44 protein-coding genes and 1 pseudogene are annotated in these 50,767 nt (G+C 70.9%); 17 read left to right on the forward strand and 28 right to left on the reverse strand.

Going from position 1 to position 50,767, the window contains the following annotated elements; translation table 11 throughout:
• Positions 1–91 precede the first annotated feature (91 nt).
• From AB0A90_RS15055 to AB0A90_RS15065, 3 genes are all read left to right on the forward strand, one after another.
• The gene (locus tag AB0A90_RS15055; protein ID WP_357247018.1) at positions 92–1,048 is read left to right on the forward strand and encodes an ABC transporter permease; all 957 of its coding nucleotides are present in this window, start codon (positions 92–94) and stop codon (positions 1,046–1,048) included.
• A 65-nt stretch (positions 1,049–1,113) separates the two neighbouring features.
• Complete coding sequence (locus tag AB0A90_RS15060) at positions 1,114–2,145, forward strand: ABC transporter ATP-binding protein (protein ID WP_357247021.1); 1,032 nt, start codon at positions 1,114–1,116, stop codon at positions 2,143–2,145.
• Entirely contained in the window at positions 2,126–3,163 is a 1,038-nt protein-coding gene (locus tag AB0A90_RS15065) for a dipeptide ABC transporter ATP-binding protein (protein ID WP_357247024.1), read from the forward strand. The genes AB0A90_RS15060 and AB0A90_RS15065 overlap by 20 nt, the downstream gene beginning before the upstream one ends.
• A gap of 107 nt (positions 3,164–3,270) precedes the next feature.
• On the opposite strand, the gene purH is transcribed toward AB0A90_RS15065, so the two are convergent.
• Together purH and purN are read right to left on the reverse strand one after the other, a co-directional pair.
• A complete protein-coding gene (gene purH / locus AB0A90_RS15070) occupies positions 3,271–4,842 on the reverse strand; it encodes a bifunctional phosphoribosylaminoimidazolecarboxamide formyltransferase/IMP cyclohydrolase (RefSeq protein WP_357247027.1) in 1,572 nt (523 codons plus the stop codon).
• Complete coding sequence (gene purN, locus AB0A90_RS15075; protein ID WP_091406347.1) at positions 4,839–5,459, reverse strand: phosphoribosylglycinamide formyltransferase; 621 nt, start codon at positions 5,457–5,459, stop codon at positions 4,839–4,841. Before purN ends, purH begins: the two co-directional genes overlap by 4 nt.
• Positions 5,460–5,749: 290 nt before the next feature.
• Here purN and AB0A90_RS15080 point away from each other — a divergent pair, with 290 nt between their 5' ends.
• Positions 5,750–6,379 carry a DUF4190 domain-containing protein gene (locus AB0A90_RS15080; RefSeq protein ID WP_357247030.1) on the forward strand — a complete coding sequence of 210 codons (630 nt, stop codon included), beginning with the start codon at positions 5,750–5,752 and terminating at the stop codon, positions 6,377–6,379.
• Between the two features lie 110 nt (positions 6,380–6,489).
• Here AB0A90_RS15080 and AB0A90_RS15085 read toward each other — a convergent pair whose 3' ends face one another.
• Complete coding sequence (locus AB0A90_RS15085) at positions 6,490–7,779, reverse strand: DUF6350 family protein (protein ID WP_357247033.1); 1,290 nt, start codon at positions 7,777–7,779, stop codon at positions 6,490–6,492.
• Between the two features lie 198 nt (positions 7,780–7,977).
• On the opposite strand from AB0A90_RS15085, the gene AB0A90_RS15090 reads away from it, so the two are divergent.
• The gene (locus AB0A90_RS15090; protein ID WP_357247035.1) at positions 7,978–8,244 is read left to right on the forward strand and encodes a DUF4190 domain-containing protein; all 267 of its coding nucleotides are present in this window, start codon (positions 7,978–7,980) and stop codon (positions 8,242–8,244) included.
• Here AB0A90_RS15090 and AB0A90_RS15095 read toward each other — a convergent pair.
• From AB0A90_RS15095 to AB0A90_RS15110, 4 genes are all read right to left on the reverse strand, one after another.
• Positions 8,140–8,739, reverse strand: coding sequence for a GNAT family N-acetyltransferase (locus tag AB0A90_RS15095; protein ID WP_357247038.1), 600 nt, complete (start codon positions 8,737–8,739; stop codon positions 8,140–8,142). The genes AB0A90_RS15090 and AB0A90_RS15095 overlap by 105 nt on opposite strands.
• A gap of 93 nt (positions 8,740–8,832) precedes the next feature.
• A complete protein-coding gene (gene sucD, locus AB0A90_RS15100; protein ID WP_357247041.1) occupies positions 8,833–9,720 on the reverse strand; it encodes a succinate--CoA ligase subunit alpha in 888 nt (295 codons plus the stop codon).
• A gap of 2 nt (positions 9,721–9,722) precedes the next feature.
• Entirely contained in the window at positions 9,723–10,901 is a 1,179-nt protein-coding gene (sucC, locus tag AB0A90_RS15105; protein WP_357247044.1) for an ADP-forming succinate--CoA ligase subunit beta, read from the reverse strand.
• A 437-nt stretch (positions 10,902–11,338) separates the two neighbouring features.
• Positions 11,339–11,743 (reverse strand): cobalamin B12-binding domain-containing protein, encoded by a 405-nt coding sequence (locus AB0A90_RS15110; protein ID WP_088987674.1) that lies wholly within the window; start codon positions 11,741–11,743, stop codon positions 11,339–11,341.
• Positions 11,744–12,198: 455 nt separating this feature from the next.
• Between AB0A90_RS15110 and AB0A90_RS15115 the strand changes: the two genes are divergently transcribed.
• Both AB0A90_RS15115 and AB0A90_RS15120 read left to right on the forward strand, forming a co-directional pair.
• On the forward strand, positions 12,199–12,906 hold the full coding sequence (locus tag AB0A90_RS15115; RefSeq protein ID WP_357247047.1) for a M23 family metallopeptidase: 708 nt from the start codon (positions 12,199–12,201) through the stop codon (positions 12,904–12,906).
• Positions 12,907–13,167: 261 nt separating this feature from the next.
• A complete protein-coding gene (locus AB0A90_RS15120; protein ID WP_357247050.1) occupies positions 13,168–13,938 on the forward strand; it encodes a M23 family metallopeptidase in 771 nt (256 codons plus the stop codon).
• 16 nt (positions 13,939–13,954) lie between these two features.
• Here AB0A90_RS15120 and AB0A90_RS15125 read toward each other — a convergent pair whose 3' ends face one another.
• The 3 genes from AB0A90_RS15125 to AB0A90_RS15135 all read right to left on the reverse strand — a co-directional run bounded on the left by AB0A90_RS15125 (position 13,955) and on the right by AB0A90_RS15135 (position 16,271).
• Positions 13,955–14,887 (reverse strand): hypothetical protein, encoded by a 933-nt coding sequence (locus AB0A90_RS15125; RefSeq protein ID WP_357247053.1) that lies wholly within the window; start codon positions 14,885–14,887, stop codon positions 13,955–13,957.
• 278 nt (positions 14,888–15,165) lie between these two features.
• Positions 15,166–15,561, reverse strand: coding sequence for a hypothetical protein (locus AB0A90_RS15130; protein ID WP_357247056.1), 396 nt, complete (start codon positions 15,559–15,561; stop codon positions 15,166–15,168).
• 14 nt (positions 15,562–15,575) lie between these two features.
• Positions 15,576–16,271: a hypothetical protein gene (locus AB0A90_RS15135; RefSeq protein ID WP_357247059.1), complete on the reverse strand. Its 696-nt coding sequence runs from the start codon at positions 16,269–16,271 to the stop codon at positions 15,576–15,578.
• Between the two features lie 132 nt (positions 16,272–16,403).
• Between AB0A90_RS15135 and AB0A90_RS15140 the strand changes: the two genes are divergently transcribed.
• Positions 16,404–16,910, forward strand: a complete 507-nt coding sequence (locus AB0A90_RS15140) for a helix-turn-helix domain-containing protein (protein ID WP_357247190.1) — start codon at positions 16,404–16,406, stop codon at positions 16,908–16,910.
• Positions 16,911–16,928: 18 nt separating this feature from the next.
• Here the strand turns inward: AB0A90_RS15140 and pcrA are convergent, their stop codons facing one another.
• On the reverse strand, positions 16,929–19,334 hold the full coding sequence (pcrA, locus tag AB0A90_RS15145; protein WP_357247062.1) for a DNA helicase PcrA: 2,406 nt from the start codon (positions 19,332–19,334) through the stop codon (positions 16,929–16,931).
• Between the two features lie 277 nt (positions 19,335–19,611).
• Between pcrA and AB0A90_RS15150 the strand changes: the two genes are divergently transcribed.
• On the forward strand, positions 19,612–20,007 hold the full coding sequence (locus AB0A90_RS15150) for a chorismate mutase (RefSeq protein WP_357247065.1): 396 nt from the start codon (positions 19,612–19,614) through the stop codon (positions 20,005–20,007).
• 114 nt (positions 20,008–20,121) lie between these two features.
• On the opposite strand, the gene AB0A90_RS15155 is transcribed toward AB0A90_RS15150, so the two are convergent.
• From AB0A90_RS15155 to AB0A90_RS15185, 7 genes are all read right to left on the reverse strand, one after another.
• Complete coding sequence (locus AB0A90_RS15155) at positions 20,122–21,135, reverse strand: dipeptide ABC transporter ATP-binding protein (RefSeq protein ID WP_357247068.1); 1,014 nt, start codon at positions 21,133–21,135, stop codon at positions 20,122–20,124.
• Positions 21,128–22,156: an ABC transporter ATP-binding protein gene (locus AB0A90_RS15160; RefSeq protein ID WP_357247193.1), complete on the reverse strand. Its 1,029-nt coding sequence runs from the start codon at positions 22,154–22,156 to the stop codon at positions 21,128–21,130. Before AB0A90_RS15160 ends, AB0A90_RS15155 begins: the two co-directional genes overlap by 8 nt.
• 25 nt (positions 22,157–22,181) lie before the next feature.
• A complete protein-coding gene (locus AB0A90_RS15165; RefSeq protein ID WP_357247071.1) occupies positions 22,182–23,150 on the reverse strand; it encodes an ABC transporter permease in 969 nt (322 codons plus the stop codon).
• On the reverse strand, positions 23,143–24,069 hold the full coding sequence (locus AB0A90_RS15170; RefSeq protein ID WP_357247074.1) for an ABC transporter permease: 927 nt from the start codon (positions 24,067–24,069) through the stop codon (positions 23,143–23,145). The genes AB0A90_RS15165 and AB0A90_RS15170 overlap by 8 nt, the downstream gene beginning before the upstream one ends.
• A 148-nt stretch (positions 24,070–24,217) precedes the next feature.
• Positions 24,218–25,855, reverse strand: a complete 1,638-nt coding sequence (locus AB0A90_RS15175) for an ABC transporter substrate-binding protein (RefSeq protein WP_357247077.1) — start codon at positions 25,853–25,855, stop codon at positions 24,218–24,220.
• 580 nt (positions 25,856–26,435) lie between these two features.
• Positions 26,436–27,122, reverse strand: coding sequence for a response regulator transcription factor (locus AB0A90_RS15180; protein WP_357247196.1), 687 nt, complete (start codon positions 27,120–27,122; stop codon positions 26,436–26,438).
• Positions 27,123–27,124: 2 nt separating this feature from the next.
• Positions 27,125–28,363 carry a PspC domain-containing protein gene (locus AB0A90_RS15185; protein ID WP_357247080.1) on the reverse strand — a complete coding sequence of 413 codons (1,239 nt, stop codon included), beginning with the start codon at positions 28,361–28,363 and terminating at the stop codon, positions 27,125–27,127.
• A 182-nt stretch (positions 28,364–28,545) separates the two neighbouring features.
• Between AB0A90_RS15185 and AB0A90_RS15190 the strand changes: the two genes are divergently transcribed.
• From AB0A90_RS15190 to AB0A90_RS15200, 3 genes and pseudogenes are all read left to right on the forward strand, one after another.
• A complete protein-coding gene (locus tag AB0A90_RS15190; protein ID WP_357247082.1) occupies positions 28,546–30,360 on the forward strand; it encodes a PspC domain-containing protein in 1,815 nt (604 codons plus the stop codon).
• Positions 30,357–30,602: pseudogene (locus AB0A90_RS15195) on the forward strand (hypothetical protein); the annotation flags it as partial. The gene AB0A90_RS15190 and the pseudogene AB0A90_RS15195, both read left to right, overlap by 4 nt.
• A 516-nt stretch (positions 30,603–31,118) precedes the next feature.
• Complete coding sequence (locus tag AB0A90_RS15200; protein ID WP_357247085.1) at positions 31,119–32,372, forward strand: phosphatidylserine decarboxylase; 1,254 nt, start codon at positions 31,119–31,121, stop codon at positions 32,370–32,372.
• 60 nt (positions 32,373–32,432) lie between these two features.
• Here the strand turns inward: AB0A90_RS15200 and AB0A90_RS15205 are convergent, their stop codons facing one another.
• The 3 genes from AB0A90_RS15205 to AB0A90_RS15215 form a co-directional block, all read right to left on the reverse strand.
• On the reverse strand, positions 32,433–33,371 hold the full coding sequence (locus AB0A90_RS15205) for a CDP-alcohol phosphatidyltransferase family protein (protein ID WP_357247088.1): 939 nt from the start codon (positions 33,369–33,371) through the stop codon (positions 32,433–32,435).
• A gap of 347 nt (positions 33,372–33,718) precedes the next feature.
• Entirely contained in the window at positions 33,719–34,714 is a 996-nt protein-coding gene (locus tag AB0A90_RS15210) for an NUDIX domain-containing protein (protein ID WP_357247091.1), read from the reverse strand.
• 706 nt (positions 34,715–35,420) lie between these two features.
• Entirely contained in the window at positions 35,421–36,371 is a 951-nt protein-coding gene (locus AB0A90_RS15215; protein ID WP_357247094.1) for an NUDIX domain-containing protein, read from the reverse strand.
• Positions 36,372–36,514: 143 nt separating this feature from the next.
• Here AB0A90_RS15215 and AB0A90_RS15220 point away from each other — a divergent pair, with 143 nt between their 5' ends.
• Complete coding sequence (locus AB0A90_RS15220; RefSeq protein ID WP_357247096.1) at positions 36,515–36,922, forward strand: PspC domain-containing protein; 408 nt, start codon at positions 36,515–36,517, stop codon at positions 36,920–36,922.
• Between the two features lie 7 nt (positions 36,923–36,929).
• On the opposite strand, the gene guaA is transcribed toward AB0A90_RS15220, so the two are convergent.
• Positions 36,930–38,486 (reverse strand): glutamine-hydrolyzing GMP synthase, encoded by a 1,557-nt coding sequence (gene guaA / locus AB0A90_RS15225; protein ID WP_357247098.1) that lies wholly within the window; start codon positions 38,484–38,486, stop codon positions 36,930–36,932.
• A 145-nt stretch (positions 38,487–38,631) separates the two neighbouring features.
• Here guaA and AB0A90_RS15230 point away from each other — a divergent pair, with 145 nt between their 5' ends.
• The gene (locus tag AB0A90_RS15230; RefSeq protein WP_357247101.1) at positions 38,632–39,087 is read left to right on the forward strand and encodes a GNAT family N-acetyltransferase; all 456 of its coding nucleotides are present in this window, start codon (positions 38,632–38,634) and stop codon (positions 39,085–39,087) included.
• On the opposite strand, the gene AB0A90_RS15235 is transcribed toward AB0A90_RS15230, so the two are convergent.
• Complete coding sequence (locus AB0A90_RS15235; RefSeq protein ID WP_357247104.1) at positions 39,084–40,781, reverse strand: GMC family oxidoreductase; 1,698 nt, start codon at positions 40,779–40,781, stop codon at positions 39,084–39,086. The two genes, AB0A90_RS15230 and AB0A90_RS15235, sit on opposite strands and share 4 nt — an antisense overlap.
• A gap of 145 nt (positions 40,782–40,926) precedes the next feature.
• On the opposite strand from AB0A90_RS15235, the gene AB0A90_RS15240 reads away from it, so the two are divergent.
• Positions 40,927–42,045 (forward strand): LCP family protein, encoded by a 1,119-nt coding sequence (locus tag AB0A90_RS15240; protein WP_357247107.1) that lies wholly within the window; start codon positions 40,927–40,929, stop codon positions 42,043–42,045.
• Positions 42,046–42,051: 6 nt separating this feature from the next.
• Here the strand turns inward: AB0A90_RS15240 and AB0A90_RS15245 are convergent, their stop codons facing one another.
• The 4 genes from AB0A90_RS15245 to guaB form a co-directional block, all read right to left on the reverse strand.
• The gene (locus tag AB0A90_RS15245; RefSeq protein ID WP_357247111.1) at positions 42,052–43,506 is read right to left on the reverse strand and encodes a M1 family metallopeptidase; all 1,455 of its coding nucleotides are present in this window, start codon (positions 43,504–43,506) and stop codon (positions 42,052–42,054) included.
• 97 nt (positions 43,507–43,603) lie between these two features.
• Positions 43,604–45,019, reverse strand: a complete 1,416-nt coding sequence (locus AB0A90_RS15250; RefSeq protein ID WP_357247114.1) for a M1 family metallopeptidase — start codon at positions 45,017–45,019, stop codon at positions 43,604–43,606.
• A gap of 156 nt (positions 45,020–45,175) precedes the next feature.
• Positions 45,176–46,294: a GuaB3 family IMP dehydrogenase-related protein gene (locus tag AB0A90_RS15255; RefSeq protein ID WP_357247117.1), complete on the reverse strand. Its 1,119-nt coding sequence runs from the start codon at positions 46,292–46,294 to the stop codon at positions 45,176–45,178.
• A 30-nt stretch (positions 46,295–46,324) separates the two neighbouring features.
• Positions 46,325–47,887, reverse strand: a complete 1,563-nt coding sequence (gene guaB, locus AB0A90_RS15260) for an IMP dehydrogenase (protein WP_357247120.1) — start codon at positions 47,885–47,887, stop codon at positions 46,325–46,327.
• Between the two features lie 185 nt (positions 47,888–48,072).
• Between guaB and AB0A90_RS15265 the strand changes: the two genes are divergently transcribed.
• Positions 48,073–48,492 carry a DUF5319 domain-containing protein gene (locus tag AB0A90_RS15265; protein WP_357247123.1) on the forward strand — a complete coding sequence of 140 codons (420 nt, stop codon included), beginning with the start codon at positions 48,073–48,075 and terminating at the stop codon, positions 48,490–48,492.
• A 12-nt stretch (positions 48,493–48,504) separates the two neighbouring features.
• Here the strand turns inward: AB0A90_RS15265 and AB0A90_RS15270 are convergent, their stop codons facing one another.
• Positions 48,505–49,323, reverse strand: a complete 819-nt coding sequence (locus AB0A90_RS15270) for a response regulator transcription factor (RefSeq protein WP_357247126.1) — start codon at positions 49,321–49,323, stop codon at positions 48,505–48,507.
• A gap of 253 nt (positions 49,324–49,576) precedes the next feature.
• Between AB0A90_RS15270 and AB0A90_RS15275 the strand changes: the two genes are divergently transcribed.
• Positions 49,577–49,960: a WhiB family transcriptional regulator gene (locus AB0A90_RS15275; protein WP_357247129.1), complete on the forward strand. Its 384-nt coding sequence runs from the start codon at positions 49,577–49,579 to the stop codon at positions 49,958–49,960.
• Positions 49,961–50,767 lie beyond the last annotated feature (807 nt).

Here is a 50,767-nt window from a genome sequence, read left to right on the forward strand (position 1 = left end):
GAACGAATCATCAGCGCAGCGTGCCTGGGCACTCATGCCGGCGCCGAGCGCAGCGAGGTGGCGGCATGAGTGAGCGCAGCGAGGTGGCGGCATGAGTGACTTTGAGACTGTGGCGGCCAGCGAGAACCAGGCCGCGCGGCGTGGCCCCTCGGGTGAGCCGGGTACACCCAACCAGGTCGGCGCCGCGAACAAGCCCCGCAGCCTGGCCGGGGACGCCTGGCGCGATCTGCGCCGCAACCCGATCTTCTGGATCTCGCTGGCGCTTGTCGTGATCTTCACCCTGATGGCGCTGCTCCCCGGGGTGTTCACCGCCAACAACCCGAACGACTGCCTGCTCTCCCGGCAGCACGCCGGGCCGTCCGGCGGGGCCATCTTCGGGTACGACTTCCAGGGCTGCGACACGTACTCCCGGGCGGTCTACGGCACCCGCGCCTCGCTGCTGGTCGGCGCGCTCGCGGCGCTCGGCACCGGGATCATCGCGCTGGTGATCGGCATGCTGGCCGGCTACTTCGGCCGCTGGGTCGACGCGGTGCTGTCCCGGGTGATCGACGTGGTGCTCGGCATCCCGCTGCTGCTGGCCGCGATCGTGCTGCTCAAGCGGGTGTCCAGCGACAACCAGTGGGCCCGGATCGGTGCGGTCGTCTTCGTGCTGGCCCTGCTCGGTTGGACCACCGCCGCCCGCGTGGTCCGGTCCTCGGTGATCACCGCCAAGGAGCAGGACTACGTCTCGGCGGCGCGGATGCTCGGCGCCGGCAACAGCCGGATCATGTGGCGGCACATCCTGCCGAACTCGCTGGCCCCGGTCATCGTCGTGCTGACCATCGCGCTCGGCTCGTTCATCGCGGCCGAGGCGACGCTGTCCTTCCTGGGCATCGGCCTGAAGGCGCCGACCATCTCGTGGGGTCAGGACATCGACACCGGCCGCATCCACATGCGGGAGGCGGCCACACCGCTGATCGTCCCGTCGGCATTCCTCGCGTTGACCGTGCTGGCGTTCATCATGCTCGGCGACGCGATCCGTGACGCCTTCGACCCGAAGCTGCGGTGACTCATGCGAGCGCGAGAAGTGAGCGAAGCGAGCCCCGCGGTCGCGAGCGAAAGGCAGGCACAGCCATGACCGTTCAACCGACGCCCGCCTCCGCCACGCCCGAGGGCGGCCACCTGCTGGAGCTGCGGGACCTGCACGTCGAGTTCCGCACCAACGAGGGCGTGGCCCGGGTGATCAACGGCGTGTCCTACCACCTGGACGCCGGCGAGACGCTTGCCGTGCTCGGCGAGTCCGGCTCGGGCAAGTCCGTCACCGCCCAGGCGATCATGGGCATCCTGGACACCCCGCCGGCGTTCGTCCGCTCCGGGCAGATCCTCTACCAGGGTCAGGACCTGCTCACCCGCTCCGAGGAACAGCGCCGGCAGATCCGCGGCCAGGAGATCGCGATGATCTTCCAGGACGCGCTCTCCGCCCTGAACCCGGTGTTCCCGGTCGGCTGGCAGATCGGCGAGACGCTGCGTCAGCGCGCCGGCATGTCCCGGTCCGACGCCCGACGTCGCGCCATCGAGCTGATGGACCTGGTCAAGATCCCGGGGGCCGCCAAGCGGATCGGCGACTACCCGCACCAGTTCTCCGGCGGCATGCGGCAGCGCGTCATGATCGCGATGGCGCTGGCGTTGGACCCGAAGGTGTTGATCGCCGACGAGCCCACCACGGCGCTCGACGTGACCGTCCAGGCCCAGATCATGGACCTGCTGGCCGACCTGCGCCGGGAACGCAACATGGCGATGATCCTGATCACCCACGACCTGGGTGTGGTCGCCGGAGTCGCGGACCGGATCGCGGTCATGTACGCCGGCCGGATCGTCGAACACGCCGACGTCCGCTCGCTCTACAAGGCGCCCGCCCACCCGTACACCAAGGGTTTGTTGGAGTCGATCCCGCGCCTGGACGTCCGCGGCGCGGAACTGTCGACGATCAAGGGGTTGCCGCCGAACCTGATGCGGATCCCGTCCGGCTGCCCGTTCCACCCCCGGTGCCCGTACGTCCAGCAGGTCTGCGTGGACGTCGTACCGCACGACCTGGTCCTCGGCGACGGCCGGACCAGCGCTTGCCACTTCGCGCAGGAGGTCCGTGATGACAGCGTCGCCCGCTAACCCCACGAAGGTCCGCGGCGAGACGATCCTCTCCGTCGACAACCTGGTGAAGCATTTCCCGATCACGCAGGGCGTTCTGTTCCAGCGGCAGATCGGCGCGGTCAAGGCCGTCGACGGGGTGAGCTTCGAGCTGCGTCGGGGCGAGACGCTGGGCGTGGTCGGTGAGTCCGGCTGCGGCAAGTCCACCCTCGCCCGACTGCTGATGCGACTGGAGACGCCCACCTCCGGCCGGGCCACCCTGGAAGGTCGCGACCTGTTCAAGGCCTCCGGGGGCGAGCTGCGTCGGGTACGCCGCAACATGCAGATGGTGATGCAGGACCCGTACACGTCGCTGAACCCGCGGATGACCGTCGGCGACATCATCGGCGAGCCGTTCGAGATCCACACGGATGCCGCGCCGAAGGGCAGCAAGCAGAAGCGGGTCCAGGAGTTGCTCGACCTGGTCGGGCTCAACCCGGAGCACATCAACAGGTACCCGCACCAGTTCTCCGGCGGTCAGCGGCAGCGCATCGGCATCGCCCGCGCGCTCGCCCTGCGGCCCGAGGTGATCGTCTGCGACGAGCCGGTGTCGGCGCTGGACGTCTCCATCCAGGCTCAGGTGATCAACCTGCTGAAGCAGCTCCAGGACGAGTTGGGGCTCTCGTACATCTTCATCGCCCACGACCTGTCCGTGGTGCGGCACATCGCCGACCGGGTGGCGGTGATGTACCTCGGCCGGATCGTGGAGATCGGCACCGAGGACGAGATCTACGAGCGGGCCACCCACCCGTACACCCAGGCTCTGCTCTCCGCGGTGCCGGTGCCGGACCCGGAGGCCCGCGATCAGCGCAACATGATCCGGCTGGTCGGCGACGTGCCCAGCCCGGCCGACCCGCCGAGTGGATGCCACTTCCGGACGCGGTGCTGGAAGGCCCAGGACATCTGCGCCAAGGAAGACCCGCAAACGGTCCCGAGAGCAGCCGACCCGCACCCGTCGGCCTGCCACTTCGCCGAACTCCGCCCACCCCTCCCGGCCTAACCGACCGCCCGACACGTCGATCATGGAGTTGTGGTGGCCGATTTCTTGGCCGGTACCCCTTTTGCGGGGCACCACAACTCCATGATCGACGCGAACAGGGGGTGGGGTTAGTGGAAGAAGTGGCGGGTTCCCGTTAGGTACATCGTCACGTTTGCCTTTTTGGCCGCTTCGATGACCTCTTCGTCGCGGATGGAGCCTCCCGGCTGCACGATGGCGCGGACGCCGGCGTCGAGGAGGATCTGCGGGCCGTCGGCGAACGGGAAGAACGCGTCCGAGGCGGCGACCGAGCCACGGGCCCGGTCGGCGCCGGCGCGGGTGACCGCGAGCTGCGCCGAGTCGACCCGGTTGACCTGACCCATGCCGACGCCGACGGTGGCGCCGTCCTTGGCGAGCAGGATCGCGTTGCTCTTCACCGCGCGGACCGCCCGCCAGGCGAACGCGAGGTCCCGCAACAGCTCCTCGTCGGCGGCCTCTCCGGTCGCCAACTGCCAGTTCGCCGGGTCGTCGCCGGGGGCGTTCACCCGGTCGGCGACCTGGGCCAGTACGCCTCCGGTCACCTGCCGCAGCTCCACCAGCGCCGGGGTCCAGGCCGGCGCCCGCAGCAGCCGGATGTTCTTCTTGCCCTGCAACACCTCGACCGCGCCGTCGTCGAAGCCGGGCGCGACCACGACCTCGGTGAAGATGTCGGCGACCTGCCGGGCCAGCTCGACCGAGACCGGCCGGTTGACCGCGATCACCCCGCCGTACGCCGACACCGGGTCGCAGGCGTGCGCCTTGCGGTGCGCCTCGGCCACGTCCGCACCCACCGCGATGCCGCACGGGTTGGCGTGCTTGATGATCGCCACCGCCGGCTGGTCGGCGAAGTCGTTCGCGGCCCGCCAGGCGGCGTCCGCGTCGACGTAGTTGTTGTACGACATCTCCTTGCCGTGCAGCTGCTCGGCCTGGGCCAGCCCGGCGGGGGCGTCCGGGTCGGTGTAGAGAGCCGCCGGCTGGTGCGGGTTCTCGCCGTACCGCAGCACGGTCGACTTGCGCAGCGCCAGCCCCGCGAACTGCGGCCAGGAGTCGTCGGCCGGCGCCAGCTCCTGGGCACACCACTGGGCCACCGCGACGTCGTACTCGGCGATGTCGGCGAACGCCCGGGCGGCCAGCGCCCGACGCTGGGCCAGGGTGAAGCCACCCTCGCTGAGCGCGCCGAGCAGCGCCGGGTAACCGGCCGGGTCGGTGAGCACGGCGACCGAGGCGTGGTTCTTGGCGGCGGCCCGCACCATGGCCGGGCCACCGATGTCGATCTGCTCCACGCACTCCTCGACGCCGGCGCCGGACGCGACGGTCGCCTGGAACGGGTAGAGGTTGGAGACCAGCAGGTCGAACGCCGCCACCCCCAGCTCGTCGAGCTGCGCCACGTGCGTGTCCTTGCGCAGGTCGGCGAGGAGACCCGCGTGCACCTTGGGGTGCAGGGTCTTCACCCGACCGTCGAGCACCTCGGGGAACCCGGTCACCGTCTCCACCGGCGTCACCGGCACCCCGGCGGCGGCGATGGTGCCCGCCGTGCTGCCGGTGGACACGATCTCCACGCCGGCCGCGTGCAGGGCCTGGGCCAGCTCGACCAGCCCGGTCTTGTCGTAGACGCTGACCAGCGCCCGCCTGATCGGGCGGCGCCCGTCCTGAGTGGGACTCACGGAACCGTGACCTTCCTTCCGGTGATGGTCCAGCCTTCGCGGACCAGGCGACCGACCTGCTCGACGAGCTGGCGCCGCTCGGCTTCCTTGATGCGCTCGGTGAGCGTGTCGACGTCGTCGTCGTCGAGCACCGGCACCGCGACCTGCGCGACGATCGGCCCGGTGTCCATACCGGCGTCGACGAAGAAGAGGGTGGCCCCGGTGAGCTTCACGCCGTAGGCGAGGGCGTCCCGCGGACCGTGGATGCCGGGGAACGCCGGCAGCAGGGTGTTGTGGGTGTTCAGGTAGCGGTCACCGAAGGCGGCGAGGAAGTGCGGGCCGACCAGCTTGAGGAAGCCGGCGGAGATGACCAGGTCGGGTTGGTGCTTCGCGACGTGCGCGGTGAGCGCCCGGTCCCAGTCCTCCCGGGTGTCGTGGTCGCGGACCCGCTCGACGAAGGTCGGCACCCCGGCCGCGTCGGCCCGGTCCAGGCCCGCGATGCCGTCGCGGTCCGCGCCGACCGCGACGACCTGTGCGCCGTACGCGGGGTCGGCGGCGGCATCCAGCAGCGACTGAAGGTTGCTCCCGGAGCCGGAGATGAGGACGACGATGCGGGCGACAGGCGCGGGCTCGGTCACCGGGCCACCCTATCGGGCAGGTCAGGATGCCCCTCCGCTGGGCGGTGCGCCGATCTTCGACAGCGTCGACGTGCATCGACCCGGTACGCTGCCGCTCGCTCGGGCCGAACGTCCCGCCCACCCGCGCTACGGCGCTGGCCCGACCCGCGGAGTTGAGCAAGAACTGCCTTTTCCTGCGCTTCGGGAAGAATGTCTACCGGTTGCCGCACTGGGCATCGGGAGGACTGAACGCGATCATGGATGGAAACACACAGCAGTAACTGACGGAACCAGTCCAAGGAGCTCTTCGAATGCAGCCCGGTAACCCCGGTCAGGACCCGTACGGCCAGCAGCCCAACCAGGACCCGACCGCCCCCCCGCCGCCCGCCGCCCCGTACGGCCAGCAGCCCACCTCCGGCCAGCCCTACGGTCAGCCCTACGGTCAGCAGGACCCGTACGCGGCACCCCAGCCCCCGTACGGCCAGCAGCCCACCTCGGGCCAGCCCTACGGTCAGCAGGACCCGTACGGCGCACCGCAGGCCCCGTACGGCCAGCAGCCCACCTCCGGCCAGCCGTACGGTCAGCCGCCGGCGTACCAGGACCCGTACGGCCAGCAGCAGCCCCAGTACGGCAACGCCCCGGGTTACCCGAACGCCGGGTACCCGCAGGCGCAGGGGCAGAACAACACCCTCGGCCTGGTGTCGATGATCCTCGGTATCGCGGCGATCCCGCTGCTCTGCTGCTTCTCCCTGGGCATCCCGGTCGGCATCGCGGCAGTGGTCACCGGTTACCTCGCCCGGAAGAAGGTCGCCCAGGGCCAGGCCAGCAACGCCGGGCAGGCCAAGGCCGGCCTGATCTGCGGCGCGGTCGCCGTCGGGCTCGGCATCGTGTTGATCATCGTGTCCGTCGTGGCACAGGTGACGTTGCCCGGCCAGCCCTGACCAGGCTCGCTGTCGACGGGGCGCTCCGGATTCGTCCGGGGCGCCCCGCGCTCGTTCACCCGCACGAAGACGCGGCCGGGGCCTGGCCTACCGGGCCGGGCTGAGCGCTCCTACTGGGCCGGGGCGCGGCTGAGCGCTCGGGTGGCCGCGGCGCCGAGGAGTGCGCCGACCGCGATCACACCTGCCGCCACCGCTCCGACCTGCCAGCCCACCGGCCCGACCTGCGCCAGCCGGCCGGCGCCGAGCGACCCGCCGGACAGCGCGGCGGCCACGCCGAGCAGCACTCCGGCCACCGGCCCGGCCAGCGCCGCCGGCACCAGCACCTCGGCCCAGCGCTGCGGGGCCCGCTCCGGACCGGCGAGTCGAGCCACCCGGCGGGCGAGCAACCAGCCGGCGACCATCCCGGCCAGCACGGGCACCGCGAGCAGGAGAGCGCCGAGACCGTCCACCGGACCTCGCGGCAGACCGGCGAGAAGTGGCACGGCCGGCAACGCGCCGACCGACACCTCGCTGGTGCGGACCGCGGTGTCGATGCCGACCGCGAAACCCGGCCCCAGCAGGTAGCTGGCCGACCAGATCGCCGCGTTCGGCGCGTACGCGGCGCTGACCAGGGTGATCCCGGCCTGCCCGGCGACCCCGGTCCGGTACGCGCCGATCATGTCGGCCGCGTCGCCGCCGCCGGTGGCCACCGCCAGGCCGGCCGCCCCGGCACCCGCGCCGAGCAGCAGCAGCCCGGCCACCAGACCGCTGCGCACGCCGTCGCGCACCGGGGCCGGCAGCCGGGTGACGAGCAGCCGGGTCACGGCGGTGACGCGGGTCGCGCCGACCAGCGCGGCGAGGGTGCCGACCGCCGCGAACGTCACTCCGGCCCGGACCACCGACACATCCGGTCCGTTGGCGCCGATCAGCACCGCCGCGAGGGCGCCAAGCAGCGCGTACGCGATGCCGACCGAGCCCGCGGCGAGCAGCGCCCGTCGCGGTGAGCGGGTGTCGCGGGCGCCGATCGCGCGGCTGACGTGCACACCGGCCCGGGTCAGCCGCCACAGCGCCAGCACGGTCAGCGCCAGCGGGGCGAGCCCCAGCGGACCGGACGCGGTGTGCAGCGGCACGCCGTGCCCGAGCAGCCACCCGGCCAGCGCGGTGCGCAGGGTGTTGGTCAGAGTGCTGGAATCCGTGCCGAGTTGAACCAGGCCGAGCACGATGGCGACCGGCAGGTAGGAGGTGAGCGCGGCCCAGCAGGCGGCCACCCCGGCGGCGACGGGCAGCGGCGCACGCCCGCGTGGCGTCCCGCCCGAGCGGGGCGCGGGCACCCGTCGGGCCGGCGCGGCACGGTCGACCGGCCGGTCGTCGGCGCGCACACCGCCGGGACGGCTGGGACGGTCAGGGGTGACGGGGGACATCCGCTCTACTCTGGCACGTCGGGAAGGCGGTGGCAGTCCGTTAACCCGTCCGAAGGGCGACGAGTTGACCGAACCAGGGCCTCGGCGACCCGGTCCGGTCTAGCCTCGGCCAGAGGGGGCGCGAGTCGCCACCGCCCGGGTCGGGTCCGCCGGTCGCGGTCCGGCCGGCTCGCCGTCCACGACCGCCCGGAGGAAGCTGTGACGACGCCATACCCGCCACCCCCGCCCCCACCGGCCCGGGGACGGGACCGGACCACGCTCTGGGGTGTGCTGGGCATCGTGCTGGGGCTGATCTGCTGCGGCATCCTGGGCATCATCTTCGGCTACCTGTCGATCCGGGACGCCCGCCGGTCCGGGCAGTCACCGTTGCTCGGCTACCTCGCCATCGTCTTCGGCGTGATCAACATCATCGGCGGCGCGATCCTGCGGGCGACCGGCAACTACCCGTTCTGGAACAACGACTGAGCGAGCCGGTCGACCAGCGAGCTGACGCTGGTAGCGCAGAGCCGGGCGGCCACCGATGCTGGTTTCACCGGTCACGGTGAAACCGGTGCGTGCCAGCACCGCCTGGGACGCCGGGTTGTCGAGGGTGGCCAGCGCGGTGAGACCGGCGAGCCGGTAGTCGTCGGCGGCCAGGTGGCACACCTGCTCGACAGCCGCGGTGGCGACGCCCTTGCCGGCGGCCCGCTCACCGACCCGGTAGCCGAGTTCGGCGAACCCGGCCGCGACATCCACGAGGTTGACCCGGCCGACCAGGTCACCCTGCTCGGTCAGGACGACGTGGAAGTGACACAGGCCCGCCTCCTGCTCGGCCAACAACGCCCGGTGCCGATCGGCGAACCCGGAAAAATACGCGTCGCCACGATCCGGCACCGAGCGCGCGAAGTACGCCCGGTTCTCCCGTTCGAACGCCAGCAGAGCGTCCGCGTGGTCGGCCCTCAGCCGCTGCACTGTCAGCACGCCGGCAGCCTACGGTCCGTTCGACGCCCCGGTGGTACGCCGGAGGGGGCCGACCAAGCTGCGGTCGACCCCCTCCGGTGTTGCCTGGCCGGCTCAGTTGCCGGACATGATCTCCCGCATCAGCTTGGCGGTCTCGGTCGGCGTCTTGCCGACCTTGACGCCGACCGCCTCCAGCGCCGCCTGCTTCGCCTCGGCGGTGCCGGCCGAGCCGGAGATGATCGCCCCGGCGTGACCCATGGTCTTGCCGGGCGGGGCGGTGAAGCCGGCGATGTAGCCGACCACCGGCTTGGTGACGTTCGCCTTGATGAACTCGGCGGCCCGCTCCTCGGCGTCGCCACCGATCTCACCGATCATCACGATGGCGTCGGTCTCCGGGTCGGCCTCGAACGCCGCCAGGGCGTCGATGTGGGTGGTCCCGATGATCGGGTCACCGCCGATGCCGACGCAGGTGGAGAAGCCGATGTCGCGCAGCTCGTACATCATCTGGTAGGTCAGCGTGCCGCTTTTGCTGACCAGGCCGATCCGGCCGGAGCCGGTGATGTCGGCCGGGATGATGCCGGCGTTGGACGCGCCGGGCGAGGCGATGCCGGGGCAGTTCGGCCCGATGATCCGGGTCTGCTCACCCTTGGACACGTTGTACGCCCAGAACGACGCGGTGTCGTGTACCGGCACGCCCTCGGTGATCACCACGGCCAGGCCGATCGCGGCGTCGATCGCCTCGACCACGGCGGCCTTGGTGAACTGCGGCGGCACGAAGATGACCGTGACGTCGGCCCCGGTCTCGGCCATCGCGTCCGCGACCGACGCGAAGACCGGCAGCTCGGTGCCGTCGAAGTCGACGGTCTGGCCCGCCTTGCGCGGGTTGACGCCGCCCACCACGTTCGTGCCGGCGGCGAGCATCCGCCGGGTGTGCTTGGAACCCTCGGAGCCGGTCATCCCCTGAACGATGACCTTCGAGTCCTTGGTCAGCCAGATAGCCATGATCAGACCCCCGCAGCTGCCAGCTCGGCGGCCCGCTCGGCCGCACCGTCCATGGTGTCCACCCGCTGCACGAGCGGGTTGTTCGCGCTGTCCAGGATCGCCCGGCCAGCCTCGGCGTTGTTGCCGTCGAGACGGACGACGAGCGGCTTGGTGACCTGCTCGCCGCGCTGCTCCAGCAGGGCCAGCGCCTGGATGATGCCGTTGGCGACCTCGTCGCAGGCGGTGATGCCGCCGAAGACGTTGACGAAGACGCTCTTCACGGCCGGGTCGGAGAGCACGATCTCCAGCCCGTTCGCCATCACCGCGGCGCTCGCACCGCCGCCGATGTCGAGGAAGTTGGCCGGCTTGACGTTGCCGTGCCGCTCACCGGCGTACGCGACGACGTCGAGGGTCGACATGACCAGACCCGCGCCGTTGCCGATGATGCCGACTTCGCCGTCGAGCTTGACGTAGTTGAGGTCCTTGGCCTTGGCGGCCTGCTCCAGCGGGTCCACGGCGGCCTGGTCCACGAGCGCCTCGTGGTCCGGGTGCCGGAACGCGGCGTTCTCGTCCAGGCTGATCTTGGCATCGAGCAGCAGCATCCGGCCGTCGCCGTTCTTGGCGAGCGGGTTGACCTCGACCAGGGTGGCGTCCTCGGCGACGAACGCCTGCCACAGGCCGACGGCGATCTCGACCACCTGGTCGGCGACCTCGGCCGGGAAACCGGCGGCGGTCACGATCTCGCGAGCCTTGGCCTCGTCCACGCCCTTGACGGCGTCGATCGGGGCCTTCACCACCTTGTCGGGGGTGTCGGCGGCGACCTGCTCGATGTCCATGCCGCCGGCCACGCTGGCGATGCAGAGGAAGGTGCGGTTCGCCCGGTCGAGCAGGTACGAGAAGTAGTACTCCTCGGCCACGTCCGCGGTCACCGTGATCATGACCTTGTGGACGGTGTGGCCCTTGATGTCCATGCCGAGGATGTCGGTGGCACGGGCCACCGTCTCCTCGGCGCCCTCGGCCAGCTTGACGCCGCCGGCCTTACCGCGGCCGCCGACCTTCACCTGCGCCTTGACGACCACGCGACCGCCGAGGCGGTCGGCGATCGCACGGGCCTCTTCCGGGGTAGTGGCGACGCCGCCGGCCAACACGGGCAAGCCGTGCCGCTCGAACAGGTCCCGCCCCTGGTACTCGTACAGGTCCACGATTGCGCGTCCCGTCCCGTCTCCGCGGCGCGCCGTCGCGCCGCCACCAGCGTTCAAAAACAGTTTGACGCCTGTCATCAGTTGAAACAGGCCATTGGCCGCAGCCTAGCGAGGCCGGCACCGCCGGCAACCGAGCGGGTGCGTGGTGTGCGGTAATGCACAACCGGACATCGGGAGCGGCCGGTTTCCGACCACGACCCGGTCCGCATCCACCGTCCGGGCGATGTTGCCCCGGTGGCGTAACCCGGCCGTGGGGGCGTCGTTGAGTCAGATGTCGGAGCGCTGAGCAGCGCAAAGACGGGATACGGCCGATGCCCTGTCGGTCGAGGGGTGGCGGCGGGGCATCGTGCATAGAGGGGCCGGACGTGTGAGGGGTGCGTCCGGCCCCTCCCCCGTGCCCAAATCCGCCTCGCCAGAGCCGACCGTCGCGGCGAGCCTCAGGAAACCGGCTGCGCGACGTTCTCTCGGACCCACTCGACGATCGCCTGAGTGGTGGCGCCCGGCGTGAAGATCTTCGCGACTCCCAGCTTTTCCAGCTCGGGAATGTCGCCGTTCGGAATGATGCCGCCACCGAACACGACGATGTCGCGGGCGTCCCGCTCACCGAGCAGTTCCAGCACCCGCCGGAACAACGTCATGTGCGCGCCGGAGAGGACGGACAGGCCGACCGCGTCGGCGTCCTCCTGGATGGCGGTCTCCACGATCTGCTCGGGGGTCTGGTGCAGGCCGGTGTAGACGACCTCCATCCCCGCGTCGCGCAGTGCGCGCGCGACGACCTTCGCTCCCCGGTCGTGGCCGTCCAGACCGGGCTTGGCGACGACGACCCGAATTCGAGAGCTCATCAGCGCACACCTTTCACCGGCTTCACGGCCTTCACCTGAACGAACGGTAACCCGGCGGGCCCGGCCCGGGAAATCCGGGTTCCGCGCCCGACAGGTGCCCGCCGCGACCGCTGCCGGCCGGGAGTGGTCGCACCGACGCTATCCGCGCCGCCCCGGCGTGGCCCGGCGCTGCCCGCAGTCAAGCCGGACGAGTCCGCCGGACCGGTCACGCTCGGCGACGAACGGGCAGCATCTGGGGCACCGTTCGGCGTCACGATGCATGACAATCATGGACGCAAACGGACAGATCGACACGCCAATTTCTCGCTCTAGCTTGTGACTCCTCTGGTGGTTGGCTAACGTGTCCACGGTTGTCATCAGGTCCATGGACGGGTGACGACGCGGTCAGCGGACGTTCATCGGAGCTTCACGAACGTCCACCGGCCGCTTCGGAACCCCGACAACGGAGGGTGTGCGTGCGCCAGCGCCTGTCGTCTGAGCCCGATCGATATCGCGGTCGTCGCCGCGTGCCCACCCCACCGCGTAGCCGTTACGCCGCTGTCGTCACCACCGCTTTCGTCGGAGCCGGCATCGTCGCACTCGGCGCCAGCGCCCTGCCGGACGCCAAGGACGTCAGCCCGAAGGTGCTCGACGAGCTCAAGCAGGCGTCGGTCACCAGCCAGGACGTGAAGGCCCGCGCCGACAACGCCGACCGCGCCTCGCGGGACAGCCGCAGCAAGGACAGCGCCGAGCCCGAGGTGTGGCTGCTGCCGCTTCAGGGCTACGACTTCAACTCCCCCTACGGGATGCGCTGGGGCAAGATGCACACCGGCGTCGACCTGGTCGCCGCCGAGGGCACGCCCTTTGTGGCGATCCACGACGGCCTGGTCACCAAGGCCGGCTGGTTCGGCGGGTACGGCAACGCCGTGATCGTTCAGCACGCCGACGGCAGCGAGGCCATCTACGGCCACTCCTCCGCGGTGAGCGTCAAGGAAGGCCAGCAGATCAAGGCGGGCGACCAGCTCGGCCTGGTCGGCCAGACCGGTCACGCCTACGGCACCCACCTGCACCTCGAGATCCATGTCAAGGGCAAGCCGATGGACCCGGTGCCGTTCCTGCAGGACCGCGGAGTGGACATCAAGCTGCAAGTCGAGGCAATTTACAGCGAGGTAGCCGGCTCCTGACGTTGCGTACCGACCGTTGACCGCCCGGATCTGTCGATCCGGGCGGTTTTCGTTGGCCGATGTCTCCCAGGTCACAGTGGAGATTGTGAGCGGCGACACCGCACCGCATGATCACTTTTCCGGTCGTAGCACCGCAGAGCGGGTCATATCCGGGCAGGTGAGCCGCCCTCCATCGCCCGGCCCCCGGTCCCCATCCCGCCTCCAACCCGGCCCGACACCAGTATTTCGAGGTCAAGTGCCCCTCGACTGTGAAGGTCCGCCGTGCAAGAAGACAGCCCCGTCCAGAACGAGAACACCCGCGACACCGCTCCCACCGGGCCGCCGGAACTCCCCCGTCGGCGCAACCGCCTCATCGTGCTCGGCGCCGCCGCTCTGCTCGCCCTCGGCCTCGGTGGCGTCGTCGTCGCCACCACCGGCACCGACCAGCCGGCGCCCGCCGCCGTCTCCCTCGACGCGCAGTCCCGCAACGAGGCCGCCAGCCGGGCCGACCGCTCGACTCGCGAGTCGAGCACCCCGGTCACTCCCTCGGGCAGCCCCACGCCGACCCCGTCGGCGACCAGCGCCAGCCCGGCACCCGCGAAGACGGCCACCGCGAAGGCCAAGCCGAAGCCGAAGAAGACCACCAAGCCCACGCCCGCCTGGGTCAACCCGATGCCGGGAGCCGAGGTCACCTCCTGCTACGGGCAGCGCTGGGGCACCCTGCACGCCGGCATCGACCTGGCACTGCCCTCCGGTACGCCGATTCGCGCCGCGGCCGCCGGCACCGTGACCCAGGCCGGTGACGCGTCCGACGGGTACGGCAACTCCGTCTTCATCGATCACGGCAACGGGTACCTGACCCACTACGCCCACCAGAGCCGCATCGCGGTCACCGTGGGGCAGGCGGTCAAGGCCGGCCAGGTCATCGGCTACGAGGGCGCGACCGGCGACGCCACCGGCCCGCACCTGCACTTCGAGGTGCACCAGGGCATGTGGAACCAGATCGACCCCGCCCCGTTCATGCGCTCGCACGGCGTGGACCTGGGCTGCTGAGGCAGCGAATCGAGGATCACCCAGCCGTGCCGCTGCCAGCGGCGGCACGCTCGGCTGCCTCGTAACGCCGCGCCACCTGGTGGAACGCCTCCTTCGGCTCCCACTGGGACGGGTCCTCGGAGGGCACCCGCACCACGCCGAAGCCGGCCATGTCCAGGTCGCGACGCGGGTCCGCGTGGTGCGGGAAGTCCGGCATGACGAAGGTGAAGACGAAGCAGCCGTGTACGCCGTGTGCGGCGTAGAGGTCGATGAGCTCGGCCAGGTACGCCGACTGGGTGGACTCGTCGCGTACGTGTCCGTCCCTGACTCGGGGCGGTTGGGCGAACCAGTTCACGATCCGGAACGAGCCGGGCCCGCGGCGCTCGGCGCCGAGGTGGGCGCCGCATCCGAACTCGGTGATGACCACCGGTTTGTCCGCCTCGTGCAGCAGGGCGCGCAGCCGTTGCTGGTACGCGGCGGGGTCGGGGCCGAAACGGTAGAGGTTGACGCCGATGAGGTCGAAGCCGGACCAGTCGACCTTCTCCCAGAAGCCCGCGGCGTAGGTGACCGGCCCGTGGAACGCGGCGCGGGCGACGGGCAGGGCGGCGCCGAGCAGGGCGTTGAGCTTGCGGGTGATCCGGCGGTCGAAGAAGCGTCGCCACCGCACCAGCACCTGCAGCCGGATGAAGACACGGGGTCCCGGGACCATCCCCGGGGAGGTGAGGGAGAACTCGCTGCCGACCAGCAGCGTGACTCGACCCGGGTAGTCGACGCGTAGTTCCTCGGCCGCGGTGGCCGTCGCCGTGAGATGGGCCAGGATCTCGCGGCGCGGGCGGTCGGCGACATACGGCCGGATGTAGACATCGAGCCCGACGTCCAGGGCGCTCCGCGCCGCCTCCATCTGCGCGCCGGTATCGGTGCCGATCACCATCACCGTCGTGCAGTGCAGGGTCTCGCGGATGGCACGCATGTCCCGGCGCACCGCCTCGCCGGAGCTATGGCCAGCGATGTATGAGATACCTCTGATCTCCAGGCTCACGCTGTCCACTATCCGGCCCGGATGCGGTGTCGGCCACGTCCGGGGAGCGAAAATAGACCTTGGTTCACGTCCCGATACCTTCGGCGCTGCGGCCCGCCCCACGTGCGCCAACTCCCCGCGCGGTCCTAGCGCAACCTCTAGGAAGGAGTGCCGAAGCACCACCCACCTAGTCTGGCCGGGGGTGCCGCCGCCGGCGGCCGGCGCATCGTTCAGGCGTGGGCCTGGGCGCGTGCCGCGCGTCGTTGCGTCGGTGATGCCAGGCACCAGGTCAGCACCACGACCGGTGCGATGTGCAGACCGGCGCCGAGCCAGTCCGCGGCACCGAAGGCACCGCTGAAAATCAGGGTGACGATGATTGCCGCCGGCACCACGTGCATCACAATGTTCGGCAGCAGGAACGGCCGCATGGCTGCGTCGTCACGGCCACTGATGATCCAGTTCATCACACCGACGACCACCAGATCGGTGCCGAGCGCCCGTGCCACAAGCAGCGAACGGGCATCTGGGTGGTCAGCAAGGCCGATCCCGGGCGCGATGAGCCACACCGCACCCAGAACGACGATGTCGAGCACCGCGACAGCCTTCAGAACGAGCGACGGTTTCACGCGGCTTCCCCTCGTCATTTAAACGGGATGTGCATCCCGTTTAGATGGAAGATACGGGACGCGCATCCCGTTTGTCCAACCACCCCGGACACCACCATCAGCGTGACCCCGAGGGCGGTGCCAAGGATGGCGAGAGTGACAAGGCCTGCGTGGCCGAGCGGCTCGGTGACGTACGCGCCGAGCAGCGCACCCGCCGCGACCAGGACGGCCACACCGGCGCGCCGCACCGACGCGTTGGAGTCCGGCAATCGAGCGGAGCGCAGCAGTTGCGCCAGGTGCCAGGCCACCGCTCCGGCCAGGCCCAGCGTTGCCGTGCCGACCCCCTCGAAGACCACATCGTCGGGCACCACGAAATTCAACCCACCGAACACGTGCCGCAACCTGTCGTCGGGCATACCCACGGCGTGGAACGCGAGCTTGAGGGCGTGGTTGAAACCGCCCTCAACGAGGCCGGCCAAGCCGACGAACGCCACGGCGACCACGATCGCGCCGGCGGAGAGCGCCAGACGGCTGCCGGTGCGGGCATGTCGCGCGAGCAGCGCCAGCGCCAGCACCAGTAGCAACCCCAGCGGCAGGAGGCCGACGAGCCTGATCGGGGTGCCGTACCGGGCCGCCCCGTAGGCGTGCTCGACGACGAACGCCGCATACAGCCCGATCAACCACCGGCCCAGGTCTCGTCGCGCACGCGAAGGTTTGGACAATGCGCCCACCACCTATAATCGGAACCGCCATCCCGCTTGAGCATACGGGATGACCATCCCGTTTAGGAGTCCGAAATCGCCGAGCAACGCAAGCCGCGTGCCGATGGCGTACGCAACCGGGCGAAGGTTCTGCACGCCGCGATCGATGCGTTTGCCACGGATGGGCCGACGGTGCCGATCCACGAGATCGCCCGCCGCGCCGGCGTCGGCACCGGCACCGTCAGTCGACACTTCCCGACCAAGGAATCGCTCTACGAGGCGATCGTGCAGAGCGTGGCCAAACGCCTGGTCACCAGGGCGATCGAGCTGCGTGCCACTCATGAAGCAGGCCCGGCTCTGTTCGAATTTCTCACCAGCATGGCCGCCGAGGGTGCGACAAACCGCGCACTGGCCGACGCGCTCTCCGGCACCGGGTTCGACATCGCCGCCGCGGCTGCAAAGGGCGAACACGACCTCAATCATGTCCTGACCGAACTGCTCAGCGCCGCTCAGCGCGCAGGCGCGGTCCGTCCCGACGTCGACGCCGCCGACCTGAAAGCGTTCCTGGTCGGTTGCGCGGTCCGCGAGCGCGACACCGCCGCCCCGGCGGCCCGAGACCGGATGCTCACGATCGTCCGCGACGGCCTGAGCACCGTGCGGCGACCATAGTCTCCAGGCGTGCCGGGGTCAGAGCTTGTCGACCGGGGCGTGCCGGAGCACCAGCCACATCGTCTGGTCGCCGAAGTCGATCTGCGCGCGGGCACCTGGGCCGTGCCCCTCGACGGCGAGCACCCGCCCCAACCCGTACCGCTGGTGATTGACCCGGTCGCCGGCCGACACCTTCGGCCCCTGCGGCAGCTCACTGGCCGTGGTCAGCCGGCTGGCGTCCACGCCGAGCCGCTGCGCCAACTGGGCCGCCTTCGGCGTACCCCCGGTGAAGTTGCCACGCGCGCCGGGCGCGCGGTCCGCGCGGCCACCGACGCCGCCGCCCCCGCCGGCCCACGAGGTGTACGACCCCTCGGTGCGCTCCCAGTGCACCAGCTCGGTCGGCAACTCCTCCAGGAACCGCGACGGCGGGTTGTAGGACGGCTGCCCCCAGGCCGAGCGGGTCACCGCGCGGGACAGGTAGAGCCGCTGTCGGGCGCGGGTGATGCCGACGTACGCCAGCCGGCGCTCCTCCTCCAACTCGCGGGTGTCGCCCAGCGAGCGCAGGTGCGGGAAGACGCCGTCCTCCAGCCCGGTCAGGAAGACGACCGGGAACTCCAGCCCCTTGGCGGTGTGCAGCGTCATCAGGGTGACCACGCCCTGGTGGTCGGGGTCGTCGGAGGGGATCTGGTCGGCGTCGGCGACCAGAGCCACCTGCTCCAGGAAGCCGGCCAGGGTGGCCCGCTCCCCCTCCTCGCCCTGCGACTCGATCCGCTCGGTGTACTCCCGGGCGACGCTCACCAACTCCTGGAGGTTGTCCACCCGACCGGCGTCCTGCGGATCCAGGCTCTCCTCCAGCTCCGTGAGGTAGCCCGAGCGGGTCAGCAGCGCCTCCAGCACCTCCTCCGGGGTGCCGGTCTCGGACAGCTCGCGGGCGCCGTCGAGCAGCGCCACGAAGTCGGCGATGCCGTTGGCCGCCCGGCTGGAGATGCCCGGCGCCTCCCGGGCCCGGCGCAACGCCGCGCCGAACGAGATCCGGTCCCGGCTGGAGAGCGCCTCGACACACGCCTCGGCGCGGTCGCCGATCCCCCGGCGCGGGGTGTTGAGGACCCGCCGCAGGCTCACCGTGTCGTCGTCGTTGACCACCGAACGCAGGTACGCCAGTGCGTCGCGGACCTCCTTGCGCTCGTAGAAGCGCACCCCGCCGACCACCTTGTAGGGCAGGCCGATGCGGATGAACACCTCTTCGAACACGCGGGACTGGGCGTTGGTGCGGTAGAAGACCGCGACGTCGCCGGGGCGTGTCTCGTCGGCGTCGACCAGTCGGTCGATCTCCCGGGCCACCCAGTCGGCCTCGGCGTGCTCGGTGTCGGCCACGTAGCCGACGATCTGCTCACCGGCGCCGGCCTCGCTCCACAGCCGCTTGGGCTTGCGGGAGGTGTTGCGGTCGATCACCGCGTTGGCCGCGTTGAGGATGGTCTGGGTGGAGCGGTAGTTCTGCTCCAGCAGGATCGTTCGCGCGTCGGTGTAGTCCCGCTCGAACTCCAGGATGTTGCGGATCGTCGCGCCCCGGAACGCGTAGATCGACTGGTCGGCGTCGCCGACCACGCACAGCTCGGCCGGCTCCACCCCCTCGGTGCCGGAGACCAGCTCCTTGATCAGGATGTACTGGGCGTGGTTGGTGTCCTGGTACTCGTCCACCAGCACGTGCCGGAAGCGCCGACGGTAGCTCTCCGCGACGTGCGGGTGGGACTGGAGCAGGTGCACCGTGGTCATGATCAGGTCGTCGAAGTCCAGTGCGTGCGCCTCACGCAGCCGGCGCTGGTAGAGCGTGTACGCCTCGGCGAGCGCCCGCTCATTGGGGCCGGTGGCCCGTGCCGCGAACTGCTCCGGATCGACCAGTTCGTTCTTGAGGTTGGAGACCTGGGCCGCCAGCCCCCGCGCCGGGTAGCGCTTCGGGTCGAGATCCAACTCGCGGGTCACCAACTGCATCAGCCGGCGGGAGTCGTCCGCGTCGTAGATCGAGAACGTCGACTTGAGGCCGGCGTGCTCGTGCTCGGCACGCAGGATCCGCACGCAGGCCGAGTGGAACGTCGACACCCACATCAGGCGCGCCCGCGGACCGACGAGCGCGGCGACGCGCTCCTTCATCTCGCCGGCGGCCTTGTTGGTGAAGGTGATCGCGATGATCTCACCGGGGTGGACGTCCCGTGCGGCGAGCAGGTAGGCGATCCGGTGCGTGAGCACCCGGGTCTTGCCGGATCCGGCGCCGGCCACGATCAGCAGCGGCGAGCCGGCGTGGCTGACGGCGTCGCGCTGAGGCCCGTTGAGCCCGGCGAGCAACTGCTGCGGATCGGGGCGCGCGGGGGCCGGCCCGGGTCGGTGCGGGCGGGCCGGCGCGGACTCCGGCGCAGGCGGGGACGCGGGAATGTCGAAGAGAGGATGCATCGCCCGACAAGTCTATGCCGCCGGTCGGACACTCCCCCGACCGCTGCGCCGCGGCGCGGGCAAGGGCCGCCGGACGCTTGCGCAGCCGCGGCCGGCGCCGGCATACTCGTCAGCGTGATCGCTGCGCGCTACCACTTTTACTATGGCACCGGGAGTCCGGCTGCCGTAGGTCGCGCCTGATCGATTCAGACCTGCAAAAAGCCCCGGGCTCCTGGAGTCCGGGGCTTTTTCCGTCCCGGGTTCCGGGCACCGGGCACCACAGTGCGAGGGGTACCCGATGATGGCAGACGTGATGGAGCAGAGCGGCGGCCCGGCCCGGCCCGAGGCGGAGCAACCCGCGCCGAACGGGACCGAGGCGACAGTGCCCACGTCGGCGGCGGTCGACAACGCCACGCCGGTCGAGGCACGGACCGGCACCGAGGAACCAACCGCCTCGGCGAGGATCGTGCAGATCCGGGAGCGGATCGACGAGATCGACAACGCGATGATCGCGCTCTGGCAGGAGCGGGCCGCCCTGTCCCAGGAGGTCGGTGCGACCCGGATGGCGTCCGGCGGCACGCGCCTGGTGCTCTCCCGGGAGCGGAAGATCCTGGAACGGTTCCGCGTCGCGCTCGGTGCCGACGGCACCCAGTTGGCCCTGCTGCTGCTCCGCGCCGGCCGCGGCCCCCTCTGAGCCCGATGGCGGGCGGTGCGCCCGGGCCGGCCGGGAAGCGGTCTGGCCGGGTCACAGACAGACGAAACCGCCTGCCGTCGTCGTGGGTGACGTCGGCAGGCGGTCTCGGGTGACTCAGGCCTCGTGGGTGGCGACGATCTCGCGCCGCTCCGCGAAGTGGCAGGCGCTCGGGTGGTCCGAGTCCCGCCGAATCTCCAGCAGCGGGACCTGCTCGGCGCAGACTTCCTGCGCCTTCCAGCAGCGGGTCCGGAACCGGCAGCCCGAGGGCGGGCTGATCGGCGACGGCACATCGCCCGTGAGCCGGATGATCGTCTTGTTGTTCCGCTGCGTCGGGTCCGGAACCGGCACCGCCGACAGCAGAGCCTGGGTGTACGGGTGGGTCGGCCGCTCGTAGATCTCGTCCTCGGTGCCGATCTCGACGATCTTGCCGAGATACATCACCGCGACCCGGTCCGACAGGTGGCGGACCACGGACAGGTCGTGGGCGATGAAGATGTACGAGAGCCCAAACTCGCCCTGCAACCGTTCCAGCAGGTTCATCACCTGAGCCTGGATGGAGACGTCCAGCGCCGACACCGGCTCGTCACAGACGATGATCTCGGGCCGCAGGGCGAGCGCGCGGGCGATGCCGATGCGCTGCCGCTGCCCGCCGGAGAACTGGTGCGGGTACCTGTTGATGTGCTCCGGGTTGAGCCCGACCAGGTCGAGCAGTTCGCGGACCTTGGCCCGGCGGCTGCCCTTCGGCGCCACCTCCGGGTGGATCTCGAACGGCTCGCCGAGCAGGTCACCGACGGTCATCCGGGGGTTCAGCGAGGTGTACGGGTCCTGCATCACCAGCTGGATCTGCCGGCGCAGGCGTCGCAGCGCCCCACCGGAGAGCTTGGAGATGTCCTGGCCCTTGTAGACCACGTTGCCGGCGGTCGGCTTCTCCAGGTTCATCAGCACCCGGGCGAGCGTCGACTTGCCGCAACCGGACTCGCCGACCACACCGAGCGTCTCGCCAGCGCGCAGACCGAACGAGACCCCGTCGACCGCCTTGACCTGACCGACGGTCTTCTTGAACACCACACCCTGCGTGACGGGGTAGTGCTTGACCAGGTCATTGACCTCGAGGATGTTCTCAGACACGGTTCACCAGCTCCTCGGCGAAGTGGCAGGCGCTGGCCCGGGCGGGGCCGACCTGCAGCAGCGGCGGGACCTTCTCCCGGCACACCGGCTGAGCCATCGGGCACCGCGGGTTGAACGGGCAGCCCGGCGGGATGTTCATCAGGTTCGGCGGGAGGCCCTTGATCGTCCGGAGCTGCTGCCCCTTCTCGTCGAGGCGCGGGATCGAGTCGATCAGACCCAACGTGTACGGGTGCGCCGGCTTGGCGTACAGCTCGTACACGTCGGCTTCCTCAACGATCCGGCCGGCGTACATGACCGCGATCCGGTCCGCGACGTCGGCGACCACGCCGAGGTCGTGGGTGATCAGGATCATGCCCATCTGCCGCTCACGCTGGAGCTCGGCGAGCAGGTCCATGATCTGGGCCTGCACGGTCACGTCGAGCGCGGTGGTCGGCTCGTCCGCGATCAGCACCTCCGGGTCGAGCGCCAGCGACATCGCGATCATCGCGCGCTGCCGCATACCACCGGAGAACTGGTGTGGGTAGTTGTTGAACCGGCCCTTGGCGTTCGGGATCTTGACCTGGTCGAGCATCTCGATCGCGCGCTTCTTGGCCTCGGCGCGACCCATGCCCCGCCGGACCCGGAACTGCTCGGCGATCTGGAACCCGACGGTGAAGACGGGGTTCAGCGCGGAGAGCGCGTCCTGGAAGATCATCGCGATGCCCTCGCCGCGGATGCGGCGACGCTCCTCGTCGGACATGCGGAGCATGTCCTTGCCGTTGAAGCGAACCTGGCCGCCGGTGACGAAGCCGGGCGGCGTGTCGAGGATGCCCATGATGGTCTGCGCGGTGACGCTCTTGCCGGAGCCGGACTCGCCGAGCACGGCGAGGGTCTCCCCCGCGTCGACGTGGTACGTGACTCCGTTGATGACCTTTGCGACGCCGTCCCGGGTGCGGAACTCCACCCGCAGGTCGTCGACCTCGAGCAGCCGGCCAGAGGGACGTCCGGACCCGCCGGATCCCGGCGCGGACTGCTCGGACACGAGAATGTCGGACACTGGATCTCCCCTAGCGGAGTTTCGGATCGAGGGCCTCGCGGACCGCCTCACCGAGCATCACGAAGCTCAGCACTGCGGCGACGAGGAACGCGGCGGGGAAGAACACCAGCCCCGGCGCGACCCGGATGAAATCCTTGCCCTCGCTGATCATGATGCCCCAGGACACCACCGGCGACTTCAGGCCGACACCCAGGAACGACAGGGTGGCCTCGGCGCCGATGAACGAGCCGACCATGATCGTGCCGTAGACCAGCAGCGGGGCCAGGCAGTTCGGGAGCAGGTGCTTGAGGATGATCCGGCCGCTGCCGGCACCCAGTGCGCGGGCCGCGATGATGTAGTCGGCGTCCCTGGTGGCGAGCACCGAGGAGCGCATCAGCCGCATCACGACCGGCCAGCTCAACACGATCAACGAGATGATCACGAGGGCCATGATCTGGGCCTTGCTGTTGCCGGAACCCGAGCCGTTGAACGTGGTCAGGATGACGATCGCGCCGAGCACGAACGGCACACCGAAGAACACGTCGCCGATCCGGCTCAGCAGCCCGTCCACCCAGCCACCGCGGTAGCCGGCGATGACGCCCATCGCTCCACCGACGAGCAGGGTGCCGATCACCGAGAGCATGGCCACGATGATGGACGCCCGCGCGCCGTAGATGACCCGGGCGTAGACGTCCCGGCCCTGCACGTCGTAGCCGAACCAGCCATTGGCGGACGGCTTGTCGAGGCTGCGGGACAGCGATCCGTTGACCGCGTCACCCGGGGCGAACAGCGCCGGGAAGGCCGCCATCAGCAGGAAGAACACGATCAGCGTGGCCGAGACCCAGAACAGCGGCTTACGCCGGAGGTCGCGCCAGGCGTCACCCAGCAGGCCACGCGGCTTCTCGTTGCTCTGCGGCGCGCCCGCGGTGGCGGAGGCCGGAGAGTCGGTCGGGTGCGCGGCAGGGGTGCTGACGATCGATGCGGTACTCGGGTCACTCATAGCGGATCCTCGGGTCCAGGGCGGCGTAGAGCAGGTCAACCAGCAGGTTCATCACGAGATAGACCAGCACCAGGACGACCACGATCCCTACCACGGTGGCGCTCTCTTTGGTGATGATCGCGCGGTAGACCTCACGGCCGATGCCGTTGATACCGAAGATCCCCTCGGTGATGATCGCGCCGCCCATCAGGGCACCGAGGTCGGTGCCGAGCAGGGTGACCACCGGGATGAGCGAGTTGCGCAGCAGGTGCACCCCGACAACCCGGCGCATCGGCAGACCCTTGGCGATGGCGGTGCGCACGTAGTCGGCACGGCGGTTCTCCGCGATGCTCGTTCGTGCCACCCGCGCGATGTACGCCACCGACGCGCTGCCGAGCACGAAGCCCGGCACGATCAGCTCGGACCACCGCATCTCGGAGGAGACGGTCGGCTTGATGATGCCCCACTGCACGCCCAGCAGCCACTGCAGCACGAAGCCGACCACGAACACCGGCAGCGCGAGCAGGAAGAGCGTGGAGACCAGGACCAGGTTGTCCAGGAAACCGTTGCGGCGCAGACCGGTCAGGACGCCGGCGCCGAGACCGATCACGGCCTCGATGGCGAGCGCGACCAGGGCCAGCTTCAGCGTGTTGGGGTACGCCGTGGCGATGATGCCGCCGATGTCGCGCTGCGAGAAGGTCTGACCGAAGTCACCCTGGAGCAGGTTCTTCATGTAGTTGAAGTACTGCACGAAGACGTTCTGGTCCAGGTGGTACTTCTCGGTCATGAACGCCACGTATTGGTCCGGGCAGCGGCGCTCGCCGCACTTACCGGCGAAGGGGTCGCCCGGTACGGCCCAGACGAGGGCATAGATGAGGAACGTCGAGCCGATGAAGACCGGCACGAGTTGGAGCAGCCGTCTCAACAGATAACGGCCCATGGGGTGGTCCTCCAGACAGGGGGCGCGTCGGACGGCCGACACGGTGGTGACAACGTGCGAATGGAGTGTTGTAACACCCAATCGCGGAACTGCCCCGGGTCGGGCTCACCGGATGTGGCGAGCCCGACCCGGGGTCAGACCGAACGGATCAGAGCTCGACCGAGGTGATGTCGAGTTCGCCGACGTTGTTCAGCTCGAGCTTCTTGATCTTCTCCGAGTGGCCGGACTGCTGGCCGTAGAAGTAGATCGGGATGCTCGGGACGTCCTGGTCGATCTTCTCGACGGCCTTGGTGAACGCCTCGTGCGAGGCCTCCAGGCTCGGCGCGGCGCTGGCCTGCTTGGCCAGGGCGTCGACCTCGGGGTTGCTGTACAGGCCGTCGTTCGAGGAGCCACCCGTCACGTACAGCGGGTTGATCCAGTTCTCGACGTCCGGGTAGTCCTGCTGCCAGGCAGCGCGGTACGGGCCCTTCATCGCGTGGGCGTTGACGTTCTGGCGGAAGACCGCGAAGGTCGGCACGCCCTCAGCCCGAGCCTCGATGCCGAGGTTGGTCTTGACCTGCTGCGCAACCGCGTCCATCCAGTCCTTGTGGCTGGAGTCCGAGTTGTAGTAGAAGACCATCTCGCCGGTGAAGCCGCCGGCCTCGGTCAGCAGCTGCTTCGCCGTGGTCGGGTCGAACTTGCAGGCGGTGCAGTTACCCGGCTTGGCGCCCGGGGTCAGCGGGTTCGCCCAGCTGTCGGCCGGCTTGCGGGTGCCGAAGAAGATCTTGTCCGAGATTTCCTGCCGGTTGATCGACAGCGACACGGCCCGACGCAGCTTCGGGTTCTGGTAACGCTTGTCGTACTGCGGGAACGCGATCAGCGCGGTCGTCGGCGTGACGGTGTTGCGGCCCCGCTCACCGAGGTCGGTCTTCCACTTGTCGCCGGCGAGCGCCGAGGTGGGCAGGGACTCCAGGAAGTCCAGGTTGTTGGAGAGCACGTCGGCGTAGGCGGCCGTCTCGTCCTGGTACAGCTTGACGTCGACGTCCTTGAGCTTCATCTTGTCGCGAAGGTTGTAGTCGTCGAAGCGCGTCAGCTTGATCAGGGAGTTGTCGGCCCACGACACGAACTTGACCGGGCCGTTGCCGATCGGGTTCTTGCCGAACTCCTCGGGCTTCTGCGTGAAGAACTTGTCCGGCAGCGGCATGAAGGCGCTGTAGCCGAGCTTGGTCGGGAAGACCGCGGTCGGCGCCGACAGGGTGACCTCGAAGGTCTGCTCGTCGACGACCTTCAGGCCGGACAGCTTCTCAGCCGTCGGCGCCGGGGCCTTCTTCGGGCCGTCCGCGCCATCCGGGTCACTGGTGTAGGTCTGCTCGAAACCCTGGATGTCGGAGAAGAAGCTGCCGTTCTGCGCGCCGTTCGGCGAGTAGGCGGCCCAGTTCCAGGCGTCGACGAAGTTCTTCGACTTGACCTCGGTCCCGTCGTGGAACTTCGTACCCTTCTTGATCTTGATCGTGAAGACCTTGGAGTCCGTGGTGTTGATGGACTCCGCCAGCGCGTTACGCGGGGCCCCACCGTCGTTCGGGTACTCGACCAGGCCGGTCCACAGCCAGTCGACGATCTTGCCGCCGCCGGTCTCCGTGGTGTTCGACGGGACCAGCGGGTTCTCCGGCTGGACACCGTGGATGACAATCGCGCCGTCGCCGCTGGCGGCAGTTTCGCCTTCGCCACCGCTCGAGCAACCGCTCGCGACAAGCGCGGCAGCCGCGCTGAGCGCGATCGCGCTCGTCGCCCGCTTCGAGACTCTCATTCCGAGGGGCCTCCTCTTTCTAACCAGGTTCCGTCGTGGGTTTCACGCACGTTTTGGGGGTGACACCGCCCGACCACCCCGGGGCGCGGGTCGCCGGGACCACAGGGAAGTTGGGGACACCCCTGATGTTCCGATCCGCCGGGCTCCCCCGCCAACGAGGCGTGACACGACGCGGAAGGCACGGCCACGAGCCGCCGCGAAGGGCGGGGACATGGTCATGGGCCGTACGGAGTGCCACACACCGATGGTGAGGTGCTGCCACTGTGACACCAACTGGCCTCTTCCGTGAAGGTGCCGTTATCAAGCCGTTAGTTGCCCGCCACGTTGCCGATACTTGAAAAATGATCATAAAACGGTCGGCGGAGGTAGCACTGAGCAGGAAATACGTTGCGCCACCCGCAGAAGTGGTCCCGGCCCGCGCTCAGCCTCCGGGCCCACCTCTGCCCGTTAGGACGCCCAGAACCGCTCGCATTTCGACCCGTCCGGACAGGTCGACTACGGCTGCACGGGCACGATCACCGGCTGGGTGGACGAGTGCGCGGAGATCGTTTGTCTGATCCTCGGCCAGGGTGACGCGCGGTCACACCAGCCGGCGGTCCGCCGCCCAGCGGGAGAGTTCGTAGCGGTTGGACATCTGCAGCTTGCGGAGCACGTTCGACACGTGCGTCTCCACCGTCTTGATGGAGATGAACAGCTCCTTGGCGATCTCCTTGTAGGCGTACCCCCGGGCCAGCAACCGCAGCACCTCCCGCTCCCGGTTGGTGAGCTGGTCCAGCTCGGGGTCGGCCACCGGGGCGTCCGGCCGGGCCGCGAAGGCATCCAGCACGAACCCGGCCAGCCGAGGGCTGAACACCGCGTCGCCGTCCGCCACCCGGCGGATCGCCGCGGCCAGCTCGTCCGGGGAGATGGTCTTGGTCACGTACCCCCGCGCACCGGCCCGGATCAGCCCGATCACGTCCTCCGCCGCGTCGGAGACGCTCAGCGCCAGGAACTTGACCTGCGGGTGCGTACGCCGCATCGCCTCCAGCACCGCGCGCCCGCCGCCGTCGGGCATGTGCACGTCGAGCAGCACCACGTCCGGGCCGACAGCCGCGATCCGGGTGACCGCCTCGGCCACGGTGCTCGCCTCGCCCACCACCTCGACGTGGGCGCCCAACTCCGCGCGCACCCCGGCCCGGAACATGGCGTGGTCGTCCACCAGAAACACCCGGAGCCGCTCGGGGCGGGGCTCCGCCGGGTCGAGGTGCTCGGTCGGCTGCTCGGCCATGGTCATCTGTTCCTCTCCGCTGCGGACGAGTCCCGGGAGATCGGCAGTATCAACCGGACCTCGGTCCCCTCCCCCGGGCCGGACCGGATCTCGGCCCGTCCGCCGTGCCGCTTCATCCGCCCGATGATCGAGCCGCGTACGCCGTGCCGGTGGTCCTCCACGGTATCCGGATCGAAGCCCTTGCCCCGGTCCCGGATGAAGACGCTGACCTGATCGGGCTCCACCTCGGCGTAGAGCGACACGGTCTGCACGCCGGCGTGCCGGGCCGCGTTCACCAGCGCCTCCCGGGCGGCCGCGACCAGCGCCCCTACCTTCTCGTCGGTCTCCCGGTCCCCCACCACGACCGCCTCCACGGTGATCGCGTAGGTGTCCTCGACCTCGGCGGCGGCCTGCTCCAGCGCGGCGGCGAAGCGCTCGCTCGGCGACGCGGTCGGCTTGTACAGCCAGTTGCGCAGCGAACGCTCCTGCCCTCGGGCCAACCGCTGCACCATCTTGACGTCACTGGCGTTGCGCTGGATCAGGGCCAACGTGTGCAGCACCTGATCGTGCACCATGGCGGCCAACTCGGCCCGCTCCTGCTCGCGGATGCGCCCCTCGCGCTCCGAGCGGAGCTGGCTGTACGTCCGCCAGAGCACGGGCGCGGCGACCACGCCGACCCCCGCCAACCCGACCAGCGCGAAGATCACACCGTTGATCACCGCGTCGAAGTTCTGCGCCGGCGAGTAGACCGCCGCGACACCGATGATGCCGACCGCGACCAGCACCCCACCGCCGATGAACCGGAGCACGAACGCCCGCCGGTCACTCTCCTCGACGACCGCGCCGAGCCAGGGCACCGGCATCGCGTTGCCCCACTGCCGCCGCCGTTCGGGTGCGGACTGGTGCCAGATGACCCCGGCACCGACCGCGATGATGGCCACCAGCCAACCGGCCGTGCCGGCCGCGCCCACCGAATCGAAGACCATGACCTGGATCAACAGGACACCGAGCCCGATCCCCACGAACGGCAGGAGCTGGGCGACGTCGCGTCGGGGCGGCACCGCGGTGTCACCGGGCCGCAACGGCACCACCGCCCAGAAGGCCGCGTAGAGCAGCAGGCCGAGCCCGCTCAGGCCGAGCAGCACCATGAACGCGACGCGCACCCGCAGCACCGAGATGCCGAGATGGTCGGCGATACCGGCGGCGACGCCGGCGGCCATCCGGTGCTCGGGAGCACGATAGAGGCGCGGGGGCGGAATCACGGTGCTGATCGGAGGCTCCCTGGTCGCGGTGGCGGGTCGGTGCAGGTCGGTGATCTGATCGTCACACGCTGCGGCGTCGACGACCACGGGGACGCCCCGGACATTCCGGCCGCCGGATCTCAGGGTGGGGTCAGGGTCGGGTCCTGAGGTCGTTCGGGTTCACCTGGCAGCAGGATCGAAGCATGACCGAGGAAGCTGCCCCGCCACCCCGACCGGGGTCGGCGGAGCCGGGTGGTTCAGCACCGCCCCCACCAGCCACGACGCCCGCCGAATGGACCGAGCCCCGCACGTTCGGTCCGCCCGCCGGCTACGGCCCGGACAGCGGCGGCACACCCGCCGATCCGGCCGGCGGCTACCCGCCGCCCACCGGCGGCCACGGGCCGGGGTTCGCGGCCGGCACCGGCTACGGAGCCGCGGGTACGCCACCCGGACCGGGCGGTCCGGGTCCGTCCGCGCCGCCACCGCCGTTCGCCGGCACCGGTTTCACCTCGCGGTACGGGTTGGTCCGGCCGCGCGAGGGCCGGTATCTGGCCGGCGTCTGCGCGGCGATCGGGCGAGCCACCAACACCGACCCGGTGCTCTGGCGGGTGCTGCTCGCGGTGCTCGGGTTCTTCGGTGGCATCGGCATCCTGGTGTACGTCGCCGCCTGGTTGATCATCCCGAACGAGGGCGACACCGCGTCCCCGATCGAGTCCATGCTCGGCCGCGGCCGCTCCAGCATGTCGCCGGTGACCGTCATCATCCTGGGCATCCTGGTCGCCGCCAGCTTCGGCTACATCGTCACCGACGCCTTCCGCGCGGTGCTGCTCGGCGCGGCCATCCTGGTCGCCGGCGCGCTGCTGCTCAACCGGGACAGCCGCACCCCACAGCCGGGCACCCCGGCCGGGCCGGCACCCTCCGGCAACCCGCCCGGCCCGGTCCCACCGGTGACCTGGCCCGCGCCCTCGTACGGCGTGGCACCGCCCAGCGGCCCACCGGCGACCGCACCGATGGCCGGCGGTGCACCGGCATTCGCCACCGCGACCGCGGGGACAGCGCCCACCGTCACCACCCCGGCGTACGGCCTGCCACCGACCGGCGTTGCGCAGTCCACCGCCACGGCGCAGCCGGTCTCCGGAACGACCCCGGTGTCCGGGCAACCGGCCGACCCGACGACTGTCGCAGCGGGCTGGCCGGCGCCCGCCACGGACTGGCCGGGCACCGCCCCGACCACCGCCGGGTGGCCGTCGGCACCGGTGACCGGCGCACCGGCCGACCCGTCCGGCTATCCGACCGCCGCCCCGGCGTCCGGATACCGCCCCCCGTTCGCGCCGCACGGCCCGTACGCGACGCCGGCCCCGGCCGCTGCCCGTCCGCCGAAGCCACCGAAGCCACCGAAGCGCCCCAAGGAGCGTTCGCCGCTCGGCGCGGTGACCTTCTCCCTGATCTTCCTGGTCCTCGGTGTGGTCGCCCTGCTCGACCTGCTCGACGTCTTCGCCATCAGCGCCTCGGCGTACTTCGCGGCCGCGCTGGCCACGATCGGGCTGGGACTGCTGGTCGGCACCTGGTTCGGACGGGCCCGCTGGCTCATCGCGCTCGGTCTGGTGACCGCGGCGGCGCTGGGCACGGGCACGGTCGCCGAGTCCTACGACCGGATCCGCGGGGTCGACGGCGCGGTGACCTGGGCACCCACGGACTACCGCGATCTGGCCGACCGGTACGAGAACAGCTTCGGTGACGCCGTACTCGACCTGCGCGGGATCGACTTCGCGAAGCGGGACAGCCAGGTGACGGTTGCGATCAACTTCGGCAAGGCGACAGTGGTCGTCCCACCGAACGTGGACGTCACCACGGTGGCCGACGTCAACGCTGGTGACGCCACCATCTTCGGCAGCCGTTCCGGCGGACTGGACGGTCGCCTACAGGAGACCACCGACCTCGGAATCGACGGTGCCGGCGGCGGCAAACTGCGCCTGTACATCCACGTCAACGCTGGCAACCTGGAGGTGACCCGGTGAAGGCTCACCGCACGGATCTGGTGTCGTTCGCCTTCGGGCTCGTGTTCCTGGCGCTGTCGGCCTGGTGGCTGCTCGCCCAACTACTCGGGTTCGCGCTGCCGGCGGTCGGTTGGTTCCTGGCCAGCGCCCTCATCCTGATCGGGGTCTTCGGGCTGGTCGGCGCACTGCGCTCGGGTCGGTCGGGCCCGCCGGAGCAGACCGCCGAGGCCGGCGTCACCGAGGCCACCGCGCCCGTCTCCGGCGCGTCCGCTCCGGTCTCCGGAATGCCGACCTCCGGTGCGGCACTGCCGGTCTGGGAGGCCGACCGTTCCACCTGGGACGCTCCCCCACCGCCAGCGACCCCGGAGACGGCCACCACCGAGGTACGGGCACCGGAGGCGCCGTCCACCGAGGTGATCCACCCGGCCTGGTTGGCTCACCAGCCAGCAGAGCCGGAGACCGCCCCGATCGCCGGCCAGCCCGACGAGCCGACGCTCCCGCTCGTCACCCGAGCGCCGGACGGGGACGAGCCGACCCGGTCCGACCACCCGGACGAGCCGGTCGGCGACCAGCCGGGTGACGGGCGGGAGGGTCGACGGGGAGAGGCCTGACCTCGGGCGCAGCCCGGCCACGGCCGGCTCCACCGCCACGGCGATGCCGATGGCCCGGACGGACGCATATGCTGGCCGGTGGAGATCTCGCCTCCGCCGGCCGGCCCGTCCCGCCATGGCGGTCCCGCCGCGATTCCCGTCTCTACCCCCGTCAGGAGCCCGCCCGACATGACCCAGTCCCCCGCCGTGCGTACGACCGGCCGATCCGGTCCGGTCCGCATCGGCGAGCGAGCCGCCCGCACGCTCGTCGCCGAGCTGGCCCGGATCAACGATCCCAAGGCCGCCCTGCTGGTCGGGGTCCGCCCGGAATCCGCGGTGCTGGCCGCGGCGATCGAGGCGCTGCTCCCCGGTGACCGGCTCACCGTGGTGCCCGCCGAGCCGCTCGGCGCTGCCGCGCTCCGCGAGCACGTCAACGCCCAGGGCCGTTGGGTCGCCGACCGGGTGGGGGTCGTCGACTCCCTGGCGGAGGCCGAAGCCGCCACGGTCGTCATCGCCGGCGAGGTGTTCAGCGGCACCGCCGAGGAGACCCGCAGCGGCATCGAGGGCCTGGCCAAGTTCCTGTCCGACGGTGCGGTCCTGAGCGTGGCCACCACCGCCACACCCGGCCGGACCACCGGGGCCGCCGCCGAGCTGGCCCGCCAGGACGCCCTCTACGGCGTCGGTGCCGACCTGGTGGTGCGCAACTCACCGCCGGTACGGGTCTACCGACTGCGCTTCACCCCGGCCAGCCCTGCCACGGCCGAGAGGCTCGCCCCCGCGCACCGGCCGTCGAGCGTGCCGCTGACCCGCGGCATGCACATCGACTCCAACGGCGTTGCCGCTGCCGGCATCACGCTGGGCCTCGCGGCGCTGGCCCGGGTGGCGCGCCCGTCGTCGAAGCTCTGGCTACTGCCGGCGCTGGCCGCCGGGCCGGTGGCCGCGTTCTTCCGGGACCCGGAGCGCGACGTACCGGAGGACCCGACCGCGGTCGTCGCCAGCGCGGACGGCAAGGTTCTGTCGGTGCAGCGACTGCACGACGAGCGTTTCGGCGACGGCGAGTGGCTGCGGGTCGCGGTTTTCCTGTCGGTGCTGGACGTGCACGTCAACCGTGCCCCGGTCGCCGGCAAGGTGGTGGACTACTTCGTCGCCGACGGCGGCTTCGTCAACGCGATGAAGCCGGACGCCGAGCACAACGTCGCCGCGTACACCGTGTTGGACACCGCACGTGGCACGGTGGTGGTCGCGCAGCGCACCGGGTTGATCGCCCGTCGGATCGTGCAGCGCGCACCGATCGGCGCGCTGCTGGCCAAGGGTGAGCGCTTCGGGCTGATCCGTTTCGGCTCACGGACCGACGTCTACCTCCCGGCCGACGCCGCCGACCCGCTGGTCGGGCCGGGCGACAAGGTGGTGGGCGGGTCCACGGTCATCGCCCGCTGGCGCTGACCCACGCACGTGGAAACGGGGCGCCGCTGACCGCGGCGCCCCGTTCTCGTTGGGGAAAAATCAGGCGGTACGACGTTGCCGCAGCCAGAGCACCGGCCCGCTGACCAGGTAACCCACCACGATCAGCGCGAACGTGAGCCGGATGTCGATGAGTGCGCCGATCACCGGGGCCAGCCACAGCCACGGCGGCAGCTTCACCAGGCGGGCGAGCTTGGCGTACGGGAAGCTCGACACCATCGCGAAGGCGAGCAGCGCGACCCCCGCGACCAGCACAGCACCGGGCACGGGCAGGCCGATCGCCACCGTCACGGCGAGCACGGCGGCCGCCATCGTGGTGGGCACGCCGCAGAAGAACCTGCCGTCCTTCGGCGAGACGTTGAAGCGGGCCAGTCGAATAGCGGCGCACGCCGCGACCAGGGCACACGCCACTGCCGCCGCTGCGGTGGAGACGGAACCGGCGAGTGAGGCGTAGACCACCACGGGCGCGGCGAGGCCGAACGAGCACATGTCGGCCAGGGAGTCCATCTGCGCGCCGAACGGGCTGGCGACGCCCAGCCGTCGGGCCAGTGCACCGTCCAGACCATCGAAGGCGACGCAGGCGATCAGGCAGAGCGCGGCGATGCGCACCTCACCCTGCATGGCCAGGAAGATCGCCAGCATGCCGAGCATCAGGCTGGCCAGCGTGCAGGCGTTGACCAGGCCGAACTTCATCCGGCGGGCAATGGTGCGGTCGCCGGGGAGCAGCGGGATCGAGTGTGACGAAGCCTCGTCGGCGTGTGCCAGGGGCGGCATCGCCGGACTGACCGGCATGATGGCCTCGATCTCGGCTCGACCGACGCCGGACGCCGGACGGCTGAGCCGGTCCAGGCCGTAGCGGCGGCGCTGCCGGTCGGCGTACCGGTGCTCGGTCGGGGTCAGGTCGGTCACGTGCAGGTCACCGTCACGGCGACCGACCCGGACCAACAGCACCTGGCGGGCGAATGTGCTGCTGCGGCGCAACGGGCCCGCCCAGCGACGCCCTGCGGGGCGCGGACTGTCAGTAGTACGACGCCGGCGCCATGGGGCTCTCGGCACGTTTCCTCCATCACCGGATCGGCTGACCGCCGCGGGGCGGGTGTCCGGCTGTCTCGTGCCGGACCGTGCGTGGCCCGGCAGCCGTTTTGCGCGGAGTACACCATCGCATAGGGGGACATGGCTTGGCGATAGCTGCCGGCGGTGCTTGTAACTGGTCTAAACCGCTCGAACCGCTCGCTTATTCCCATCCCGGGCTTCATCGCCCGTTTCCTCCATCATTCCCGCCATTGACTGTACCGGAGGGTCACCAAGTCGGCTCAGCGAGCGGAGTGCTATCGGCCACCCTGTCCGATTGCCGAGGCAGCGATGTCGCTCAACGGCAGGTCGAGGGCCTGCTCGCGAGTGAACCATCCAGCCCGCGCCGTCGAACCTCCGGCCGATTCGGTGACCACCGCATCGCTGGGTGTATCCACCAGCACCCGATAGGTCACCCGTACGCCGTGCCAGTCCAGAGGCCGACCCTCCGGGCCGAGCGCGGCAGGGTTGTGCAGGTTGTTCACACCGAGGATCTCCTCCACGCGGCCCCGCTGGCCACCCTCCTCGACCAACTCCCGGAGCAGACCGGTGGCTGGCTGCTCGCCATGGTCGGTCCCCCCGCCCGGGAGGTGCCACAGGCCCGCCCCCGGATAACCGGCCGCGATCTCGGTCAGCAGGATCCGCCCAGCCGGGTCGGTGACCAGCCCGTACGCCCCGAAGCGCAGCCTGCGGTCGGGATGCGGCGGCGAAAGCGGCACACGCGCCCGATGCGCCCCGGGCGCCAGTGGGGTCACCGGCAGACCGAGCACCCCGGCGGTGAACGGCGTCAGCGGCACCCGCGCCGCCTCGGCCAGGGTGAGCCAGCACACCCGGTCCACCGCGCCACCACCGACGTCGCCCATCACGCCGTCGCCGGAAGGAGCGTCGCCCGATGCGCCGCCGCGCAGTACGCCGTCGCCCGGTGCACCGTCATGCAGGACGCCGTCACGCAGCGCGCCGTGAGGCGCAGCAAGCTCGAACAGCAGCCGGTCGGTGTGCAGCGCGACGTCGTCCTCCGGATAGGTGACCACGTCGGCGACCACCGCGCGGAGCCGGCCGACCACCACGGTCAACCCGGCCTGCTCGGCTACCGCACGGACCATGGCGCGCTCCGGGTGCTCGGCATGCGCCACCGCATCACCGGGCAGCCGCCAGATCCCCGGGAACTCACCCCCGACCCCGTCCCGGACCACCAGGACCCGGTCCGAATCCCACAGAATTCCGAAAACGCCAACCCGCCGCAGAAAGTCCATCCCCGCCAACTCCGCTCCCCCGCCAACCCGCCCAACAGCCCAGCCGCCCAGCCGCCCAGCCGCCCAGCCCGTCGATCATGAGGTTATTGCCGTCCGTCTCGGGGCGTGTCCTGACAATAACTTCATGATCGACGCTCGGAGTCCGAGGATTCGCGCTAGCGCAGTCCGTTTTGGGCGTTAGGTGCGCTCGGCAGGCAGCGCGGCGCACCCCGGTAGGCTGGGTTAGCGATGATCGACTCGGGTTTATTGATGTCGGGGTATTCGGGAGCTTGGGACACCCCGACATCAGCGAAGCGGAGCTGGTCATCCGGCCCGTACCGCTCGTTGGGACTTTCTCGCGAGCCGCATCTCTCGGAGGTCCGGACAGCCGCCGAACCATCCAACGCTCGGCACTCGGCACCCGGCCCAGATGCGCTGCTGTCGGCGAGCATTACCGGCGGAGACCTACCCGCCAGCACGCCCACCACCAGACACACCAACGCCGGCGACGCGCCACCGGCCGAGCGCCCGCCCCAGCACGCACGACCACCGTCCAAGCCCGCCCGCAACGCGCCACCGGTCAAGCGCCCGCAAAGCACGCACCACCCCACCGGCCAAGCGCCCGCCAGCACACCGACACCGGCCAAGCGCACGCTCAGCGCACACCACCCCACCGGCCGAGGGATCGCGGCCGTCTGCCCGTTTCGGGTGGAACGGGGCCGGCGGGTCAGGTGAGCTGGGCGGCCTGGACCGCTTCGGCGGTCACCTCGGTGAGGTGGTGGGTGGGGAGAGCGCCGAGCTCTTCGCGGGCGAACCAGCGGGCCTCGCAGGTGGAGCCACCCACGTCGGTCACGGTCAGCGGGTTGGGCTGGTCGACCACGACCCGGTAGAAGGCACGTACCCCGTGCCAGTCGATCGGGTAGCCCTCCGGGCCGAGCGACGCGGCGTCCCGGTGGCTGGCCACGCCGAGCAACTCGACCAGACGGCCGGTCTGCCCGGTCTCCTCGACCAGCTCGCGGATGAGCGCGGCACCGGGCTGCTCGCCGTAGTCGGTGCCGCCGCCGGGCAGGTGCCAGCAGCCAGCGCCCGGGTAGCCGTCGGAAACCCTGGTGAGCAGCACGCGACCGGCCGGGTCGGTGCACACCGCGTACGCGGCGAAGCGCTGCGCCCGGTGCAGCCCGTCCGGACCGGGCACCGCGTAGAAGGAGGGGAACTCGGGCGCCTCGTCGGGCACCACGTCGGCGGAGGACGTGGGCAACCCGAGCGCACGCGCGGTGAACGAGCGCAGCGGCAACTCGCGAGCCTCGTCGAGGGTGTACCAGCGGGCCAGGTCGGTGGGACGCTCACCGACCCGGTCGGCGAGGGTGCCGCCACGGACCGCCACCTGGTAGATCAGCCGGTCGGTGTGGATGGTGATGCCGCGCTCCGGCAGCGCCCGCATGTCGGCGAGCACGTCGGCCAGGCCCGAGACGGCGACCGACAGGCCGGTCTCGGCGGCGGTCTCGCGGACCACCGTGTGGTTGGGGTCCTCGCCGTGGTCGACCGCCCCGCCGGGCAGGGACCACGTGCCGGGGGTGCCGGAGCGCTCCGAGGCGCGAACCAGCAGGACTCGGCCTGTCGAATCAGCACAGACTGCGTATGCCGCGATCCTGCGGAGCGGCTCCAGCAAGGTGGTCACGGAAGCAAATTCTCCCCGCGCCGGGTTACCGGAACGGAAAAGAGTCGGATTCCTGACTGTCTGGCCCCGATCAGGGATTGGTCAGGGTAAGGATCCGGGCGGTCACCGAGGGCGGGGCGGGCACCGGCGCGGACCGTGGAGGCATGACATCGACCACCGCTCCCCACGCCCCGTACAAGCAGCTCCGTCGACCCACCACCGACCGCATGGTGGCCGGCGTCGCGAGCGGCGTCGGCCGCTACTTCGCCGTCGACCCCACACTGGTCCGGGTGGCCTTCGCGGTCACCGGCCTGCTCACCGGCGGGCTCGCGCTGCTCGCGTACCCGATCATGTGGTTCCTGATGCCCGAGGAGCCCACCGGCGCGCCGGCCTGGCCGCACGCGGCGGGCGTCGCGCCGCAGTCGGGTCCGCCGCCGACCGCCGGGCCTGCGCCGGGCGGGCCGATGCCGGGGTACGCCCCGACGCCGCCCTACCCGCCGACGACCCCGTTCGACGCGCCGCCGAGCCCGGCGCACAACCCGCACGACAGCAGCCCGCCGCCGGTCGCGTGAGCGGCGCTCACTCCCACTCGATGGTGCCCGGTGGCTTGCTGGTCACGTCCAGCACGACCCGGTTGACCTCGGCCACCTCGTTGGTGATCCGGGTGGAGATCCGGGCCACGACCTCGTAGGGCAGCCGTGACCAGTCGGCGGTCATGGCGTCCTCGCTGGAGACGGGGCGCAGCACCACGGGGTGCCCGTAGCTGCGCCCGTCTCCCTGCACACCGACGCTGCGCACGTCGGCGAGCAGCACCACGGGGAACTGCCAGACGCCCCGGTCCAGGCCGGCGGCGGTCAACTCCTCGCGGGCGATCAGGTCGGCCTCGCGGAGCAGGTCGAGGCGCTCCTGGTTGACCGCGCCGATGATCCGGATGGCCAGGCCGGGACCCGGGAACGGGTGCCGCCAGACCATCGACTCGGGCAGGCCGAGCTGGAGGCCGAGCGCGCGGACCTCGTCCTTGAACAGGGTGCGCAGCGGCTCGACGAGCGCGAACTTCAGGTCCTCCGGCAGACCGCCCACGTTGTGGTGGCTCTTGATGTTGGCGGTGCCGGTGCCGCCGCCGGACTCCACCACGTCGGGGTAGAGGGTGCCCTGGACCAGGAACTCCACGTCACCGTGCGAGGCGATCTCGCGGGCGGCGGCCTCGAAGACCCGGATGAACTCCCGACCAATGATCTTGCGCTTCTGCTCCGGGTCGGTCACGTCGGCCAGCGCGCCGAGGAACCGGTCGGTGGCGTCGACCACCTTCAGCTTGATGCCGGTGGCGGCGACGTAGTCCTTCTCCACCTGCTCGGCCTCGCCCGCGCGCAACAGACCGTGGTCGACGAAGACGCAGGTGAGCTGGTCACCGACGGCCTTGTGCACGAGCGCGGCGGCGACCGCGGAATCCACCCCGCCGGACAGGCCGCAGATGACCTCCTTGTCGCCGACCTGGGCGCGGATCCGGGCAACCTGCTCGTCGATGATGTTCTCGGGCGTCCAGGTCGGCTCGATGCCGGCGATGTCGTACAGGAAGCGCGTCAGCATCTCCTGGCCGTGCGCGGTGTGCCCGACCTCCGGGTGGAACTGCACGCCGGCCCGCCGCCCGGCCAGGTCCTCGAAGGCGGCGACCGGAGCGCCCGCCGACTCGGCGGTCACCGTGAATCCCGTGGGCGCCTCGGTCACGGCGTCGCCGTGGCTCATCCAGACCGGCAGGTCCGCCGGCAGGTCGCGCAGCAGCACACCCGGGTCGAGCAGGCGGGGGCGCAGCGGCGTGCCGCCGTACTCCCGGTTGCCGGTCCGCGCGACCGTGCCGCCGAGCGCCTGGGCCATCGCCTGGAAGCCGTAGCAGATGCCGAAGACCGGCACGTCGGCGGTGAACACGCCCGCGTCGATCTGCGGCGCGTCCGGCGCGTAGACGCTGGCCGGGCCCCCGGAGAGGATGATCGCGGCGGGGTTCTTCGCCAGCATCTCGGCGATCGGCATCGAGTGCGGCACGATCTCGGAGTAGACCTTCGCCTCGCGAACCCGGCGCGCGATGAGCTGGGCGTACTGGGCTCCGAAGTCCACCACGAGGACGGGGCGAGGCAGGCTCATGTGCGCAAAGCCTACCGACAGTCACGGCCGCGTCGGGCACGGGCCGGCACTCCGGCGTGCCGCGGCGGCGGCTGCGGGTGCGGCGGCCGGTCGGAGGGCGTCCTAAGATCGACGCGGGGCGATGACGGCCGGACGGAGGACAGGTGTGACCGAGGTGACCGTACGGCCCTTCCGGGACACCGACGCCGAGCTGCTTGCCGTACTCGTCGCCAGGTGCCTTCGGGAGGTCAACAGCCGTGACTACGCGGCCGACCTGATCGAGCGGATGTGCGCGCACTTCGACGCCGCCCGCTTTCGTGAACTCGCCACCGTCCGGGAGGTGTTCGTCGCGGAGCAGGGCGGGCGGGTGGTCGGCACCGTGTCCCGGGACGGCAACAAGGTCTACACGATGTTCGTCGACCCGGACCGCGCCGGCCAGGGTGTCGGCCGCCGGCTCATGCGCCACATCGAGCGGTTGGCCGGCGCTGACGGCCACGACCACATGGAGACCGGCGCCAGCATCACGGGGCACGGCTTCTACCACCGACTGGGCTACCACGACGTCCGGGTCAGCGAGACCGACTTCGGGCTCAACCACATCCTCCGCAAGCCGCTGTCCTAGAGCCGCAGCGCTCCCGGGGCGTCCGCCGGCACCGCCGGGTGGCGCGGGGGTACGGGCGCGAGCCGGCGGTACGGGGAGCCGAGCGTCGGGCGGGGGTCCTCCTCGCCCCTGTTGGGCCAGAAGGCCATCGCCCGTTCCGCCTGGGCGGTGATCGTCAACGAGGGGTTCACGCCGAGGTTGGCCGAGACCGCCGCGCCGTCGACCACGTGCAGCCCCGGGTGCCCGTACACCCGGTGCCAGGGGTCGATCACCCCGTCGGCCGGCGTCGCCCCGATCACCGCGCCGCCCAGGATGTGCGCGGTCATCGGGATGTCGAACGGCTCGGTGAGCGGGCCGCCGGGAGTGCCGCCGATCTCGTCGGCGAGCAGTCGGGCGGCGGTGTTGCCGGCCGGGATCCAGGTCGGGCTCGGGGTGCCATGCCCCGGCCCGGTGACCAGCCGACGGCCGAGCGCGCCGCGCCGCCACCGGGTGGTCAGCGAGTTGTCCACCGACTGCATCACCAGGGCGATCACCGTCCGTTCCGACCAGCCGCGCACGGGCAGCATCCGGGCGACCAGCCCCGGTTGCCGCAGCATGCTGCCCAGCCAGCGCCGCACCCGGTGCGGACCGCCGTCGACAAGCAGCGACTGGAGCAGCCCCATCGCATTGGAGCCCCGCCCGTAGCGGACCGGCTCGACGTGGGTCTGCGGGTCGGGGTGGAACGAGCTGGTGATGGCCACCCCCTCGGTGTAGTCCAGACGCTCGGACCGGGCCCGTCGGCGGGACACCGAGGCGGCCAGGATCGCCTCGGAGTTGGTCCGGGTCAGCTCGCCGAGGCGGGGCGAGAGCCCGGGCAGCACGTCGTCGGCCTTCATGGCGTGCAGCAGCCGCTGGGTGCCGAGCGCCCCGGCGGCGAACACCACCTGGTCGGCGTGGACCACCTGCCGCCGCCTGCGCAGCCAGGCACCGGTGCGCTCGGTACGCACCTCGTACCCGCCGCCCGCCGCCGGTCGGACGGCGGTCACCGTGGTCAGCGGATGCACCGTGACGCCCTGCTGTTCGGCCAGCCAGAGGTAGTTCTTGACAAGCGTGTTCTTCGCCCCGTGCCGGCAGCCGGTCATGCACGAGCCGCAGTGCAGGCAGCCGGTGCGCTCCGGGCCGGCACCACCGAAGTACGGGTCGGCGACCCGCTGGCCGGGACGACCGATGTGCACACCGACAGGCGTGGCGTGGAAGGTGTGCCCCACCCCCATCCGCTCGGCCACCGCCCGCATGGCGCGGTCCGCGCCGGTCTCCAGGGGGTACGTGGTGACGCCGAGCATCCGCTTCGCCTGGTCGAAGTGGCCGGCCAGCTCGGCACGCCAGTCGGTGATGTCCCGCCACTGCGGGTCGGCGTAGAAGGCCGGCAGCGGCTCGTAGAGGGTGTTCGCGTAGACGAGTGAGCCGCCACCCACCCCGGCGCCGGACAGCACCAGCACCCCTCCGCCGGACCGCCGGTCGGCCGGGCGGAGCAGGGTGAGCCGCTGGATGCCGTAGCAGCCCAGCTTCGGCGCCCAGAGGAAGCGGCGGGCCCGCCAGGACGTCTGCGGGAACTCGTCGTCGGTGAAGCGCCGGCCAGCTTCCAGCACGGCGACGGAGTAGCCCTTCTCGGCCAGCCGGAGCGCGGTGACACTGCCGCCGAAGCCGGATCCGATGACGACCACGTCGTACCGCATGGACGCATCATTACTCGCGAGTAGCGCTCGCGCCAGCGCCAGTTTTCGCGCGATCATGCTCCGGCCGACCGACCCGACGCATTCCGGCCGCAACCCGGAGCACCCGTCGGAGCGTTGTTCACCAGACGGGTGGAAGGAATCCAAGATGATCCTCGGGTCGATGGCGCCGCGCCGACGGTGGTTGCTGCTGGGGTTGACGGCCCTCGCCGCCGTCGCGCTGATCGCGGCCGCCACGGTGGTGATCACCCGGCTGACCGGCGACAGCAAGCCGAGCGGCGCTCCGGCGACCGGCTCGCCGACGCCGTCACCGGCCGGGACACCCACCCCGAGTCCCAGCGGCCCGCCACCGGGCGCGGGCATCACCGGCCCGCTCAACCTGCTGCTGGTGGGTGTGGACACCCGGGTCAGCGTGCCCGGCTGGGAGCCGCACGCGGACGCGGTGCTGGTGCTGCACGTACCCCAGGGGTTGGGTCAGGCATACCTCTTCTCCCTCCCCCGCGACCTGCTGGTCGACATCCCGGCGTTCCCGAAGGCCGACTACAAGGGCGGCAAGACCAAGCTCACCCACGCCATGAGCTTCGGCAGCCGGGTGCCGGGCAAACCCAAACAACCAAGCACCGCCCAGGGGTACGAGCTGCTGCGCAGCACGGTCAGCGGATACACCGGGCTGCGCATCGACGCCGGCGCGGTGCTCACGTTCAACGGGTTCGACCGGCTGGTCGACACGCTGGGCGGAGTGGACATCTACGTCGACCAGCGGGTCGAGTCGCGCCACCGGCAGCCGAACGGCAAGTACCGGCAGACCGCGCCCGGCGGATACACCGGGCCGCAGCAGGTCTACGAGAAGGGCAACCAGCACCTCAACGGCTGGCAGGCACTGGACTACGCGCGGCAGCGCTACATCACCGGTGGCGACTACGCCCGGCAGCGGCACCAGCAGCAACTCGTCAAGGCGCTGACCCGCAAGATCCTGGATGAGGGCCTGGCCCGGCAACCCGAGCGGGTCGACCAGGTGGTCAGCGCCCTCGGCGACACCCTCGTGTACGCGGGCGGGCCGCGGATCGTCGACTTCGCGTACGCCCTGGGTGGGGTGCCGGCGAACCGCTTCACGCTCGTCGGCCTGCCCGGTTCCGGCGTCGGCAAGGGCAGCGCCTACCGCGGCGAGCAGCTCACCAGTGTCGGCCGGAAGTTCATCAGCGAACTCCGTGCCGGCCGCGCCGACGCCTACCTCGCCGCCAACCCCAGCCTGGTCGTCAGGAACTGACCCCGGTCAGAGCCGCTTGGGCAGGGCCGGCTTCTTGGTGCCGTAGAGCCAGGCGTCGAAGACCTGGTCGAGTTGCTTGCCGGAGATGCGTTCGGCGAGCGCCACGAACTCGGCGGTGGTGGCGGTGCCGTTCCGCTTCTCCGCCGCCCAGGTCTTGACGATCTCGAAGAACGCCTTGTCGCCGACGGACACCCGCAGGGCGTGCAGCGTCATCGCACCGCGCTGGTAGACCGACTCGCTGAACAGCTCCTTCGCCCCCGGCTTGCCCGGCGGCGTCTTCCACACCTTCTCGGGTGCCCTGGCGTACCGGTTGTCGAACGCCTCCTTGGCCGTGGAATCCCTGGTGTGCTCCGCCCAGAGCCACTCCCCGTACGTCGCGAAGCCCTCGTTGAGCCAGATGTCCTCCCAGGTGCCCAGGGAGACGCTGTCGCCGAACCACTGGTGGGCCAGCTCGTGGGCGACCACCGCGGTGTTCGGGCCCTGCCGGAAGAAGCCTGCCGAGTAGACCGGACGGCTCTGCGTCTCCAGCGCGTAGGAGATCCGGCTGTCCGAGACCACCACACCGCCGTACGCGTCGAACGGGTACGGCCCGAACACGGTCTCCAGGTAGTCGGCGACCTTTGTGGTCTCGGCGATCGCCGAATCCGCGGAACCGTTTGCCGCGATCGCGACGGCGCTGTAGACCGGCTTCCCCCGGTGCGTGGAGGTGGTGATCCGGAACTCGCCGATCACCATCGTGCTCAGGTAACTGGCCATCGGCGACTTCTCCGACCACTTCCAGGTGGTCCACCCGCCCGTGCTGGCCTTGCCGCCGGGAACGCCGTTGCTGACCGCGGTGAGACCGTCCGGAACCGTGATCTCGAAGTCGTACGTGGCCTTGTCGGACGGGTGGTCGTTGACCGGGAACCAGGTGCTGGCCGACTCGGGCTGCCCCAGCGCGATGGCACCGTCGGGGGTGTGCAGGAATCCACCGTCACCGAGGGTCTCGTTCTTCAGCGGCTTCGGCACGCCCTCGTAGGCGATCTCGGCGACGAACCCGTTGCCGTTGACCAGACCGGAAGCTGGCGTGATCACCAGCTCGTTCCGCTCGCGGCGGTGCGTCGCCGGCGCACCGTCCACGCTGACCGCGGTGACGGTGAGACCGGCCAGGTCGAGGTTGAACGTCGACAGGTCGGCCGTCGCGGTGGCCTGCACGGTGGTCGTACCGGTCAGTCTGTCCTTCGCGGGGTCGTAGCGCACCTTGACCACGTACCGTCGGACGTCGTAGCCGCCGTTGCCGTAGCTCGGGAAGTAGGCGTCGCCGGCCCCCGGCGCGCCCGCGGTGAACGTCCGCGACGGAGTGGGCGACACGCTCGGCGACGGCGCGGGCCTCGAGCCCGTCGAGTCGCATCCGGACAGGACGAGTGCCCCGGTCACCAGCAGAGCCGAGCCCATCCGCAGTCCGCGTCGCCGCACCCGCATCCCACACCCTCCCCGTGACGGCCTGGGCCGCTCCCCGCGCACGGGCTTGTCCCCGCCGCCCCGGACGGCAGCATATCGACAGGGCAGCACGGCGCCGTCACGGCAGTGTGGGCGCTGAGCCACCCACCAACCAGGCGTCCAAGAGCGGTCGGAGCTGCCGACCCGCCACCCGCTCGGCCAGCGCGACGAGGTCCGCGGTGGTCGCGTTGGCCGCCGCCCGCTCGGTGGTCCAGGTCCGCAGGATCCGGAAGAACACCTCGTCACCGACAGTCCGACGCAACGCGTGCACGGCCAACGCCCCGCGCTTGTAGACGGCCGTACCGAACATCCGCTCCCGGCCCGGCTCGACCGACGGCTGCGACCAGTCGGTGGTCGCGTACTGGAGCTCGAAGTTGCGTTGCGCGGTCCGGCCGCCGTCGTGTTCCTCCCACAGCCACTCGGCGTAGCTGGCGAAGCCCTCGTTCAGCCAGATGTCGCTCCACCTGCCCACCGACACGCTGTCGCCGAACCACTGGTGCGCCAGCTCGTGCGCCACGACGCTCAGGTTGGGCCGGTCGTCGGTGAAGAACGCGGGACCGTAGACCGGGCGGGACTGGGTTTCCAGCGCGTACCCGACCCGGTCGTCGGCGACGACGATCCCACCGTACGAGTCGAACGGATACGGGCCGAAGCGGCTGGCCAGGAAGTCGGCGATCGCGCCGGTGCGGGCCAGTGAGGTGGCCGCGCCGCCGGCCGATGGCAGGCTCGCCGCCACCGCGGTGACCATCGGTCGGCCGGCGTGCGTGCCGGTCACCACCCGGTAGTCGCCGATCACCAGCGTGGTCAGGTAGCTGGCCATCGGGGTGCGCTCCGACCAGTGCCAGGTGGTCCAGCCGTCGGCGCTGCTCTTCGGCCCGGGCACTCCGTTGCTCAGCGCCGCCAGGCCGTCCGGCACGGTCACCGCCAGGTCGTAGCGGGCCTTGTCCGACGGGTGGTCGTTGACCGGGAACCAGGTGGCGGCGGAGTCGGGTTGGCCGAGCGCGATCGCGCCGTCGGCGGTGTGCAGGAAGCCGCCGCTGCCCAACGATCCGTCCACAGCGGCGGTGGGCACGCCCGCGTAGTCGACGGTCACGGTGAACTGCTGGCCACGCGGGAGACCGGCACGTGGGGTGATCACCAACTCGCCGTCGTCGCGGCGGTGGTCGGCCCGCGCGTCGCCCACCCGGACGGCGTCGACGGCGAGGCCGGCCAGGTCCAGGTTGAACCGGGACAGGTCCTGCGTGGCCGTGGCGGTGATGACGGCTCGACCGGTCAGCCGGTCGGTCGACGGGTCGTAGCGGACGTCCAGGCCGTAGTGGCTGACGTCGTAGCCGCCGTTACCGCGCCCCGGCACGTACGGGTCACCGGCGTCGGCCGCACCGGGCCGGAACCCGTCGCGGTGCTCGCCCGTACACCCGGCCAACACCAGCCCGACGACGCAGGCCAGCGCGGCGAGCAGCCGGGTGCCGGCGGGCGTCCGTCCGCTCCGGACCATGCTGACTCCTCCCGCGCGGGATCCCCGGGTCAGGACGAGCGTAGCCAGCGGCGCCGACCGTGCGACCGGTATCGGCCTTTTGTTGGATTCGGGGCGTAGCGCGACGAAGGCCGACCCCGCCTCGCGCGGGGCCGGCCTTCCAGCGTCTGTGAAAAATCAGCGGTCCAGGACCAGGCCGACCTTCTGGAACTCCTTCAGGTCGCGGTAACCGCACTTGGCCATCGCCCGACGCAGCCCACCGAACAGGTTGAGCTGGCCGTCGGCCTCGTCCGCCGGCCCGAAGAGCAGCTCCTCCATCGACCCGAGCGGCTCACCGGCCACCTCGAACGCGCCCCGGGGCAGCGACGGGTGGCTCGCCGCCGAGTGCCACCAGGCGCCACCGGCGGGCGCCTCGTCGCAGAGCGACAGCGGCTCACCGAGCATCACCGCGTCCGCGCCGCAGCCGAGCGCCTTGGCGATGTCGCCCGACGTCTGGATGTCACCGTCGGCGATCAGGTGCACGTACCGGCCGCCGGTCTCGTCGAGATAGTCGCGACGGGCCGCCGCGGCGTCGGCAATCGCGGAGGCCATCGGCACCCGGATGCCCAGCACCGACTCGGTCGTCGACCACTCGTCGCCACCGATGCCCACGATCACACCGGCCGCACCGGTACGCATCAGGTGCAGCGCCGTCTTGTAGTCCGTGCAGCCGCCGACGATCACCGGCAGGTCGAGGTCGGCGATGAACTCCTTGAGGTTCAACGGCTCGTCGGTGGTCGACACGTGCTCGGCCGAGACGATGGTGCCCTGGATGACCAGGATGTCCACCCCGGCGTCCAGGATCACCGGGGCCAGCGCCAGGGTGTGCTGCGGAGAGACCCGTACCGCCACCGTGCCGCCACCGGCACGCAGCTCGCGCACCCGTTCGGCGATCAGGTCCGGACGGATCGGCTCGGCGTACACCTCCTGGAGCCGCTTGGTGGCACGGGCCTCCTCGTCGAGGCTGGCCAGCTCGTCGAGCACCTTCGTCGGGTTCTCGTAACGGGTCCACAGGCCCTCGACGTTCAGCACGCCGAGACCGCCGAGCTGACCGAGCCGGACCGCCGAGGCCGGGCTCATGGTGGCGTCGGAGGGGTGGCCGACGCACGGGATGCCGAACGGGTACGCGTCGAGCTGCCAGGAGGTCGACACGTCGTCGACGTCCCGGGTACGCCGGCTCGGCACGATGGCGATGTCGTCCAGGTGGTAGCCGCGCTGCGCGGTCTTGCCCAGCCCGATCTCGACCACGTCACGCATGGGGGACTCCAGGTGGTTGGGGGTGATGGGTCAGCGGGAGTGGTAGTTGGGCGCCTCGACGGTCATCTGCACGTCGTGCGGGTGGCTCTCCTTCAGCCCGGCCGCGGTGATCCGGATCAGCTGGCCACGCCGGTGCAGCTCGGGGATGGTCGGGGCGCCACTGTAGAACATGCCCTGCCGCAGGCCACCGACAAGCTGGTGGGCGACGGTGGCGAGCGGGCCACGGTAGGGGACCTGCCCCTCGATCCCCTCCGGGATCAGCTTCTCGTCGGAGATCACGTCGTCCTGGAAGTAGCGGTCCTTGGAGTAGGACTTCTGCACACCCCGGCTCTGCATGGCACCGAGCGAGCCCATCCCCCGGTAGGACTTGTACTGCTTGCCGTTGATGAAGATCAGCTCGCCGGGGCTCTCCTCGCAGCCCGCGAGCAGGCTGCCGAGCATCACCGAGTCGGCGCCGGCCACGAGGGCCTTGGCGATGTCACCGGAATACTGCATGCCACCGTCGCCGATCACCGGTACACCCAGCGGCCGGCAGGCACGGGCCGCCTCCATGATCGCGGTGATCTGCGGTACACCGACCCCGGCGACGACCCGGGTGGTGCAGATCGACCCCGGGCCGACCCCGACCTTGACGGCGTCCGCGCCGGCCTCGGCCAACGCGCGGGCACCGGCGTAGGTGGCCGAGTTGCCACCGATCACCTGGACGTCGGTCTCCCGCTTGAGGCGCTGGATCATCTCGACGATGGCCCGACTGTGGCCGTGCGCCACGTCCACCACGACCACGTCCACCCCGGCGTCGACGAGGGTCCGAGCCCGCTTGTACGACTCCTCACCGAAGCCGATCGCGGCGGCGACCCGCAGCCGGCCCGAGGAGTCCTTCGTCGCCAGCGGGAACTGCTCGCTCTTGGTGAAGTCCTTGACGGTGATCAGACCGCGCAACCGGCCGCCCTCGTCGATCAGCGGCAGCTTCTCGACCTTGTGCTTGCGCAGCAGGTCGAGCGCGTCGGCCTTGGTGACCCCGACCGGCGCGGTGATCAACGGCGTCTTGGTCATGACCTCGTGGACCGGGGTGGACGGATCAGAGACGAACCGCATGTCCCGGTTGGTGATGATTCCCACCAGTGCGCCGCCGGCGTCGGTGACCGGCAGGCCGGAGATCCGGAACTTCGCACAGAGCCGGTCCACGTCGCGCACCGTGTCCTCCGGCGAGCAGGTCACCGGATTGGTGATCATGCCCGACTCCGAACGCTTCACCAGGTCGACCTGCTGGGCCTGGTCCTCCATCGAGAGGTTGCGGTGCAGGACGCCGATGCCGCCGTTACGGGCCATCGCGATCGCCATCCGCGCCTCGGTGACCGTGTCCATCGCGCTGGAGACCAGCGGGATGGCGATCTCGATCTCCCGGGTCAGCCGGGTGCGGGTGTCCACCTCGCTGGGGGCGACGTCCGACTCGCCCGGCTGCAACAGCACGTCATCGAAGGTGAGACCGAGCGGTACCACCCGGGCAGAGCCGGCCGGCAGCTCGGGCAGGTGGCCGCCCAGGTCGGCGTACTCGGCGCCGGCCGCAAAGTCGGTGCTGGGCGAATTTTCCACGATTGCTCCCCTGAGCTGCTCGAATGGGCTTCAGCGAGGTGGCGCGTGCGGGCACCGGAGCACGCCACGGTGCCGGCACGTCGCCTCATCGTACCCAGTGAGCTGGGCGACCCGTCCGTGGCAGGCCGGCCCGGTGCAAGGCCGGGGGGCGGACGTTCGCGCCGCGTTGGGTCTACGGTGAGGGGGTGCACGACGAGCCCATCGACCCGTTCAACGGCGACCCGGCCGATCCGACCGCGGGCCTGGATGATCCGGGCGACGACGCGACGCCGGATCCGCTGACCGACGTCGAGCGGCAGGATGTGCTGGAAGACCTCGCCGATCTGGAGATCTACCAGGCTCTGCTGGCCCCGATCGGGGTCCGCGGGCTGGTGATCGAATGCGAGGACTGCCGGGAGCCGCACTACTTCGACTGGGACCTGCTCCGCGGCAACCTTCGGCACCTGCTCAACTCCGGTCGGCCCCGGGTGCACGAGCCCGCCTACGACCCCGACCCGGACCACTACGTGACCTGGGACTACGCCCGGGGGTACGCCGACGGGGTGCACGACACCCTGACCGAGGGCACCGAGGACGAGCCGGGCACTCCGACCGTCAGCGAGTGACGGCGGCCCGCCTCAGGCGACCAGGCCGGCCCGGAAGCCCGCTGCCACCGCGTGTGCCCGGTCCCGAGCGCCAAGCTTGCGGAACAACCGGCGGGCGTGCGTCTTGACGGTGTCCTCCGACACGAACAACTCCCGACCGATCTCCGCGTTGCTCTTGCCCTCGGCCATGCCGAGCAGCACCTGAAGCTCGCGCTCGGTCAGCCCGATCGACGCCCGGCTGGGCCGGGCGTTCGGGGCGGGCCGGGCCGGATCGGCCTGATCCGCCGACGACTCGCCGGTTGCCGACTCGGCCTCGTCGTCACCCCGCTGCACCGGCACCGACGGCACACCCGCCTGCCCCTCGCCGGGCGTGGCCGCCCAGCCGGGATCGCCGGAGCCACGCGGTGACGGCCCCGAGCGACCCGAACCACCCACTGCCGCGGCGTCCCGGGCGGGATCGGTGATCCGCTGGCGTGACGCCCGTCCGGGGGCGGTGAGCAGCAGCAGCGCCTTCGCCACCGCGCTGGTCAGGTCGTGGTCGACATTCTGGATGAGACCCCGGGCACCGGCGCTGATGGTGGCCGCCGCGGCCTCGGACTCCTCGGTGCCGAGCAACAGCACCGCGGCCTGCGGCGCGCGGGCCAGCACCCGGCGGACGAAGCCGGCGCTGTCCGGCCGGGTCAGGGCCGTATCAGCCAGCACCACGTCAGCCGGTCGCTCGGCGAGCCGCAGCATCACCTCAGGATCAGAGACGGCGGTACGAACGATCGCGGACAACCCCAGCCGCGCGGCAGCAGAAGTAAGGTGCTGGGCCGCGAGTGGTGTCCGAACGCACACAAGAACGGTACGCACTGTGGTCTCCTCTCCGCCAACGAGCAGACCATGACGGGGTCGGCTGGGGAGGGGGTTCCCCGCAATCCTTCGAACTTTTCCGACAGTTAGGGCAAAAGCCGCAATTTCTAGGACGTTTTCGATCACAGACGTGTGAGTCGGCGAGAGTCCGGGTACCGGGAGGGCCAGGCCGGGAACGGTGCGCCTGCGCGGCCCGCCGCCCGGATGCCGGCCATATGGATTCTCGCGGAGCCGCGCGGGAGGAGGGGTGCTGATGTCGAACGTACGTAGACTGCCCGGACCCATCGTCGATCTCTGGGACTGGCAGCGACTCGGTGCCTGCCGGGGCCGGGACAGTGCCCAGTTCTTCCACCCCGACGGCGAGCGAGGCTCCTCCCGACTGCGACGCGAGTCCTCCGCCAAGGCAGTCTGCCGCGCCTGCCCGGTCCGGGCCGAGTGCGCCGCGCACGCCCTGTCAGTCCGCGAGCCCTACGGCGTCTGGGGCGGTTTCAGCGAGTCCGAACGACTCCGACTGCTCGCCGTCGGTTGGGAGGACCTGGCCGACCGCCGGCACGCCCGGGTCGACGTCGCCCGACTGGAGGCCCGCCTGGGTCGCCCACACAAGTCGACGGTCCCGGCCCAACGCCACGTCGCCTGACCTCACACGTTCCCGAACCGCGCCTCCGCCCCGGAGGCGCGGTTTCGTGTCGACCGGTCAGCCGCCACTGCCACCGCCGTCGTGATCGACCGCCGGCACCGTCGTGATCGACCGCCGGCACCGTCGTGCTCGACCGCCGGCACCGTGCTGATCGACCGCCGGCCACGTCGCGTTCGACGCCAACACCGTCGTGATCGACTCGGGGTCAAGGACATCGGGGCATCCCGCTCAGCCGGACACCCCGAGGTCAATGATGTCGAGTGGATCAAGCCGAGTGCGCGAGCCGAGCGGCAAGAGGCGATGGGAACCCTGGGGCGATTGTCCGTTCTGGGGTTCTCGGCGCTCACGCGTCGGTAGCCTCTGCGTGACATGCGAGGTTTGTCCGGTGACCGGTCGCACCCGTGGGCCGGAATCATGGCCCGGCCGGGGTCGTTACACACCCTGACGATCGCAGCACGACCTGCCCCGCGCTTGACCTACGAGGTTGGGATGCCGGTGCCGCAGGTTGGAATGCCGACCCGAGCCCGGTCGTTACAGTTCCCACGAGCGACCGCAGGCACCGCCTCCACGTGGGTGGCGATGGATGGGCCGCCCCGGAATGACCCTGGCCCCCCGGTCGTTACGCCTGGACCCGGCGCCACGAGCCTTCCGCTCGCAGGCTGCCGACCCGGTGCCACGGAGCCACCCCGGCCCGCTGGCGCCGAACTCTCCAAGACTTCCCCCTTGTGAACGTGCAGCGCCGGACGAGGTGCTCACACCCTGCCGCCGTTCCCCCCTTTTGGCGGTCGGGGTGTCCTACCCCCGAAG

It is taken from the genome of Micromonospora sp. NPDC049204 (assembly GCF_040647935.1).
Classification (GTDB): domain Bacteria; phylum Actinomycetota; class Actinomycetes; order Mycobacteriales; family Micromonosporaceae; genus Micromonospora.

Bases quoted from the DNA above. Each gene is read 5' to 3' on its own strand.
- AB0A90_RS15055 (WP_357247018.1), top strand. From the start codon at position 92: ATGAGTGACTTTGAGACTGTGGCGGCCAGCGAGAACCAGGCCGCGCGG.
- AB0A90_RS15060 (WP_357247021.1), top strand. From the start codon at position 1,114: ATGACCGTTCAACCGACGCCCGCCTCCGCCACGCCCGAGGGCGGCCAC.
- AB0A90_RS15065 (WP_357247024.1), top strand. From the start codon at position 2,126: ATGACAGCGTCGCCCGCTAACCCCACGAAGGTCCGCGGCGAGACGATC.
- AB0A90_RS15080 (WP_357247030.1), top strand. From the start codon at position 5,750: ATGCAGCCCGGTAACCCCGGTCAGGACCCGTACGGCCAGCAGCCCAAC.
- AB0A90_RS15085 (WP_357247033.1), bottom strand. From the start codon at position 7,779: ATGTCCCCCGTCACCCCTGACCGTCCCAGCCGTCCCGGCGGTGTGCGC.
- sucD (WP_357247041.1), bottom strand. From the start codon at position 9,720: ATGGCTATCTGGCTGACCAAGGACTCGAAGGTCATCGTTCAGGGGATG.
- AB0A90_RS15110 (WP_088987674.1), bottom strand. From the start codon at position 11,743: ATGAGCTCTCGAATTCGGGTCGTCGTCGCCAAGCCCGGTCTGGACGGC.
- AB0A90_RS15125 (WP_357247053.1), bottom strand. From the start codon at position 14,887: ATGCGTGCCATCCGCGAGACCCTGCACTGCACGACGGTGATGGTGATC.
- pcrA (WP_357247062.1), bottom strand. From the start codon at position 19,334: ATGCATCCTCTCTTCGACATTCCCGCGTCCCCGCCTGCGCCGGAGTCC.
- AB0A90_RS15150 (WP_357247065.1), top strand. From the start codon at position 19,612: ATGATGGCAGACGTGATGGAGCAGAGCGGCGGCCCGGCCCGGCCCGAG.
- AB0A90_RS15165 (WP_357247071.1), bottom strand. From the start codon at position 23,150: ATGAGTGACCCGAGTACCGCATCGATCGTCAGCACCCCTGCCGCGCAC.
- AB0A90_RS15170 (WP_357247074.1), bottom strand. From the start codon at position 24,069: ATGGGCCGTTATCTGTTGAGACGGCTGCTCCAACTCGTGCCGGTCTTC.
- AB0A90_RS15175 (WP_357247077.1), bottom strand. From the start codon at position 25,855: ATGAGAGTCTCGAAGCGGGCGACGAGCGCGATCGCGCTCAGCGCGGCT.
- AB0A90_RS15180 (WP_357247196.1), bottom strand. From the start codon at position 27,122: ATGGCCGAGCAGCCGACCGAGCACCTCGACCCGGCGGAGCCCCGCCCC.
- AB0A90_RS15190 (WP_357247082.1), top strand. From the start codon at position 28,546: ATGACCGAGGAAGCTGCCCCGCCACCCCGACCGGGGTCGGCGGAGCCG.
- AB0A90_RS15200 (WP_357247085.1), top strand. From the start codon at position 31,119: ATGACCCAGTCCCCCGCCGTGCGTACGACCGGCCGATCCGGTCCGGTC.
- AB0A90_RS15210 (WP_357247091.1), bottom strand. From the start codon at position 34,714: ATGGACTTTCTGCGGCGGGTTGGCGTTTTCGGAATTCTGTGGGATTCG.
- AB0A90_RS15220 (WP_357247096.1), top strand. From the start codon at position 36,515: ATGACATCGACCACCGCTCCCCACGCCCCGTACAAGCAGCTCCGTCGA.
- guaA (WP_357247098.1), bottom strand. From the start codon at position 38,486: ATGAGCCTGCCTCGCCCCGTCCTCGTGGTGGACTTCGGAGCCCAGTAC.
- AB0A90_RS15235 (WP_357247104.1), bottom strand. From the start codon at position 40,781: ATGCGGTACGACGTGGTCGTCATCGGATCCGGCTTCGGCGGCAGTGTC.
- AB0A90_RS15240 (WP_357247107.1), top strand. From the start codon at position 40,927: ATGATCCTCGGGTCGATGGCGCCGCGCCGACGGTGGTTGCTGCTGGGG.
- AB0A90_RS15245 (WP_357247111.1), bottom strand. From the start codon at position 43,506: ATGCGGGTGCGGCGACGCGGACTGCGGATGGGCTCGGCTCTGCTGGTG.
- AB0A90_RS15250 (WP_357247114.1), bottom strand. From the start codon at position 45,019: ATGGTCCGGAGCGGACGGACGCCCGCCGGCACCCGGCTGCTCGCCGCG.
- AB0A90_RS15255 (WP_357247117.1), bottom strand. From the start codon at position 46,294: ATGCGTGACGTGGTCGAGATCGGGCTGGGCAAGACCGCGCAGCGCGGC.
- AB0A90_RS15275 (WP_357247129.1), top strand. From the start codon at position 49,577: ATGTCGAACGTACGTAGACTGCCCGGACCCATCGTCGATCTCTGGGAC.